Origin of the sequence: Paraburkholderia sp. J7 (assembly GCF_905220155.1) — a bacterium.
In the GTDB taxonomy this organism is placed as follows: domain Bacteria; phylum Pseudomonadota; class Gammaproteobacteria; order Burkholderiales; family Burkholderiaceae; genus Paraburkholderia.
This window is the reverse complement of record NZ_CAJMYZ010000019.1, coordinates 1-56,982: the sequence shown is the minus strand read 5'-3', so window position 1 is coordinate 56,982 and position 56,982 is coordinate 1. Positions and strand designations below refer to the sequence as shown.

Annotated in this window: 51 protein-coding genes (1 of these 51 only partly in view); 30 read left to right on the top strand and 21 right to left on the bottom strand. The window is 63.7% G+C overall.

Going from position 1 to position 56,982, the window contains the following annotated elements; translation table 11 throughout:
- The 6 genes from U5A58_RS27745 to U5A58_RS27720 all read right to left on the bottom strand — a co-directional run.
- On the bottom strand, positions 1 to 1,166 hold the 5' portion of the coding sequence (locus tag U5A58_RS27745) for a sensor histidine kinase (RefSeq protein ID WP_321963796.1). Its footprint begins 70 nt before the window's first position; the window shows 1,166 of its 1,236 coding nt (coding positions 1–1,166); the start codon lies at positions 1,164 to 1,166; the stop codon falls past the left edge of the window.
- Positions 1,167 to 1,491: 325 nt separating this feature from the next.
- On the bottom strand, positions 1,492 to 2,826 hold the full coding sequence (locus U5A58_RS27740) for an epoxide hydrolase (protein ID WP_321963795.1): 1,335 nt from the start codon (positions 2,824 to 2,826) through the stop codon (positions 1,492 to 1,494).
- Between the two features lie 145 nt (positions 2,827 to 2,971).
- The gene (locus U5A58_RS27735; protein ID WP_321914039.1) at positions 2,972 to 3,439 is read right to left on the bottom strand and encodes a MarR family transcriptional regulator; all 468 of its coding nucleotides are present in this window, start codon (positions 3,437 to 3,439) and stop codon (positions 2,972 to 2,974) included.
- Between the two features lie 139 nt (positions 3,440 to 3,578).
- Positions 3,579 to 3,848, bottom strand: coding sequence for a hypothetical protein (locus U5A58_RS27730; protein WP_321914038.1), 270 nt, complete (start codon positions 3,846 to 3,848; stop codon positions 3,579 to 3,581).
- 62 nt (positions 3,849 to 3,910) lie between these two features.
- The gene (locus U5A58_RS27725; protein WP_321914037.1) at positions 3,911 to 4,357 is read right to left on the bottom strand and encodes an Ohr family peroxiredoxin; all 447 of its coding nucleotides are present in this window, start codon (positions 4,355 to 4,357) and stop codon (positions 3,911 to 3,913) included.
- 265 nt (positions 4,358 to 4,622) lie between these two features.
- Positions 4,623 to 5,096: an OsmC family protein gene (locus tag U5A58_RS27720; RefSeq protein WP_321963794.1), complete on the bottom strand. Its 474-nt coding sequence runs from the start codon at positions 5,094 to 5,096 to the stop codon at positions 4,623 to 4,625.
- A gap of 119 nt (positions 5,097 to 5,215) precedes the next feature.
- Between U5A58_RS27720 and U5A58_RS27715 the strand changes: the two genes are divergently transcribed.
- Complete coding sequence (locus U5A58_RS27715; RefSeq protein ID WP_321963793.1) at positions 5,216 to 5,869, top strand: GntR family transcriptional regulator; 654 nt, start codon at positions 5,216 to 5,218, stop codon at positions 5,867 to 5,869.
- A gap of 112 nt (positions 5,870 to 5,981) precedes the next feature.
- Entirely contained in the window at positions 5,982 to 6,620 is a 639-nt protein-coding gene (locus tag U5A58_RS27710) for a GNAT family N-acetyltransferase (RefSeq protein WP_321963792.1), read from the top strand.
- A gap of 13 nt (positions 6,621 to 6,633) precedes the next feature.
- On the opposite strand, the gene U5A58_RS27705 is transcribed toward U5A58_RS27710, so the two are convergent.
- From U5A58_RS27705 to U5A58_RS27695, 3 genes are all read right to left on the bottom strand, one after another.
- A complete protein-coding gene (locus tag U5A58_RS27705; RefSeq protein WP_321963791.1) occupies positions 6,634 to 8,208 on the bottom strand; it encodes an EAL domain-containing protein in 1,575 nt (524 codons plus the stop codon).
- 181 nt (positions 8,209 to 8,389) lie between these two features.
- Entirely contained in the window at positions 8,390 to 10,111 is a 1,722-nt protein-coding gene (locus U5A58_RS27700; protein ID WP_321963790.1) for a diguanylate cyclase, read from the bottom strand.
- Between the two features lie 200 nt (positions 10,112 to 10,311).
- Positions 10,312 to 10,953 (bottom strand): HD domain-containing protein, encoded by a 642-nt coding sequence (locus U5A58_RS27695; RefSeq protein ID WP_321963789.1) that lies wholly within the window; start codon positions 10,951 to 10,953, stop codon positions 10,312 to 10,314.
- A gap of 346 nt (positions 10,954 to 11,299) precedes the next feature.
- On the opposite strand from U5A58_RS27695, the gene U5A58_RS27690 reads away from it, so the two are divergent.
- Positions 11,300 to 12,787 (top strand): ATP-binding protein, encoded by a 1,488-nt coding sequence (locus U5A58_RS27690; RefSeq protein WP_321963788.1) that lies wholly within the window; start codon positions 11,300 to 11,302, stop codon positions 12,785 to 12,787.
- Between the two features lie 35 nt (positions 12,788 to 12,822).
- Here U5A58_RS27690 and U5A58_RS27685 read toward each other — a convergent pair whose 3' ends face one another.
- Entirely contained in the window at positions 12,823 to 13,320 is a 498-nt protein-coding gene (locus U5A58_RS27685) for an acyl-CoA thioesterase (protein ID WP_069265858.1), read from the bottom strand.
- Between the two features lie 298 nt (positions 13,321 to 13,618).
- On the opposite strand from U5A58_RS27685, the gene U5A58_RS27680 reads away from it, so the two are divergent.
- A complete protein-coding gene (locus tag U5A58_RS27680; protein ID WP_321963787.1) occupies positions 13,619 to 14,602 on the top strand; it encodes a response regulator in 984 nt (327 codons plus the stop codon).
- Between the two features lie 18 nt (positions 14,603 to 14,620).
- Here the strand turns inward: U5A58_RS27680 and U5A58_RS27675 are convergent, their stop codons facing one another.
- Both U5A58_RS27675 and U5A58_RS27670 read right to left on the bottom strand, forming a co-directional pair.
- Positions 14,621 to 16,372, bottom strand: coding sequence for a methyl-accepting chemotaxis protein (locus tag U5A58_RS27675; RefSeq protein ID WP_321963786.1), 1,752 nt, complete (start codon positions 16,370 to 16,372; stop codon positions 14,621 to 14,623).
- 166 nt (positions 16,373 to 16,538) lie between these two features.
- Positions 16,539 to 17,570, bottom strand: a complete 1,032-nt coding sequence (locus U5A58_RS27670) for a LacI family DNA-binding transcriptional regulator (RefSeq protein WP_321963785.1) — start codon at positions 17,568 to 17,570, stop codon at positions 16,539 to 16,541.
- Between the two features lie 189 nt (positions 17,571 to 17,759).
- Here U5A58_RS27670 and U5A58_RS27665 point away from each other — a divergent pair, with 189 nt between their 5' ends.
- From U5A58_RS27665 to U5A58_RS27635, 7 genes are all read left to right on the top strand, one after another.
- A complete protein-coding gene (locus tag U5A58_RS27665) occupies positions 17,760 to 18,932 on the top strand; it encodes a sn-glycerol-3-phosphate ABC transporter ATP-binding protein UgpC (RefSeq protein WP_321963784.1) in 1,173 nt (390 codons plus the stop codon).
- Positions 18,933 to 18,955: 23 nt separating this feature from the next.
- Entirely contained in the window at positions 18,956 to 20,962 is a 2,007-nt protein-coding gene (locus U5A58_RS27660) for a beta-galactosidase (protein ID WP_321963783.1), read from the top strand.
- A gap of 101 nt (positions 20,963 to 21,063) precedes the next feature.
- Positions 21,064 to 22,326 (top strand): ABC transporter substrate-binding protein, encoded by a 1,263-nt coding sequence (locus U5A58_RS27655; protein WP_321963782.1) that lies wholly within the window; start codon positions 21,064 to 21,066, stop codon positions 22,324 to 22,326.
- A 149-nt stretch (positions 22,327 to 22,475) separates the two neighbouring features.
- Positions 22,476 to 23,375: a sugar ABC transporter permease gene (locus U5A58_RS27650; RefSeq protein ID WP_321914155.1), complete on the top strand. Its 900-nt coding sequence runs from the start codon at positions 22,476 to 22,478 to the stop codon at positions 23,373 to 23,375.
- 21 nt (positions 23,376 to 23,396) lie between these two features.
- Positions 23,397 to 24,248, top strand: coding sequence for a carbohydrate ABC transporter permease (locus U5A58_RS27645; protein WP_321914023.1), 852 nt, complete (start codon positions 23,397 to 23,399; stop codon positions 24,246 to 24,248).
- Positions 24,249 to 24,343: 95 nt separating this feature from the next.
- Positions 24,344 to 24,859 carry a pyridoxamine 5'-phosphate oxidase family protein gene (locus U5A58_RS27640; RefSeq protein WP_321963781.1) on the top strand — a complete coding sequence of 172 codons (516 nt, stop codon included), beginning with the start codon at positions 24,344 to 24,346 and terminating at the stop codon, positions 24,857 to 24,859.
- Between the two features lie 123 nt (positions 24,860 to 24,982).
- Entirely contained in the window at positions 24,983 to 25,786 is an 804-nt protein-coding gene (locus tag U5A58_RS27635) for an FRG domain-containing protein (RefSeq protein ID WP_321963780.1), read from the top strand.
- A 19-nt stretch (positions 25,787 to 25,805) separates the two neighbouring features.
- On the opposite strand, the gene U5A58_RS27630 is transcribed toward U5A58_RS27635, so the two are convergent.
- From U5A58_RS27630 to U5A58_RS27620, 3 genes are read right to left on the bottom strand one after another with little or no spacing between them, the layout of a single operon-like run.
- Positions 25,806 to 26,102, bottom strand: coding sequence for a YciI family protein (locus U5A58_RS27630; RefSeq protein WP_321963779.1), 297 nt, complete (start codon positions 26,100 to 26,102; stop codon positions 25,806 to 25,808).
- Positions 26,084 to 26,491, bottom strand: coding sequence for a DUF4406 domain-containing protein (locus tag U5A58_RS27625; protein ID WP_321963778.1), 408 nt, complete (start codon positions 26,489 to 26,491; stop codon positions 26,084 to 26,086). The genes U5A58_RS27630 and U5A58_RS27625 overlap by 19 nt, the downstream gene beginning before the upstream one ends.
- Positions 26,488 to 27,093, bottom strand: coding sequence for an NUDIX domain-containing protein (locus U5A58_RS27620; RefSeq protein WP_321963777.1), 606 nt, complete (start codon positions 27,091 to 27,093; stop codon positions 26,488 to 26,490). The genes U5A58_RS27625 and U5A58_RS27620 overlap by 4 nt, the downstream gene beginning before the upstream one ends.
- A 31-nt stretch (positions 27,094 to 27,124) precedes the next feature.
- Between U5A58_RS27620 and U5A58_RS27615 the strand changes: the two genes are divergently transcribed.
- Complete coding sequence (locus tag U5A58_RS27615; RefSeq protein ID WP_321963776.1) at positions 27,125 to 27,943, top strand: DeoR/GlpR family DNA-binding transcription regulator; 819 nt, start codon at positions 27,125 to 27,127, stop codon at positions 27,941 to 27,943.
- Between the two features lie 21 nt (positions 27,944 to 27,964).
- Here the strand turns inward: U5A58_RS27615 and U5A58_RS27610 are convergent, their stop codons facing one another.
- Positions 27,965 to 29,110 carry a peptidyl-alpha-hydroxyglycine alpha-amidating lyase family protein gene (locus tag U5A58_RS27610; RefSeq protein ID WP_321963775.1) on the bottom strand — a complete coding sequence of 382 codons (1,146 nt, stop codon included), beginning with the start codon at positions 29,108 to 29,110 and terminating at the stop codon, positions 27,965 to 27,967.
- A gap of 186 nt (positions 29,111 to 29,296) precedes the next feature.
- On the opposite strand from U5A58_RS27610, the gene U5A58_RS27605 reads away from it, so the two are divergent.
- Both U5A58_RS27605 and U5A58_RS27600 read left to right on the top strand, forming a co-directional pair.
- Positions 29,297 to 30,325: a helix-turn-helix domain-containing protein gene (locus tag U5A58_RS27605; protein WP_321963774.1), complete on the top strand. Its 1,029-nt coding sequence runs from the start codon at positions 29,297 to 29,299 to the stop codon at positions 30,323 to 30,325.
- Between the two features lie 31 nt (positions 30,326 to 30,356).
- A complete protein-coding gene (locus U5A58_RS27600) occupies positions 30,357 to 30,785 on the top strand; it encodes a hypothetical protein (RefSeq protein ID WP_321963773.1) in 429 nt (142 codons plus the stop codon).
- Between the two features lie 126 nt (positions 30,786 to 30,911).
- Here the strand turns inward: U5A58_RS27600 and U5A58_RS27595 are convergent, their stop codons facing one another.
- Positions 30,912 to 32,459: a methyl-accepting chemotaxis protein gene (locus tag U5A58_RS27595; protein WP_321963772.1), complete on the bottom strand. Its 1,548-nt coding sequence runs from the start codon at positions 32,457 to 32,459 to the stop codon at positions 30,912 to 30,914.
- Between the two features lie 27 nt (positions 32,460 to 32,486).
- Between U5A58_RS27595 and U5A58_RS27590 the strand changes: the two genes are divergently transcribed.
- The 10 genes from U5A58_RS27590 (at position 32,487) to U5A58_RS27545 (ending at position 43,680) form a co-directional block, all read left to right on the top strand.
- A complete protein-coding gene (locus U5A58_RS27590; RefSeq protein ID WP_321963771.1) occupies positions 32,487 to 32,762 on the top strand; it encodes a hypothetical protein in 276 nt (91 codons plus the stop codon).
- Positions 32,763 to 32,864: 102 nt separating this feature from the next.
- Positions 32,865 to 33,842 (top strand): PhnD/SsuA/transferrin family substrate-binding protein, encoded by a 978-nt coding sequence (locus U5A58_RS27585; RefSeq protein WP_321914012.1) that lies wholly within the window; start codon positions 32,865 to 32,867, stop codon positions 33,840 to 33,842.
- Positions 33,843 to 33,858: 16 nt separating this feature from the next.
- Positions 33,859 to 34,884 (top strand): amidohydrolase family protein, encoded by a 1,026-nt coding sequence (locus U5A58_RS27580; protein WP_321963770.1) that lies wholly within the window; start codon positions 33,859 to 33,861, stop codon positions 34,882 to 34,884.
- Between the two features lie 70 nt (positions 34,885 to 34,954).
- Entirely contained in the window at positions 34,955 to 35,806 is an 852-nt protein-coding gene (locus tag U5A58_RS27575; RefSeq protein WP_321914010.1) for an amidohydrolase family protein, read from the top strand.
- 86 nt (positions 35,807 to 35,892) lie between these two features.
- Positions 35,893 to 37,173, top strand: coding sequence for an MFS transporter (locus U5A58_RS27570; protein WP_321963769.1), 1,281 nt, complete (start codon positions 35,893 to 35,895; stop codon positions 37,171 to 37,173).
- 136 nt (positions 37,174 to 37,309) lie between these two features.
- Entirely contained in the window at positions 37,310 to 38,293 is a 984-nt protein-coding gene (locus U5A58_RS27565; RefSeq protein ID WP_321914008.1) for a protocatechuate 3,4-dioxygenase, read from the top strand.
- Positions 38,294 to 38,328: 35 nt separating this feature from the next.
- Entirely contained in the window at positions 38,329 to 39,186 is an 858-nt protein-coding gene (locus U5A58_RS27560; protein WP_321963768.1) for an HpcH/HpaI aldolase family protein, read from the top strand.
- Complete coding sequence (locus tag U5A58_RS27555) at positions 39,187 to 40,731, top strand: acetolactate synthase large subunit (protein ID WP_321963767.1); 1,545 nt, start codon at positions 39,187 to 39,189, stop codon at positions 40,729 to 40,731.
- Positions 40,732 to 40,786: 55 nt separating this feature from the next.
- Positions 40,787 to 41,680: a phosphate ABC transporter substrate-binding protein gene (locus tag U5A58_RS27550; protein ID WP_321963766.1), complete on the top strand. Its 894-nt coding sequence runs from the start codon at positions 40,787 to 40,789 to the stop codon at positions 41,678 to 41,680.
- 65 nt (positions 41,681 to 41,745) lie between these two features.
- Positions 41,746 to 43,680, top strand: coding sequence for a hypothetical protein (locus U5A58_RS27545; protein ID WP_321963765.1), 1,935 nt, complete (start codon positions 41,746 to 41,748; stop codon positions 43,678 to 43,680).
- A 132-nt stretch (positions 43,681 to 43,812) separates the two neighbouring features.
- Here the strand turns inward: U5A58_RS27545 and U5A58_RS27540 are convergent, their stop codons facing one another.
- Positions 43,813 to 45,168: a hypothetical protein gene (locus tag U5A58_RS27540; RefSeq protein WP_321963764.1), complete on the bottom strand. Its 1,356-nt coding sequence runs from the start codon at positions 45,166 to 45,168 to the stop codon at positions 43,813 to 43,815.
- 473 nt (positions 45,169 to 45,641) lie between these two features.
- Between U5A58_RS27540 and U5A58_RS27535 the strand changes: the two genes are divergently transcribed.
- Entirely contained in the window at positions 45,642 to 46,373 is a 732-nt protein-coding gene (locus U5A58_RS27535) for a hypothetical protein (RefSeq protein WP_321963763.1), read from the top strand.
- 308 nt (positions 46,374 to 46,681) lie between these two features.
- Here the strand turns inward: U5A58_RS27535 and U5A58_RS27530 are convergent, their stop codons facing one another.
- The 3 genes from U5A58_RS27530 to U5A58_RS27520 all read right to left on the bottom strand — a co-directional run bounded on the left by U5A58_RS27530 (position 46,682) and on the right by U5A58_RS27520 (position 50,638).
- Positions 46,682 to 47,956: an MFS transporter gene (locus tag U5A58_RS27530; RefSeq protein ID WP_321963762.1), complete on the bottom strand. Its 1,275-nt coding sequence runs from the start codon at positions 47,954 to 47,956 to the stop codon at positions 46,682 to 46,684.
- 125 nt (positions 47,957 to 48,081) lie between these two features.
- The gene (locus U5A58_RS27525; RefSeq protein ID WP_321963761.1) at positions 48,082 to 49,518 is read right to left on the bottom strand and encodes an aldehyde dehydrogenase (NADP(+)); all 1,437 of its coding nucleotides are present in this window, start codon (positions 49,516 to 49,518) and stop codon (positions 48,082 to 48,084) included.
- Positions 49,519 to 49,681: 163 nt separating this feature from the next.
- On the bottom strand, positions 49,682 to 50,638 hold the full coding sequence (locus U5A58_RS27520) for a hypothetical protein (RefSeq protein ID WP_321913999.1): 957 nt from the start codon (positions 50,636 to 50,638) through the stop codon (positions 49,682 to 49,684).
- Between the two features lie 400 nt (positions 50,639 to 51,038).
- Here U5A58_RS27520 and U5A58_RS27515 point away from each other — a divergent pair, with 400 nt between their 5' ends.
- From U5A58_RS27515 to U5A58_RS27495, 5 genes are all read left to right on the top strand, one after another.
- Positions 51,039 to 51,209, top strand: coding sequence for a hypothetical protein (locus U5A58_RS27515; RefSeq protein WP_321963760.1), 171 nt, complete (start codon positions 51,039 to 51,041; stop codon positions 51,207 to 51,209).
- 173 nt (positions 51,210 to 51,382) lie between these two features.
- Complete coding sequence (locus U5A58_RS27510; protein ID WP_321963759.1) at positions 51,383 to 52,408, top strand: porin; 1,026 nt, start codon at positions 51,383 to 51,385, stop codon at positions 52,406 to 52,408.
- A 375-nt stretch (positions 52,409 to 52,783) separates the two neighbouring features.
- Positions 52,784 to 53,716, top strand: a complete 933-nt coding sequence (locus tag U5A58_RS27505; RefSeq protein ID WP_321963758.1) for a helix-turn-helix domain-containing protein — start codon at positions 52,784 to 52,786, stop codon at positions 53,714 to 53,716.
- A gap of 351 nt (positions 53,717 to 54,067) precedes the next feature.
- Positions 54,068 to 55,204, top strand: a complete 1,137-nt coding sequence (locus U5A58_RS27500) for a lactonase family protein (protein ID WP_321963757.1) — start codon at positions 54,068 to 54,070, stop codon at positions 55,202 to 55,204.
- 173 nt (positions 55,205 to 55,377) lie between these two features.
- Entirely contained in the window at positions 55,378 to 56,910 is a 1,533-nt protein-coding gene (locus tag U5A58_RS27495) for a methyl-accepting chemotaxis protein (RefSeq protein ID WP_321963756.1), read from the top strand.
- Positions 56,911 to 56,982: the final 72 nt, after the last annotated feature.

Sequence of the window (56,982 nt, the reverse complement as noted above, 5' to 3'; positions counted from 1 at the left end):
ATCTTGAGCTTCGCGTTGCACAGGCGCGCAAGGCGCCGGACGATCGACAGGCCCATGCCCCAGTGCGAATCGAGCCCGAGGCTTGCCGCGCGCGAGGCGAGCATCGGCGGCGCCTGCGTGCCGCCCTCGGGCAGGTTCGCACCGGCGCCTTCGCCGTGATCCCGCACGCTCAAGGTCCACGAGCGCGGCCCGCGCGCCGTGCAGATTTCGATGGGCGGCTCGCCGTGCGCCTGTGCGTTGCCGACGAGATTGTCAACGAGCCGCACGAGCGCGGAGCGCGGCAGCGAGAACGCCTCGCCGGCATCGAGGCGAAGCACGATGCTCGCGTCCGCGTTCGCGCCGTAGACGAACCGGTCCCGCAGATACGCGTCTACGTTCACCGGCGCATGATTCGCGCCGCCCTGGCCGGCGGTGTCGACGAACTGGCGCGCGAGATCCTGAAAGAGGTCGATGTCCTCGACGAGGGCCACGCGCAGATTCCAGCGCGTGACGGTCATGGCATAAGCGCGCAGCCGCGCAACGCGCGATTCGATCTGCCGCAGGAAGGCGGCGAACGTGGCCGACTGGTCTTCGACCGTGCCGCTGCGGCGGCACAACAGATCGCCGATCGCGCGGGCGAGGCCGTGCATTTCGCGCGGGCAGTCCACGAGCGTGGGGGCCGGCCCGGCGCCGCTCGTCGCGATGCGCAGCGTCGCAATCATGACGAGCAGATCATGGCGTACCGTCCGTAGCCACCAGGCGCGCAGCGCGAGCAGAACCACGCAGAGCGCCGCCATGAGCGCCACGAATCGCGCTTCGAACCAGCGGGCGACTGTTTTCAGGCGCGTGACGCCGGACGAGCAGGCTTCGCGCAGATACGAGCCGTTCGGCGACGCCCCTGCATGCGGCGCCCAAATGGCATCGCGCAAATGAGGCGCCGCCTCGCCGCCTAGGTCGACAATGGTCGGTTTGATCGACACCAACGGGGCGATCCCACGCACGCTCGCGCCTTGCGCGGCCAGTTCCAGTTGCAGTTCGGCTTCCTGCTGCTGTGAGGCGTGCGTCGCGGCGGCCGGATCGAACGCCGCTTCGCCGAAATTCAAGGGCGAATCGGCATCGAGATATCGAAAACCGGCTTGCAACAGCATCAACGACGCAATCCATAGCAGGAAAATGCGGGCAAACAAGACAATCACCTTTCTTTTTTTGACATCGAAGTTTGGTTTGCGCCTGCGGGCGCACGGTTGAGATAGCCGCAAATCCAGCTATGACGGGTATTGTCCGCGAAGCGCGAGAACTTCGATTCGTGGAAAAGCGCCGGAATATGCGCCGTTTTTCCCTTTGAGCGGCGCTGGTGGCGACTCGCTGAGCAGTATTTGGGAAGGGAGGCGTCCGTGGCAGGCGCTCCAACGCGCGGTGATCGGGGTTCTTTCAGCCAGCGGGGTGGCGTGAGCATTCGGAGTCCTTGATAAAGTCGCCGGACTCTCGAAAGCTCACGCATGCCCTGTTGCGTCAGGCCGGCTGGCGCAGCGTCCTGAACGTCGCGCGAACTTCTTCCGTGAACGCAGCAGGCTGTTCCCATGCCGCAAAATGGCCGCCCTTAGGGAGTCGGTTGTAGTGGATGAGCTTGGGGTAGGCGCGTTCCGTCCAGCTCCTGGGCGCGGCGTAGATTTCGTCCGGGAATACGCTCACACCAACGGGCAGCTCCACGTGCTTGGGCTCGAAAAAGTTGAGCTTGTTTTCCCAGTACAGGCGCGCGGAGGAGACCGCCGTCTTCGTCAGCCAGTAGAGCGTGACGTTGTCGAGCACGTCATCTTTCGTCAGGCCTTCGGGCTGGCCTGCGAATACGCGAGCGATCAGCGCCTGACCGCTCGCGTCGTGGTCGAGCATCCACGCAGCGAGGCCCACTGGCGAATCCTGGATGCCATAGAGCGTTTGCGGGCGGTTCGCCATTTCGAGCGCATAGCCCAGACCGTGCTTATAAAAGTAGTCGAGCTGGTCGTATGCGTGCTGTTCCTCCGGCGAAAGTCCGGTGGGAGGCGGCGTGCCGTCCTTGAGCGATCTGGCGATAGCGTCGGGCACGGTTGCGGGCATGTTGGTGTGAATGCCCACGAGTCCCGCAGGCTTGAGCAGCGCCAGTTGTTCCGTTACAGCGTTGCCCCAGTCGCCCCCTTGCGCTGCGTAGCGCGTGTAGCCGAGCCGGTTCATCAGCACGGCCCAGGCGCGAGCGATACGCTGGGGGTCCCAGCCGGTCTTCGTCGGCTTGCCCGAAAAGCCGTAGCCGGGAAGCGAAGGAATGACGACATGGAACGCGTCGGACGGACTTCCGCCATGAGCGGTCGGATTGGTGAACGGCTCGACGATCTTCAACTGCTCGATGATCGAGCCGGGCCAGCCGTGTGTGACGATGATCGGCAGCGCGTTCTCGTGCTTCGAGCGCACATGGATGAAGTGAATGTCGAGCCCGTCGATTTCCGTGACGTATTGCGGCAGTGAGTTGAGCCTCGCTTCCACCTTGCGCCAGGTGTAGTCGGTGGCCCAGTAATTGGCGAGCCTTTGCATGGTTGCGAGCTGCACGCCTTGCGAGGCGTCGTCCACTGTTTCGCGCTCCGGCCATTGTGTCGCAACGATACGGCGGCGCAGATCGGTCAGCGCCGCTTCCGGCACGTGCACGCGAAGCGGACGAATGGAAGACGGATCGCCGGCTGCAATCTGCGTGATGCCGCTTGCAGAGGGCTTCGATTCTGCGAAGGCGAGCCGGCTCATTGCGACACCTGCTGCCAGCGTGGCAGCGGCGCCGATGAAGCGCCGGCGCGAAAGAGGTGCGGGATGAAGATCGTTTGACATGCTAATTCCTGACAAAGATGTTGTACCGTGGTGAGCAGGAAACATCAGGCGTGCGCATGCACCTCGGCAAACAAGGTATGCGTCGTATTCCTAACGATTTACGCCAGAAGCCGGCCTGCAAAAACCGCGCGTGCCGGTGGAACGGCTATTCGGTGTCGAGCGAACGAATCAGATTGGCGCGCAGGTTCACGATCGCCTTCTGTAGTTTCATGAAGTCGTCGGGACCCAGTCCGGTGGCTTCGGTGAGATCCGCGATCTTCAGGCTCTTTTCGCGCAGCTTGCGGCCGCTGGCGGTCAGGCTCACACGCACCTGGCGCTCATCCTCCGGATCGCGCCGCCGTTCCACATACCCCATCGCTTCGAGCTTTTTGAGCATCGGCGTGAGGGTGTTGGATTCGAGAAAGAGTTTCTCGCCCAGGCCGCTCACCGTCTGGTTGTCCTGCTCCCAGAGCGCGATGATCGCGATGTACTGCGGATAGGTCAGCCCGAGTTCGTCCAGGATCGGCTTGTACGCCTTGCCGAAGGCCAGATTGGTCGAGTACACGGCGAAGCAAAGATAGTCTGCGAGCGGCGCGGGCTTGGCGCCCGGCGCCGGGTGATCCGTCGATTTCATGGTCATCCTCTTCAGACGAAGGCCTCAATGGCTCGCAAACTTGAATAAATCGCTTGCGATTATATCGTAGGCCGACACCGGTTTCGCCGTACACCGCCACTGCGATGCCCGGCGAAACAGCCACCACGCGGTGGCGCGATCAATGGTGGGCGAAGAGGCTGTTTCGCTCCATTGAGACGCGGCTGCCCGCGTCCGTGCCGACATCGGCCATGCCGCCGAACGCGGTGGCTGCGCTGCCGCCTTCGGTGCGCTCCGCGGCGAGCGTTTGCACGCTTTGGCCGCGTTGCGAAGCCGGAGCGCCGACTTCGGGACGATAGGCCGGGGCCGGGCCATAGCCGCTGGCGAATGCGGGGGCGGCTGCGCTAGCCGAGAGGGCGATGAGGAGCGTGGCGATGAGTCGGGTTTTCATGATGATGTCTCGCTAAATGAAGTTCAGTGGATTTCGGTGAACGGAGTCATTGCGTTTGCCGCTCACGCGGTCACGACCTTCAGGCTCACGTCGATGTTGCCGTGCACGGCCTTCGAGTACGGGCAGATTTGATGGGCGCTGCGCGCGATGGCCTCCGCCACGTTCTGCTCGACGCCCGGCAGCGTGACCGTGAAGTGCGCGCCGAGGAACCAGGCGGCGCCGGTCTGGCCGATATCGACCTGGATGTCCACCGCGGCGTTGGGCGGCAACGTGACTTTCTTCAGCGAAGCCGCGATGCCGAGCGCCGAGATATAGCAGGCAGACCATGCGCCTGCGAACAGCTGTTCGGCGCGTGGGTGCGGTTCGGTGCCGACGATGTCGAGCGTCTCGCCGCTTGAAGACGTGAGCTCGAGGTCGACCACGCCGAATTCGCCGCGTTGCGCCGCAGGGTCGTGGTTGACGGTGGTGTGGGTGTTGCCCGAGAACAGGACTTTGTCGATCGTTGCCATGATGCGTTCCTTAATGAAATCAGGGGTTTGGTGCTATGCGTCGCATAAGATCGAATCGCATGCGATGCATAATGGACGAGGGATTTCGCTTTGTCAAGCGCACAAGATTAAATCGCATACGATTTATATAGGGTTGTTTCGGGAGAGAATCGCGTACTGAAACGTTATCGATCGTTTGAGTGATCGTTCTCGATCGAGCCCTTTTGGGACGGCGCGTCAGGGAGGCGGCGCGGCTGCCCGAGCCGCCTCAGAAGAATGCGAGCGCCTACGCGGCCAGTTCGATGGCGGGCTCGCAGAGAATGGGGAAGTTCACTGAATTGGCGATATAGCACTGCTCGTGCGCCGCATGATGCAACCGTTCGGCGAGGCTGCGGTTGTCGCTCGCGCGGATCGTCACGCGCGGGCGCAACACGATATTCGTGAACGCGCCGTGCTGCGGCGTATCGGCCATCGTGCCTTCGGCGTCGTCTTCATAGGCGAGCACCGCGATGCCCGCCTCCGCGCACAGATGCAGATACCAGAGCTTATGGCACGCCGAAGCGGAAGCCACGAGCAGGTCCTCGGGATTCCAGCGCGCGGCGTCGCCGCGAAAGGCCGGATCCGACGAGCCCGGAATGTCGGGCTTGCCGCTCGCGCGGATCACGTGATCGCGGTCGTAGTCGCGATAGCCCGAGGTGCCCGTGCCGCGATTGCCTGTCCATTGCACCGAAACGCGGTAGGTGTGTTCGCCATGCGCCATGCTGACTCTCCGTGTTGCATCGAAAAGGGGTACGTCATTATGACCGTATTCGGCATTTTGGTATACCATTATGCCCAATTCGCCCAAATGAAAACCAGGCAGGAACCGGCCAGACACACATGGAAACACGATTCGACTCTACAGCGGACGCGGTTGCGTCCGGGTTGCGCGATCTGATCGTCAGCGGCGAGCTGGGCGGTGGCGAGCGCCTCGTTGAGCGCGACCTCGCGGAGCGATTCGAGGTGAGCCGCATTCCGCTGCGCGAAGCCATCCAGCGGCTCGCGCGCGAGGGGCTCGTCGAGATTTTCCGCAATCGCGGCGCGGTCGTGCGCATGCTCACGGCGCACGACGTGGAGGAGATCTACGGCTTGCGCGTGCTGCTCGAAGGCGACGCGATCTTTCACAGCGTCAAGCGCATCGACGACGAAACGCTCGCACGCGCGGAACTCGTGCACCGGCTGCTGGCCGAGGCGGCCACCACGCAAAAGCAGGGCGAACTCAACCGCGAGTTTCACGAGCTGCTTTACGGCGCATGCGGCAACGCTCGCCAACTGGCGGCTATTCGCGAACTGCGTGCACAAGTGGAACGCTACGAGCGGCTGCAGAATACGCTGCTTGCCGATACCCCCTCCTTTCAGCGCGAACACGAGGCGATTCTCGAAGCGTGCCTCGCCCGCAACGCGCGCAGCGCGCGCGCCTTGACCGTGGCGCATATCGATTCGGCGAAGCGCATCGTGCTCGCCGTTGTGGAGCGTATGGCGGCACAAGGCTAGCGCTCACACACCACGGCATTCACGCGCATTGCCCCAGTTTTTTACGACATTTTTTCTTGTGACCCATCCGGGCAATCCCTAGACTGGCTGCATCGAAACGACAGGAGACGCCATGTCGATCTCGCGTGCAACCCAGCGCCCGGATGAGCCGGTCACCTCCGTGCTGCCCGGCCTTGGCCGGCTCGTGCTGAGGCGCTTCGATCCGCGCCACGACTCGTGGGAAGCGCTGACGCGTTTGCTGCATCGCGCGTTCTCGCGGCTCGCATCGCTAGGATTGCATTGCTCCTGCGCCGACCAGGCGGCGAGCCTCACGCGTGAACGCGCGCTGGCTGGAGACTGCTTCGTTGCGCTCTGCAATGGCAGGATCATCGGCACGCTCACGCTGGAAGGTCACGATAGCCATTCGCAGTGCGAACATTATCGCCAGCGCAGCGTGGCTTCGGTGCATCAGTTCGGTATCGAGCCAAAATGGCAGAGCCGCGGCATTGGCCGTGCGCTGCTCGATTTCGCGGGGCGTTGGGCAGCTGCGCGCGGCTACACGCAGCTCGCGCTCGACACGCCGTTTCCCGCCGCCCACCTCATCGCGTTCTATCGCGCGCAAGGCTTTAATCTCGTCGATGTCGTGCGCTTTGCCGGCCGTGGCTACGACAGCGCCGTGCTCAGCAAAGCCGCTGCGGCGCGTTGCAGCGTGGAGTCTGCACACCTGCCCGGCGCGTTGCGGCACTGCACGTCACCGGGGCCGCTCGTCTGAGCGCGTGCCACCCTCACGCCTTGTGCGTGCGCGCCGCTTCGCGTTCCAGATAGCGCAGGAATTCGTCGGCGGGCATGGCCTTCGCATAGAGCCAGCCCTGCGCGTACTGCACACCGTGCTCGCGCAAGTATTGCGCTTGCGCTTCGGTTTCCACACCCTCGGCGACCATCAGCAGGTCGAGGCTGCGGGCCATGTCGATCACGTGCGGCACGATCTTGTTCATTTCCTCGCCGCTCGCGAACGAGCGGATGAACGAGCGGTCGATCTTGATGCCATCCACCGGCAGTTCCTGCAGATACGAGAGACTCGAATATCCCGTGCCGAAGTCGTCGATGAAGATTCGGTGGCCCGCCGCGCGAAACGCCTCGATAACGGGCGCGGAGCCGGCAGTGTCGATGAGCGTGCGCTCGATCGCTTCGAACCAGATCTGCTCGGGGCGCACCGCATATTTTCCGAGAACGGGCTTGAGGGTTTCGAGCACGCGCGTGCCGGCGAGATCCTTGCCGGCGAGGTTCAGCGAGACGTGCAGATCGCGGCGCCGGGCCAGCACGGCGCCCACGCTCTCGAACACGGAGCGCACGACCTGGTCGGTAATGGGCTCGACGAGACCGAGCGATTCCGCCATGGGAATGAACGTGTCCGGCGCGACGACGGAGCCGTCTTCGAGCTTCCAGCGCACGAGCGCTTCGGCGCCGACGCAGCGCCCGCTTTCCAGCGAGACGAGCGGCTGCAGCCACGCGACGAACTGGCGCCGCCGGATGCCCTCCAGTATCGCGTTGCGCGGCGTGCGCAGCTTGCGGCGCCAGCGCATGACGAGCCACGTGCCGAATACACTCAGGACGAGCGCCGGCGGCAACAGCGTCTGGAGTTGCGCGGGCAGGTCGCGGCGCATGCGGTTCTCGGGCTCGTACGCGACCACGGCAATGGGAAAGCGGCTCGAGCGCTCCACGACGTAATAGCGGCCCTCGAAATACTGGCTGTTGCTGGTGCGCTTGAGTGCTGCGCGAACAATCGCATCGTCGACGTGTGCCCAGCTTGTAATGATGCCGCCGTCCTGCGTTTCGAGCACGGCCAGCTGGATGGCGTCGTCGAGCGGCACGATGTCGAGGTAAAAGCGCGGATCGATCACCACGACGTGATTGCCGAGACGCAAGTTGAGCATGCGCCGCTCGTTCCCGCGCTTGCCGACTTCGCTATGCCAGGCGGTGAAGCCGTCGGCGTAGGTCCATTCGGGTGGCGGCAATGCGGTATCGACGTCGCCGCGTTGCGAGCTGCAGCGCAGCCGCGCGCCATCGGTCCAGACGACTTCGCGAATGTATCGAAACTGCTCTTCGACATGACGCAGCCGCTGCAGGTGGTCGCTCGTGCAGGGATCGTCGCCGTATGGCATGAGCTGGTGCAGCGCGGACTCCGCTTCGGCCGTCACGAGTTCGGCGCGCAGCAGCGCGCGGCTCGAAAAGACATCGACCTGGTCGCGCTTCTGGCGTTCGTCGACGGCGTCCGACGCGTACACCGCGGCCATGAGCGTTGCCAGGACGGCGAACGCCACGACACAAAACGTCGTCAGGGCGGTGAGTCGGCTGCTCATGATGGACGGTCGGGCTCCGGCGTCGCGAACGAGGGCGACGCGCGGCCTTCGACGTTCGCCGTTGCCGATGGTAGCGTCTTTCCGATGGCGGCGACGCGCTGCTGTGCGGTGCGGGAGCCCACTCGCAGGGCGGCCGGCTCTCCCGCTCATGCATGGCGCATGAACGTGGCCTGCGCAATCGTCAGGCTCGCGCCGGATCGATCGATCGGGAATCCTCTGCAACGACGCGATTGCGCCCGCCTTCCTTCGCGGCGTAAAGCCGCCGGTCGGCCACCGACATGAGCGCTTCGTAGTGGGCGGGGCAATCGGCGGGACTGGCCGCCACGCCGATCGAAACGGTGAATGCGATCGCATCGGCGTCCTGATTTGCGGCGTCGCCCGGCGCGCTGGCCGCGTGCGCTTCGACCGCGCGGCGGATGCGTTCGGCTACGGCCGCCGCCGTGACGAGATCGGCGCCGGGCAGCAGCGCCGCGAACTCCTCGCCGCCCACGCGCGCGGGCATTTCCGCGCTGCGCAGGTTCTTGCGCAGGATGTCTGCGAATATCACGAGCACGCGGTCGCCCGCCGCATGGCCGAAGCGGTCGTTCACGCGCTTGAAGTAGTCGATATCGAGCATCAGCATGGCCACGGCAGGCGCGGCCGCGTCGCTGCCGCCTTCGCGGGCGGCGCGCTCCAGCGTCTCGTCGAAGACCTCCTGGAAGCGCCGCCGGTTCGCGAGTCCGCTGAGCGGATCGCTGCGCGCGAGCGTTTCGAGCCGCGAACTTGCCTCGACGTACTGGCCGAATATGTTCTTGACGATGAACAGCGTGCCGACGAGCAGCACGGCGATCGCCAGCCACGCGACGATCAGCGGGCTGCTGAACACGCGGTGCGCCGCCGCGAGCGTGAGTTCCGAGTCGTCCGTGCTCGCGAGCAGGATCCAGTGTGTGTCCCCCACGTGCTGGAAGAGCAGGTAGCGCCCGCCTCGCTGAGCGTAGCCCTGGCCGCGTTGCAGCCACGCCGCGGCCTGCGCGCGCGCCATGTCGAGCAGATTCGGATCGAAGCTCGCGGGACGTTGCGCCGTGATCTTGCCATCGACGAAATAGACGAGGTCACCGTTATCGTTCAGGAGCCCGAACTCGGCAGGCTCCTCGTCCTCGGTCAGGTTGGAGGAGGCAAGCTGGAGCGCGAGCAGGCGCGAGGGCGTGACGTCCATCACCACGGCGCCGCGAAAGCGTCCATTCGCGTAGACGGGCGCACTCAGCGTGGAAATCGCCTCGCTTCGTTTTGTTTCCGTATAGATCGGAGTCCAGACGATGCCGTTTCGCGGATTCCGGCCCGACAGATGCAGGCGGTAGTAGGGCATCGTGCTGAAGCGCCGCAACAAATCGGGCGCGGGCGCGTCCGGGCGCTCGGGCGAGAGCACATACAGGCCGTTGGCCGAGATGTACGCGACCGTGCTTTGCACCGCGTCGGCGTGCTGGCTGATCGCGAGCAGCGGGCTGATCGAGCGCGCGAGCACGATGTCGGCGGGCAGCGTGGCCGTGTCGCGGTGAAAGCCCTCGATTCCCGCGAGTCCTTGTGCGTTGGTGCCGAAAACGAGCGGTCCGTCCATCGCGCCGGGGACTTGCCATGCGAGCTTGTCGCTGTTGCGCAGCGCGGCCTGCACCGCCGGATCGAGGAGACCTGCGCGCTGCTGGCTCGGCGAGGCGAGCACGTGTTCCGCGTAGTCGCGCAGGAACAGCAGGCGCCGGCGCTCTGCGGAGATCAGCGCGTCCACGCCCACGGCCCGCACCTCCAGGTCACGCTGGCGACTATGCAGGTCGTTGCGCGTCATCTGGTAGAGCTGGCGCAGGCCCACGCCGCTCACCAGCGCCATGGCGGCGAGAAAGCACACCGTCACCACGAGGTGCGGGCGTTTCATGACCATGCTGGAAAAACCGTGCGGCCGCGTGCGGCCAGGCGTGTGCTGCATGAAGCCCCCGGGACAGCGAATGGACGCGCGCGCATCGCGGTGCGGCGTGGCCCGGCGGCGCGGTTCCGGGCATCGCGATGAGCATAGCATCGCGCGCGAGAACCGCGCCGAACGCCGCCTCACGGGGCTCGGAGCGCCCAGGGCGGCGCTCAACCGCGCCAGGCGGAATGACGGATCACGCTGCAGAAGTTGCCGGCGTGGAAGTGCGGGTCCTTGTCGGCGAGCACGTCGGCCTTCACGTTGCCGAAGGTGGTGGCGGGCTTGTGCTTGATGCCGTCATAGAACGTCTGAATGATGTCTTCCTTGAAGTGCTCGCTACGCGGGTGCGCGTGGACCACGGCCTCACGCTCGATGTCGCTGAAGCGGTCGTAGGCAATGCCGAGCACGTCCATTTCGACGCCCGCCGTGACGAGCGCGATTACCGGATGCATGTGCTCGGGAATGCCCGGCGTCGTATGCAGCGCGATGGCGGTCCACACGAGGTCGATGTCCTGCTGCGAGATGCCGTGGCCGCGCAGGAAGTCGCGCGCGGCGTTCGCGCCGTCGACCTCGAAGCGTTCGTGGTCGCTGCTGTGCGCGTGCGTGAGACCCATGTCGTGGAACATGGCGCCCGCGTAGAGCAGCTCGCGATCGAACTTCAGGCCGAGCCGGCGGCCGGCCAGCGCGCCAAAGTAATAGACACGGCTTGAATGATGGAAAAGCAGCGGCGATTCGGTATCGCGCACGAGTTCGGTAATTTCGCGGGCGAGTTTGCTGTCGGGAATCGCGACATCGGCGAGGGTCGGGGTCATCGGGGTGCTCCGTCGGGGTGGGTGATGACCTCTATTCTGGGCGGCGCCAGGGTTGTCCTCAATCGACGGATACCGTTGTTTTCTGCCAATTCGACCGATTTTGAGCCATCGGGGATTCACGGCGCATAGCGGCGCTGCCGTCGACCGGAAAATTTCGCCGCAACACGGGATTAGCGGCGATAATCGGCAAAATCGATTCGATCGGCGCGCATTTCATGCGCCATGCATGGGCGGCGAATGGGCTGCGAGATGCGGCCCGCAAATCGCACATTGGGCGCACGGGGACGCTGAAGGCAACGCGCCGCGCCAACCAGGCTGGTAAGAACAAGAACCCACGCGACAGACTATGTATTCGATCCTGCCAGCGTTCGTGTCCGCATTATTTCTCGGATTCGGCGTCTACGTGCTCCTGACTGAGGGCTTCACGCGCCTCTCGGTGCCGTTCGCCTTGATGTGCGCGACCACGTTCTTCTGGCAAGGCACGTGGGCGTTTCTGTTCCAGACGTCCGACCCCGATCTCTCCGCCGTGCTCGTCAAGGCCGGTTACTTCTTCATCCTCTTTCTGCCCACCACGTTCTATCACTTCGTGACCGAAGTGAGCGCCCGGCGCGGCGAACGCCCGCTCCTCATCGCGTCCTACCTGCTCAGTGTGCTGCTCGCGGCGCTGTTGCTGTTGAGCGATGCCGTCGTGGACGGCTACGGCACGTTCTTCTTCGGCAAGTATCCGAAGGCGGGCATGCTGCATCCCGTGCATGTGGCGCAGACAGTGCTGCTCGCGTGCCGCAGTGCATGGCTGCTGTATGCCGCGCGCCGCCAGACGCAGGCGCACGACCGCCGCAAGCTGCTCGACCTGTGCTTCGTGAGCCTCGGCCTGTACGCGCTCGCCGCCACCGACTACGCCGTGAATTACGGGTTCGCGTTCTATCCCGTGGGTGCGGTGTTCATCGCCATCAGCCTTGGCATACTCGCGGTCACGATCGTGCGGTACGGCCTCATGCGCCCGTACCTCATTGCGGCCACGGTGGCGCACGAGGTTGCCACGCCGCTCGCGGCCATCGGCATGCATGCGGAGGAAATCGGCAACGTGCTGCCCGAACTCATGCGTGGCTACCAGTTGGCCGTGCAGCACCAGTTGTGCGTGGACGGACTTTATCCGGGGCAGTCGGAGCGCCTTTCCTCGCTTGCCACGTCGATACGCCGCCAGGTGGACAGCACGAGCACGGTGGTCGAAATGTCGCTCGCTTCGTTCACGCTCGACCGGCTCGACCGGCGCAGCTTCGAGACCTACCCGGTGCGCTCCTGCGTGAACGCCGCGCTCGAGCGCTTTCCGTTTCGCACCGGCGAGCGCGATATGGTGGAGGTGGCGCCTATCGACGCCCAGCTGAGCTTCTCGGGCTCGGATTCGCTGGTCGTGTTCGTGCTGTTCAATCTGCTCAAGAACGCGCTCTTTGCGATTCACGCGGAAATCGCCGAACAAAGCGACAAGATTAGCGATTACGTGGGCCGCGTGGAGATCAGCGCGACGAGCGAAGCGGGCTTTTGCGTGCTGCGCTTTACCGACAACGGCTGTGGTATTCCCGCCGATATCCTGCCGCGCGTGTTCGATCCGTTTTATTCGACCAAGGCGCACGGGCGCGGCGCCGGCATGGGCCTCACGTTCTGCCGCCGCGTGGCCGAAGCGCTGGGCGGCACGATTGCGTGCGAGTCCGAACCGCACGTCCACACGACCTTCACGATCCGCCTGCCGGAGCCCGGCACGAGCGCCGACCGCGCGCTGCACGACGCACCGGCGAAACCCCGCCGTTTTCCGGCGGGGCAGGATTTCGCGGGCTAGTTCATGTAGCCGGGTTGAACGTGCTCAATGCGCGCTTAGTTCGAACCCGAAGGCAGGACCAGCTCGTATTCCTTCACGCGCTCTATGATGCCGGGCGGAAAGCGGCGAATGCGCTTGTCGGTGCCGGCGAAGAGAATCTGCTGATAGCCGAGCGAAACGGGCCGCCCGTCCACGCAAAAGCGGAACACGAGATACGCGGAGCACTGACGCACCTGGAAGGTGTTGAGGTAGCAATCCACGCGCTGGAACGGAAAGGTTTCCTGCACGTATTCCTGGTGCGCGCGCTTGGTGACGAACACACCGCCCGAGGCGAGCAGATTGTTGTGAATGCACTCGTGAAACCAGCGTTCGCGGCAAATGCCCTGCCATTCGAAATAGCGGGCGAAATACGTGTTCATGAACGCGTTCGAGTCCTTCAGGTAAATATCGATGACGTGATGAAACGTTTTGGTCGGCGTAGCTTCCATGATTTCGTCGGAGAATCCGGCGGTGCCACGGGAAAGGACGGCGGGAATGGATTCGCGTGCGTACATCAGAGTAACTCCAGATAGGGACTGCAGGCGGCAGCCGCGCGTGCCTCCGCTGATAAGGAGGCATGCACCATTCTCTTCGTGTTCCTCTTCATCCAGAACCGTGCTCCCCACATACGCAAACCGCTTCATGCTCGCTGGCTGCGATAACGTTTGCGCATGCCTGCGCTGAACGCACCGTTGCGGCTTCGGGTTGCTGTGTCCAGGCGACACGCCGCATAATCGACATGTTTTCCTCGCGGTGCAGCTCCGGGTATCGGGCGCACCGCATGAGGCGCAGTGTGCTTAACCGAGATCCAGCATGAGTTCCATCGTCAGACAGCCGGTCTTTCATCCCGTCTCCGTCGTTTTTCTCGACGACAGCCCCGACTTCCTCTACGCGTTGCGCGGCCTCTTTCCGGGCGCGGGCACGGACCGCTACTTCACGAGCGCCGCACAAGCGCTGGCCTTCGTCGCCTCGCATGAAGCGCGGCAGAGCGCGCGCAATCCCGCTGCGGGCGCTGCATGGTCGGAGTTCGAGAAGCGGGGCGGCAACGCGCTGGGCGAGGACGTGATGGCCGACGCGGCGCGCTTTGGCGATATCGCCGCGCTCGTCGTGGACTACGAAATGCCGGAGATGACCGGCGTTGAGTTTCTCGCCGCCGCGAAGGACGTGGCGTGCACGCGCATCCTGCTCACGGCCACGGCCGACGAATCGCATGCGGTGGAGGCGTTCAACGCGGGGTTGATCGACTTCTACGTGAAGAAGTCCGATCCGGCCATGACCCGCAAGTTGCGCGGCGCGATCGACGATGCCAAGCGCAAGTTCTGCGCACGGCGCGGCCATATCGGCGTGCATGGCGTAGGCGCGATCTACGCGAACCGGCGTATTGCCGACGTGCTGCACGAAGTCGCGCTGCGCGAGCGGATTGTCGAGTACTACTGGCGGCCCGAGCAGAATGCGGTGCTGACGTTCGACGCTGCGGGCAACGCCGGTGTGTTTCTCGCGTGGGATAGTCACGACTGGGCGGCGCAATGCGATGTCGTGGCCGACGAAGGCGGCCCCGCGGCGTTGCGTGAGGAAATGGCGGCGCGCCGCATCATGCCGGTCTTCTGGCCGAACGAGGCGTACCGGCCCGGCATGTCCCGCGTGGAGTTCGCGACGCCGCAGCCGGTGCCGGGACTCGACGACACCTATACGAGCTGGACGCGGATCGACGACCCGAGCCTTGCGCCCGGGCTGATTACGTTTGCTGCGTGGCGGGCCCAGCAAGGCGCGCCGGGTGAGGGCGCGAGCCTTGCGTGATGCCGTTCCAGGGCGCCCTTAGAACGTTTCCCAGTCTGCGGTTTCGTTGGACGCGGCGCTTACCGGGCTGGCCGCTGCAGCCGGTTCGGCGTTCGCGGCCTTGCGCACCGGCGTGGTGTCCACAGGCTTCGCACGGGCAGGGGCAGGGCGCTTGAGCGGTGCTGCCGGGCGCACGGCACGCGCGCTTTGAGCAGGCGCTCTAACCGTTGAAGCAAGCGCCGGCTCAGCCTGCGCCCCGACCCGGAACACTGTCACGATCTCGCGCAACCCATTGGACTGCGCCGCCATCGACTGCGCCGCGGCCGATGCTTCTTCCACGAGCGCCGCATTCTGCTGCGTCACTTCGTCCATCTGCGCGACGGCGCGGTTCACCTGCTCGATGCCGGTGTGCTGCTCCTCGGAAGCCGCTGCGATTTCGCCCATCAGGTCAGCCACGCGGCGTGCCGAAATCACCACCTCGTCGATCGTCTTACCCGCTTCGTCAACGAGCCTGGTGCCTTCCGATACTTGCGTGACCGACTGCCCGATCAGGTCCTTGATCTCCTTGGCGGCTGTCGCGCTGCGCTGCGCGAGGCTGCGCACCTCGCCCGCCACGACGGCGAAGCCACGGCCCTGGTCGCCGGCGCGCGCCGCTTCCACGGCCGCGTTGAGCGCGAGGATATTGGTCTGGAAGGCAATGCCGTCGATCACGCCGATGATCTGCTCCACACGCTGCGAGCTGTTCGAAATCTCGTTCATCGTTTCGACCACGCGGCGCACGACTTCGCCGCCGCGCGCGGCGACTTCCGATGCGTTCACGGCGAGCGTATTGCCCTGGCGCGCGTTGTCGGTGTTGTGCTTGACCGTGGTCGTGAGTTCTTCGATGCTGGCGGCCGTTTCTTCGAGCGAGGCGGCTTGTTCCTCGGTACGCGAGGAAAGGTCCAGGTTGCCTGCCGCGATTTCCTTGGCGCCCGTCGTGATCGATTCGGCCGAAGTCTGAATGCGGTGCACGGTTTCGACCAGCTGGCGCTGCATCTGCTGCATCGAGTGGAGCAGGCTGTGCTGGTCGCCGGGCGCGAGGTTCACATGCGCCGTGAGATCGCCGTCGGCAATGCGCTGGCAGATCTGCGAGGCATATTCCGGCTCGCCGCCAAGGCTTTGCCGGATCGTGCGGATGAGCCACATGAGGCCGAGCGTCACGGCTGCGCCGATCACCGTCACGAGCAGGAGATTGCTGATCAGCGCGCTGCGGAAGGCGTCGTCGATATCGTCGGTATAGATGCCGGTGAAGAGGTGCCAGTCCCAGCCCGGCACGAGGACGGAATAGCTGATCTTCTCGACCGGCGCGCTCTTGCCCGGCTTCGGCCACCAGTAGCTGCTGTAGCCGTCGCCACCCGCGGACGAGCTTTTGACGATCTCGAGCGCCACATGCGTGCCGCGCGGGTCAGTGAGGTTCGCCTGGCTCTTGCCTTCCATCTCAGGCTTCGGCGGCACGAGCAGCGCCATGGCGTTGCTGTCGTAAATGCCGAAGTAGCCGCTCTTGTCGTCGCCGTAGCGCATGCCGCGCAGTGTGGCGATGGCGAGGCGCTTCGCGTCGTCGGCGCTCATGTGGCCGGCGTCCGCTTCTTTCTGGTAGTACGAGACCGCGCCCAGTGCGGTTTGCGTTTCCTGTTCCACCAGGTTCTTGCGGTCCGTCACCATGCCCGAGCGCGTCATGAAGGCGTTGGCCACCACCATCACGACGAGCGAGAGCCAAAGCAGCCCGACGATGCTCCAGGCTTTCTGATTCAACGTTATTCGCTTCACGTTCGTTTTTCTCCAGCCATCTTCGATTGTTTTTCTGCGTGACGGTGCACAGGTGCAGCGCCATCGTGTTTAACGGATGGTTGGAACAGAACCTTAAATTTGCTTATCGGTTCTTTGCGTTGGATGCGGTTTGCTCGTGTTGATTCTTTCGTCAAGCTTTCGCTCGCGGCGCAGCCGTGGAAGCCCGCACGACCAGCTGCGGCGACGAGACCACACACACGCGTGCAGCCGCGCCCGCAGCCGAATCGGGCGCTTCGACCAGCTCCGTCAGCAACTCGACGGCCAGCTCCGCCGCCTCGATCGTTGCGACCGCAACGGTCGTGAGCGCAGGCCGCGATTCGCGCGCAAGCTGAATATCGGTGATCCCAACCACCGAAAGCTCGCGCGGCACGTGAAGGCCGAGATCGGCGGCGGCCTGCATCGCGCCGAGCGCGGGCAGGTCGTTGGTCGCGAAGATTGCGGTGAGGTCGGGGTGCCGCGCCAGCAATTCGCTCGTGGCCGCGTAGCCGCCTTGCGTCGTGTCCGGCGCATAACGCACGGGCGCGCCCGCGCCGTCGAGCCCGGCCGCCTGCATGGCCGCGACGAAGCCGTCATAGCGCGCCGCATGGATGCCGGAAACCTTGCTGCCGACGATCGCGCCAATGCGCCGATGCCCGAGCGTCAGCAAATGCTGTGCGGCAAGCTCCCCCGCGCGGCGAAAATCCACGGCCACGCACGGCAGGCCAGGCGGGTCGAGCGGGCGCTCCCACATGCACAGCACGACCGGCGCGCCGCGCCGCACGGTGGCGCGCAGGTCGGAGAAGTCGAGATTGGCGTTCATCACGAGCACGCCCGCCGAGAGCGTGCCCGCGATCTGTTCGAGGTAGGCGCGGCCCGTTTGCGGGTCGCCGTCCGTATTGCAGATGATGAGAAAGCGCCCGCTGCGCCGCAGCGCATTTTCCACGGCGAGCGCGAACTCCGGGTAGAACGGGTTCGCGATGCTCGACACCATGAGCGCGATGGTCGGCGGCCGCCCTTCGGCGAGCGCGCGCGCGGACAAATGCGGGCGATAGCCGAGCGCCTCGACTGCTTCGAGCACACGCTGGCGCGTGGCTTCGCCCACGCGGCCGCGCTCGCGCAAGACGTTCGAGACGGTGGCGGGCGTCACGCCGGCGCGGCGCGCGACTTCGTTGAGGGTCGGCATGCGATCTCAAAATATGGGAAGGCGATTCAACATTTGCATGATTGTGACGGGCACTGCAACATTGGCCCGACAATCAAAACGATTACCGGAGACAAAGCAGCCAGATCGCACACGCGATCGCTTTTTTATGGCTTGCTGATTAAGCGCTTAATCTCCGTGTCGTGCCGATTAGAACATGGAGACGGGACGATGGCGAGCATTTCGTTGCGCGGCGTTCAGAAGGCATACGGCGAGAATGCGCCGGTGATTCGCAACGTCGATCTGGAGATCGGCAGGAACGAGTTCTGTGTATTCCTCGGCCCATCGGGCTGCGGCAAGTCCACGCTGCTGCGCATGATCGCGGGCCTGGAAGACGTGACCGACGGCGATATTTCGATCGGCGGCAAGCTCGTGAACGATGTGCCCGCCGCGCAGCGCGGCGTGGCCATGGTGTTCCAGAGCTACGCGCTGTTCCCGCACATGACCGTGTACGAGAACATGGCGTTCGGCTTGAAGCTCGCGAAAACACCGAAGCCCGAGATCGATCGCAAGGTGCGTGAAGCCGCGCGCATTCTTCAACTCGAAGCGCTGCTCGAGCGCCACCCCAAGGCGCTTTCGGGCGGGCAGCGGCAGCGCGTGGCGATTGGCCGCGCGATCGTGCGCGAGCCCGGCGTGTTCCTGTTCGACGAGCCGCTTTCCAATCTCGACGCAACGTTGCGCGGCCAGACGCGTATCGAGATTGCACGCCTGCATCGGCAGTTCGAGCAGGCCAGCGTGGTGTACGTGACGCACGATCAGATCGAGGCGATGACGCTCGCCGACAAGATCGTCCTGCTGCATAGCGGTAAGGATACCGAACGATATGGCAGCATCGCCCAGGTCGGTGCGCCACTCGAGCTTTATCACCGGCCTGCGAGCCGCTTCGTGGCGGGCTTCATCGGCTCGCCGCGCATGAATTTTCTGCCGGCGCGTGTGGCGGCCATCGAGGCGAACGGCGTGAGCATTACGCTCGACGAAAGCGGCGAGACGTTGCGGCTGCCGGTGCAGGGCACGCGTCTTGCCGTAGGCGCGCCTGTCACGTTCGGCGTGCGGCCCGAGCATCTCGAACTGGTGGAGCAAGGGGTTGCGCCACGCACGTTGGGAAATACTCAGGATGCCTTGATGATTACGCGTGCCATCACGCTGGTCGAGGAACTGGGTGAGCACAGCTATGTGCACCTCGATCAGCCGGGCGGGGCGGTGCTCGTCGCCAAGGCGCCCGGCGACGCACGGCTAGCTAGCGGCGACGCCGCGCAGTTCCGTGCGAGCGCCAACGCCTGCCATCTTTTTGCGGAAGACGGTTTCGCCGTTGCGCCGCTCGCCACCGCCGATCAACCCGCATGAAAACAACAAACGAGGACACAGGCATGCGTCTTGGAGTTTGCTACTACCCCGAGCACTGGCCGGAGGCCATGTGGAAAGACGACGCCGCGCGCATGAAGGCGCTGGGCATCGCGCAGGTGCGGATCGCCGAGTTTGCGTGGAGCCGCATCGAGCCCACGCCCGGCGAGTTCGACTGGGGCTGGCTCGATCGCGCCATCGACACGCTCGGCGCCGCCGGCCTGCAAGTGGTGATGTGCACGCCCACGGCTACGCCGCCCAAGTGGCTGATCGACCGGCATCCCGAGATTCTCCCCGTGGGCGCCGATGGCCGCGTGCGCGGATTCGGCTCGCGGCGGCATTACGATTTTTCGTCGCCGGTGTATTACGAGGCATCGCGGCGCATCTGCGAGGCGGTTGCGTCGCGTTATGGCCAGCATCCGGCCGTCGCGTACTGGCAAACCGATAACGAGTACGGTTGCCATCAAACGGTGGTCAGCTATTCGCCCGCGGCGGTGCAGCGCTTTCGCGAATGGCTCAAGGCGCGCTACGGCAGTATCGACGCGCTCAATACCGCCTGGGGCACCGTGTTCTGGAGCATGGAGTACCGCAGCTTCGACGAAATCGACGCGCCCGTTGGCACCGTGACCGAGGCGCATCCGTCGCACCGGCTCGACTACCAGCGCTTCGCTTCCGATGAGGTGCGCCGCTACAACCGCATGCAGGTGGATATCCTGCGCGCGCATTCGCCGGGACGGCCCATCGCGCACAACTTCATGCAGCTCTTCATGGAGTTTGACCACTACAAGGTTGCCGCCGATCTCGACGTCGCGACGTGGGACAGCTATCCGCTCGGCGCGCTCGATCAGCAGTGGTTCGCGCCCGAAGTCAAGGCGCGCTATCTGCGCACGGGGCACCCGGACTTCGCCTCGTTCAATCACGACGTGTATCGCGGCATGTCGAAGCTGCCGTTCTGGGTCATGGAGCAGCAGCCCGGCCCGGTGAACTGGGCGCACTGGAACCCCGCGCCGCTGCCCGGCATGGTGCGCCTCTGGAGCTGGGAAGCCTTCGCGCATGGCGCGGGCTGTGTGTCGTATTTCCGCTGGCGCCAGGCGCCTTTCGCGCAGGAGCAGATGCACGCGGGCCTGAATACGCCCGACAACCGCCCCGACCTTGGCAGTGCGGAGGCGGCACGCGTGGCGGAGGAAATCGAGGCGGTGCTCGCGGCGGCAAAGGGCGGGCGCGACTTCGACGTGAAGACGCCCGTTGCGCTCGTGCTCGACTACGAGGCGAAGTGGCTCTTCGAGATTCATCCGCAGGGCGCGGATTTCCACTATCCGCGCTTCGCTGTGGAGTACTACTCGGCGCTGCGTGCGCTCGGCTTCGACGTGGATATCGTTTCGGTGCATGCGCCGCTCGACGGTTACCGTCTCGTGGTCGTGCCGCCGCTGCCCATCGTCCCCGACGACTTCGCGCAGCGCCTCGTCAGTTCGGGCGCGCAAGTGGTGATCGGGCCGCGTACGGGCTCGAAAACCGTCGACTTGCAGATTCCCGCCAACCTGCCGCCGGGGCCGCTCGCGGCGCTCCTGCCGCTGCGCGTGTGGCGCGTGGAGTCGTTGCGGCCCAATATCAGCGAGCCGGTGCGCTTCGACATGGACGGCGCGCACGAAGGTCATGCACGCCACTGGCGCGATCTGATCGAACTCGGCGCTGTGGTGAGCGTCGCCGGCGAAAGCGAATGGGCCGTGCCGGAAGTGCGCGCGACGTTCAGCGACGGCCATCCCGCCTATGTGAAGAGCGGCGCGGTCCACTACCTGGCCAGCCTGTTCGACGAGGCCAGCACGCAGGCGCTCTTTGCGCGGGTGGCGCGCGAAGCGGGGCTTATGCCGCAGCCGCTCGGCGACGCAATACGCGTGAGCCGGCGCGGCGGCTTCACCTGGGTATTTAACTATGGGCCGGGCACGCACACGCTTTCTGCGGATATTCCCGACGAGGCAATCGTAATCGGCTCGCGTACGATAGAACCGCAGGGCGTGAGCGCCTACCGTTCGTAATGCACGAGAAGCCGGGACGAGAAGCCGGGACGAGAAACAGACGCATTGCGCAGTTCCTTCCGATGCAGCATCGACAACGACGTATAACCAAGGAGACACGCATGATCGGCAAGACCTTCAGACCACGCACCCTGCTCGTTGCGGCGACGCTGGCGGCGGGCGCGCTTGCAGGCACGTTTGCAAGCGCGGCGCAGGCTGGCACGCTCGAAATGAATATTGCCTACAAGGGCGCAAGCCAGCGCGCCGTGTGGGAGCAGGTGATCGACGAGTTCAAGAAAACGCACCCCGGCACCGACGTGAAGGTGTCGTTCGTCGACGAGGAAGCCTACAAGGTGCAGTTGCCGAACTGGCTTACGACCGCGCCGCCCGACATCGTGAACTGGCACGACGGCGAGCGCATGGCCTACTACGCGAAGCGCGGCCTTTTCGCGGACCTTTCGGACGACTGGAAGAAGAACAACTGGGACAGCATGTACGCCTCGACGAAGGAGGCCTCGTCGTACCAGGGCAAGCAGTACGCCGCGCCCACGGTGTATTACTCGTGGGGCATGTTCTATCGCAAGGACCTGTTCGACAAGGTGGGCATCAAGAGCGAGCCCAAGACGTGGAATGAATTCCTCGATGCGTGCAAGAAGCTCAAGGCCGCCGGCATCGCGCCGATTGCCGTGGCTGGCCGCGACGCGTGGACGCTGGCAGGCTGGTTCGACTATCTGGACCTGCGCCTGAACGGCAACGCGTTTCACCAGAAGCTCATGGCGGGCGAGGTGCCGTACACCGACCCGCGCGTGAAGAAGGTCTACGTCACGTGGAAGCAACTGCTCGATGACGGCGACTTCATTCCCAATTCGCTGTCGTACGATCTGGATGCGGCGCAGCCGTTCCTGTTCCAGGGCAAGGCCGCGATGATGCTCATGGGCACCTTCATCACGGGCGGCTTCAGCCCGACGGTCAAGCAGCAGATGGGTTACTTCCAGTTCCCGATCATCGACCCGAACGTGCCGACCGCCGAAGATGGCCCGGTCGAATCGCTGCATATTCCGGGCAAGGCGAAGAACAAGGCCGATGCGCGTGCGTTCCTTGCGTTTGCGGAGACGCCCGAAGTGGGCGCGCAACTCGCGAAGGGTCTGGGCTCGCTTTCGGCCAACAGCAAGTCGCCGGAGCCGGAAGACCCGATTTCGAAGATCGGCTTCCAGATTCTTTCGAATACGAAGGGCGGCATTGCGCAGTTCTATGATCGCGACATGACGAAGGAAATGGCCGACGAAGGCATGAAGGGCATGCAGCAGTTCGTGTCCGATCCGACGAAGCTGGACTCGATTCTTGCGCAGCTGGAGCAGGCGCGTCAGCGGATCTACAAGAAGTAAGGAGTTCGAAGTGGGGCGGGCGGTGCATGCTTGCGCCGTCTGCCCTACGTGCAGGTAGACAGGAGGTTTTTGCCGTGAGACAGGCAGTGACTCACACCGTTGCGCATCGCGCGGACGCAACCGCACCGGCGGGTGGCGAGAACGGCGGCATGCCGCACGCAAGCGGGCGGGGCATTCAGCCGCGCCGCCGCGTGTCGCCCACCGCACGGCGCCAGCGCCGTGCCGCGTGCCTCTTTCTCGCGCCCGCGGTCATCATGTTCGCGGTCTATGTGATCTGGCCGATTCTCTCCACGCTGCGTCTGTCGCTCTACAACTGGGACGGCATGACCGAAGCGAGCTTCGTGGGCCTCGCAAATTACGTCGAGTTGTTCCATGCGCCCACGTTCTACACGGCGCTCAAGAACAACGTGATCTGGCTGGTGCTGTTCCTGCTCGCGCCGCCCATGGGCCTCGCGATCGCGCTGTACCTCAACCAGGCGGTGGGCGGCATTCGCATCGTCAAGTCGCTGTTCTTCGCGCCGTTCGTGCTTTCGGGCGTGGTGGTGGGCCTCATCTACTCGTGGTTTTACGACCCCACGTTCGGCCTGCTCGCGCTCATGCTGGGCCGCGGCATACCCGTGCTCGGCGACCCGAATTACGCCACGCCCGGCATCATCTTCGCGGCGCTCTGGCCGCAAACCGCGTACTGCATGATCCTCTACCTCACCGGCCTCACCACGCTCAACAGCGAGCAGATCGAGGCCGCGCGCATGGAAGGCGCGAAGGGCTGGACCATGCTCTGGCACGTGATCCTGCCGCAACTTCGCCCCGTCACGTTCATGGCCGTGGTGGTCACGGTCATTGGCGCGCTGCGCAGCTTCGACCTCATCTCCGTGATGACGGGCGGCGGCCCGTTCGAAAGCTCGACGGTGCTCGCGTACTACATGTACGACCAGGCAATCAAATACTACCGGCTCGGTTATTCGGCCGCGATTGCCGTCGTGCTGTTCGCGATCATGCTGCTCTATATCGTCTATCACCTGCGCCGCCTGCTGCGCAGCGAGCACTGAATCCGCCACGAGGAGCCGCACATGTTTCCGATTCCGGTCGACAAATGGAAGCCCGCGTCGCGCCGCCTGTACAAACTCTCGCTGCCCGTGGCGCTCATCATCTGGCTGCTGCCGCTCATTGCGGTGCTGGTCACCTCAGTACGTTCCACCGAAGAGCTGAGCGAGGGCAACTACTGGGGCTGGCCGAAGCACTTCGCGATGATCGAGAACTATCGCGACGCGCTCACGACTTCGCCCATGCTGCATTACTTCTGGAACAGCGTGCAGATCACGCTGCCCGCCGTGGCCGGTGCCATCGCGCTCGCGGCGCTGGCGGGCTATGCGTTGGCCATCTACCGCTTTCCGGGCAATTCGGCACTGTTCGCGACTTTCGTTGCGGGCAACTTCGTGCCGATCCAGGTGCTGATGATTCCGGTGCGCGATCTCACGCTCAAGCTCGGGCTCTACAACACGGTGGGCGGGCTGATCCTGTTTCATCTTTCGTTTCAGACCGGCTTTTGCGCACTTTTCCTGCGTAACTTCATCAAGCAACTGCCGTTCGAACTCGTCGAGGCCGCGCGCATCGAGGGCGCGAACGAATGGACCGTGTTCGTGCGCATCGTGCTGCCGCTCATTCGACCGGCGCTCGCAGCACTCGCCATTCTCGTGTTCACGTTCGTGTGGAACGACTACTTCTGGGCGCTGTGCCTGACCCAGGGCGACGATGCCGCGCCGATCACCGTGGGCGTTGCGGCCCTCAAGGGGCAGTGGACGACGGCATGGAACCTCGTTTCGGCGGGATCGGTACTCGCGGCCCTGCCTTCGGTGATGATGTTCTTCGCGATGCAAAAGCACTTCGTGGCGGGGCTCACGTTCGGCGCGACCAAGGGCTGAACGGTTGATGAAAGGCGGGGCGATTTGACTTCGGCGCGGCGCTACGGTCCAATTTCGGGTGACCCGACGCAAGTCACGCCCGCAAGGAACGCCCCATGCAGCACAACGAACCGGCCCCGCGGCCGATCCAGCCCGCGACGCAACCCCAACCCGCCACGCAACTGCCCGCCGCGCTCGTGCGCGAATTCGACGGCGACCACCTCGAAGCGCACCTTTCCGATGCGATCCGCCTTTCGACCGTAAGCAAGGACGGCTGGCCGCACGGTGCGCAACTGAGCGCGGGCGAGATCCTGGCCGTCAACGCCAACACGCTGCTCATCGCCGTCTGGCCGCAGTCGAGCACCACGGCCAATCTCGTGCGCGACGGGCGTCTCACGCTCTCGCTCGTTCACGACGGCGCGCTGCTGGAGATACGCGCACGCGCTCACGCCGTGGCGCAGCGGCAAATGGCGCTCGAACTGAGCGTCTTTCGCGTGGAAATCGAGTCTGTCACCGAGCATCGCGCGAAATATGCCGAGGTGCGCAGCGGCGTGACGTTCCGGCTCTACGAGCCGGATCGCGTACTGACGCGCTGGCGCGAGCAGATCGCGATGCTGCGCGCATTCGCCTGAGCTTGCCTGTGGCGCGTGACGCAAGCTTCGTGATGTTGTCATTGTTGATGTGCTAGCGTGCTCTGCGGGGCGCGCGCTTCATGGGCCCGTCGCCACGCAAAGACAAACGCTTCCGGAACAACGATGCAGACCACGGTACTCACAGACTGGCAGCAGTTCATGGCGCTGACCACGCAGCTCGACGGCTGGGCGTTTCGCGGCCAGCAGAACGCGCAGTGGCACCTCGAAAGCTCGCTCACGCGTTATATGCGCGACTACGTGGGCGACCGGCTGCAATGGCGCCAGCGCGAGGAGCGTGCCATTCGCGTGTTTCGCCGTAAGGCGCACAACTTCCTTGCGCATCCCGACTTGCTCAAGGACGATCTGCGCTGCCTCGCGCTCATGCAGCACCACGGTGCGCCCACACGGCTGCTCGATTTCACGAAAAGCCCGTTCGTCGCGGCCTTTTTCGCGCTGGAGCGCGCAACCGGCGACGCGGCCGTCTACGCGCTGAACACGCCCGCGCTCTGGAACAGCCGCGCGCTGCCCAAGACCAATCCCATGCTGACTCGCGACGTGATCGACCCGCGCGCGCACGACAACTTCGAACGCTACTTCTTTAGCAACACGAACGAAATTCTCTGGTCGGGCGAGCCCACGGAGATGGACGACCGGCTCGTCGCGCAGTCGGGCACCTTCGTCGTGCCGGGCGTGATCGACAAGCCGTTGCAGGCCATTCTCGAAGGCTACGAGAGCCACGAGGAACTGCTGCACAAGATCGTGCTGCCCGAGCGCATCCGCATGGACGCGATGAAGTGGCTCTACCGCATGAACATCACGAATGCGTCGCTGTTTCCGGGGCTCGACGGGCTCGCGCGATCCATTGCCGTGGAGCTGGAGATCGTCTGGTCGGGTATGGTGGCGCCGATTGCGGGCTCAACGAGCTGACAAGCCCGCAGCGGCCCGTTCAAGGTGTTTCGGGACGCGGCAGATTGAGGCCGGGAGCGAGGCGCGTGGCCTTGAATTCCGTCACTTCGTAGCCGGCGACGCCTTGCTGCGCAAACGGATCGGCGGCGAGCAGCGTATCGAGCCGCTCGCGCGGCATATGCGAGGCGATGATCACGCCGCCGTCGCGCGGCATTTTCGGACCGGCGGCAATGAAATTGCCCGCTTCGAACTGCGCATCGAGATAGGCGCGATGCGCGGGAAGGGCGTCGTCGATGCGCTCGAGCGGGGCAGTGTAGGTCAGGGAAACGATGTACATGGCGGCGTCTGGTCGGAGAGGGCGCAAGACGCGTATGGTATCTCAGCCAGGTCGAAATACACGCGCTTGCCGGCTTCACGGGCGAGCGCAACATCGGCGTCGGCGCCGCGCGACTCGCCAGGTATGCGGAGCACGGCATGGCAATGCGCGATCATGCGGTGGGCCACCGGATACAGGAACGCCTCGCTGATGGCGTCGCCAACCCATTTCGAGCCCGCCTGGGCGGCGAGGGGAAGCGACAGCCATTCGCCAACGATCGGCGTATGGCCGAGACGAAAAACGTCCAGTGCGGCGGCTTCGAGCCTGGCGAGATTCGCGGCCGTGAGCGCCGGGTCGCCGTGGGTGCCGCCGCGCCACGGCCCCGCAATCAGAATGAGTTGAGACGTCATGCCGCGACCTCTTTGCGTGTTGCGCGCAACGCCGCATGCTGCAGCAGCATGATCGTTTTGCCGTCCACGATCTCGCCGCGCTCGATCATCCGTAGCGCTTCGTCAAGCGGCACTTCGACCACTTCCAGATCCTCGCCTTCCTCCTCGACGCCGCCGCCCGCGCCGGGCCGCTCGGCGGGGTCGTATTCGCCCAGGTAGAAGTAAAGCTTCTCGGTCACGGAGCCAGGGCTCATGTACGCCTCGAATACCTTGCGCAGGTTGCGCACGCGGTAGCCCGTTTCTTCCGCGACTTCGGCGCGAATGCGCTCGTCGGGCGCGGCGTCGTCGAGCAGGCCGCCCGGCGCCTCGATCATCATGCCGTCGTGCCCGTTGACGAAGGTCGGCATGCGAAATTGCCGCGTGAGCACGACGTTGCCGCTTTGCGGGTCGTGCAGCAAGATGGTCGCGCCATTGCCGCGATCGTAGGTTTCGCGGCTTTGGCGTTGCCATTTGCCGTTGCTGCGCAGGAAGTCGAAGGTCACCTTGCGCAGCACATACCAGTCGTCGGACAGCACGGTGGTGTCGATCATCCGCACACGGTCTTTCGTTGCAATTGCCGTCATCTCGTTCCCCATTGGTCAGGATGCGCCATTCATGGTATCGTGCAGATTCGTGCAAAATCAAGAAAATTCGTGCAACCGGATCGATGCGGTTCTCATGCTCACAGATCAACGAAAGAAAGCGATACTCGAAGCCCTTAAACGCGAAGGCCAGGTGCTCGCGGGCGAACTGAGCGCGAAGTTCGGCGTTTCCGAGGACACGGTGCGGCGCGATTTGCGCGAGCTGGCGGCCGAAGGCCTGTTGCAGCGCGTGCACGGCGGCGCGCTGCCGGCCTCGCCGGCCGTGGCGCCCATTGCCGAGCGGCGCGGCATGGAGGTGGCGGCCAAGCGGCGCATTGCGCAAAAGGCCGCAGGCATGATCGCGCCGGGGCAGGTGGCGATCGTCGATGGCGGGACGACTTCCGCGCTGCTAGTCGAGTGTCTGCCGCGCGACCTGCGGGCGACCGTCGTCACGCATAGCCCCGGTGTGGCGGTCGCGCTCGCGGAGCATCCCACCATCGAAGTCGTGCTGATCGGCGGGAAGCTGTACAAGCACTCGGTGGTCACGGTGGGCGCGGCGGCCGTGGAGGCGATTGCGCATATTCACGCGGACCTGTACTTCATGGGCGTGACGGGCGTTCACGCGCAAGCGGGGCTCAGCACCGGGGATTTCGAGGAATCCTATATAAAACGTGCACTAGCCGCGCGCGCCGCGGAAACGATCGTGTTGGCCTCGGCGGCGAAGCTCAATGCCGCCTCACCCTACTGCATCGGTCCGATCGGCATGGCGCAGACTATCGTCGTCGAGCGCTCGACTGACGCGAAGCTAATCGAACCAATCGTGGCGGCGGGCGTGACGGTGGTGCGCGCTTGAGTGTATGAGCGCGCCGTCAGGTTAAGCGTGAAGCACCAGCTTCTGCACGCGCCAGTTCAGCAGTTCGGCGACGAAGAGCACGTTCTTCGCGGGGCACGCCATTTCGTGGATCCAGCCGAATTGCTTCAACTGCTTGCCCGATTCGCCCAATACGCCGAGCAACTCGCCATCGAGGCTCAATTTATAGATGCGCCCAGGGAAAGCATCGGAGCTGTATAGCACCTGATCGGGACCCGGCGAGATGCAGATCGCCCAGGGCGACCCCGGTGCGAACGTGCCTGCGGCGATCGTCGCTTCGTCCGGCACGTTGCCAATAGCGGGACGCGCGCCCGGCGGCACTGGAACGTCGATCGTGAACTGTTTCAGGAACTTGCCATCCGTGTCGAACACCTGAATGCGCCGGTTGCTTCGGTCTGCGACATAAATGCGGTCCTGCGCATCAACGGCAATGCTGTGTGGCGTATGGAACTGTCCGGGCCCGGTGCCGCGATCGCCCCAAGACTTGAGCCAGTTGCCGTCCTTGTCGACCTTCGCCACACGTGAGTTGATATAACCGTCGCTGATGTAGGTGTTGCCTGCGGCGTCCCAGGCGACGTCGGTGACCTGGCGAAAGCGTCCGGGCTCGGAAGGCAAGGGCGGGTTCGGATGCTTGAGCGGTCCGGTTTCTTCGTCCGCGGCTTCCTGCTTGCGGCCGAACACCATCGCCACGCGGCCATCCGGCGTGAACTTGATGATCATGTCCGAGCCCTTGTCCGTCACCCAGATGTTGTCCTGCCGGTCGATCTTCACGGTGTGCGCGAACGACCACGCGTACAGGTTGTGGCCAATTTCCCTGACAAACCGTCCATCTGCCGCGAATTCGAGCAATTGCGCTGCCGCGGCGCCGTAGGCCGGCCCAATGCTATTGCCGCGCGAGAGCACGAAAATATGGCCGCGCGAATTCACGGCGACGCCCGAACATTCCCCGAAATACATGTCCACCGGCAATCGCACCGGGTTGGGAATGGAATCGTAAGCAATGGACGGAACCGTTTGCGTCTGGCCGAAGGCCGGCGCGGCGGCGAGGGCGGCGGTTGCCGCGAGGAACTGGCGACGCGTGAAAGCACCCTGCAGAAGGCCGCCGCAGCATGGGCAGCCAACGGAATGAAGCGAATGAAGCGGGCTCATCGGACGTTTCTCCTCTTGTTCGAAGATGGTGGCGAACGTTGTGCACTGCAACCCGCGCGGGGCCTTCCGCGAACTGACCGCAAACATTGCCGCGCGCACCCTAAAGAATATGCGCGCGCAACCGATAGCGCAGTAATCGAGTGGAGGATTCCGATCCCGTAGTCATTTCGCATACCGAGGTGGCCCATGAGCCCAACGCCAAATTCCCTGCCGCATTCCGCGTTCGACACGAGCGTCTTGCCACGCGATCAGCAGTTTTCCGCATGGCGAGAGGCGGTGAGCGTCATTTTCGACACGCAGACCGCCGAATCGCGCGACGCCGGTTTTGGCTCCGCCGTGAGCGGCTACCTGTTCGGCGACGTGGTGCTGGGCTCGATACGCACGGGCGCACAGCGCTACGACCGCTCGAACGCGAAGATCGGGCGCGACGGCCACGATCAATATATTCTGCAGTTCTATCTAGGCGGCCAGTGCCGCGTGCGCGACGGCGGCCCGCAAGGGTGTACGCAACCGGGCGACATGTTCATCGTCGATGCGGCCCAACCGCTCGCGACCGAAACCACTCAAAGCGAATTCCTGAATCTGGCGGTGCCGCGGCGCTTGCTCGCGCCTTTGCTGCATGCGCCCGACCAGCAGGGCATGCGTGTGATTCGCGGCGCCGATCCCACGGTCGCGCTGCTGCGCGAGCATCTGGGCGCGCTCTACCGGCACGCCCCGCAGATGTCGCTCGCCAACGCCCAGGCCGTCATGCCTGCCACGCTTCAGCTCGCGGCCAGCGCGCTCAACGCGAGCGTGAGCCCGGAACACATGCCGGCGGTGCAGGAGTGCGCGTTCGTATCGATATGCCGGTATGTGGAGAAGCGCCTGACCGATCCGCAACTGAGCGCGGACCTGGTTGCGCGCGCATTCGGCATGTCGCGCGCCACGCTGTACCGGCTTTTCGAGCAGGAGGGCGGCTTTGCGACCTACGTGCGCGAGCGCCGCTTGCGGCGCTGCCGCGCCATGCTCGCCGACCCGGCGCGGCGCAGCATGTCGATTGCCGATATTGCTGCCGCGCACGGATTCACCGATGCCGCGAATTTCACGCGCGCGTTTCGCCGCTCGATTGGCCTCTCGCCGCGCGCGGTACGCATGCTGGCGCTCAATGGCGAGACCGAACTCGCGAAAGAGTCCGGCGCGGACGACTGGCGCTACTGGATGGCCTTGATGCGTTGAGCATGAATCGCGCGGATCGTGCAAGCCGCGTGTGAGACAAAACAACAAGTATTTGAGACGTAACGACAGATTTGGCTTCAGGCACCGCCGATTCATTGCCGCGTCATGCGCCACCTGCAAAGATGCAGGCGCCTGCGAGATGCGGGCAAACGGGGGAAACATGAAGAAGACCCAAAAAAAGCCGCGTCAAGGCGGCCTGTACTACTACGAAGCGGCGTATTCGCTCGAACTTGCGCGCGGCGCGTCGCATATTTCCAGCATGCTTTCGGCGGCGACACAGGAAAGCGCCGTGCATGAAGTCATGCGCGAATTCATTGCGACGCACGGCAGGGCCGAACTGGACGCGTTTTGCTGGCTGCTGGCCGAGCGGCTGGACAAGCGCGGCTGTGCTGCGGCCGCTATGAAAGCGCGGGACTTCGATGCGTCGCGCCGGATGCGGGCGCTGGCCTGCGCGAGTTGAGTCGCGCAGGGCTATACGTGCGAGCGTGCGCGTATGGCGAACTGTAAGGTCATCCTAAGGAATTGAGGTGGCCGGTTCGCGGGGCACACCTCGATCGATCGTTGCCGCGAGCGCCTCTACTGCGCCTTAGCGCGCGAGCCTGAACGCCCCAACGGCATCGCGCAGCGAGTCGGCCTGCTCGCTGAGCGCCATGGCGGCCGCAGCCGCTTCTTCCACCAGCGCAGCGTTCTGCTGCGAGACTTGGTCCATCTGCGAGACCGCGAGATTCACCTGCTCGATGCCGTCGCGCTGCTCTTCGGACGCGTTCGCGATCTCATGCATGATGGTCGTCACACGGCCGATGGACTCGCCGATCTCGTTCATTGTCACGCCCGCCGAGCGCACATACTCCGAGCCCGAGGAAACGTGCTCGACCGATTCGGCGATCAGCGTCTTGATCTCTTTCGCGGCCGCAGCCGAACGCTGCGCGAGCGAGCGCACTTCGCTCGCGACAACGGCGAATCCGCGGCCCTGTTCGCCCGCGCGCGCGGCTTCCACCGCCGCGTTGAGCGCGAGAATATTGGTCTGGAAAGCAATGCCTTCGATGATGCCGGTGATGTCGGCGATCTTCTGCGAGCTGCCGTCTATACGCTCCATCGTCTGCACGGCGTGGCTCACGACCTGCGAGCCGCGATCGGCGACTTCCTGCGCGCTATTGGCGAGCGTTTGCGCCGTACGCGCGTGCTCGGCGTTCTGCTTCACCGTGGCGGTGAGCTGCTCCATGCTCGCGGCCGTTTCCTGCAGCGAGGCCGCCTGCTCTTCGGTGCGCTGAGAAAGGTCGTCGTTGCCGGCGGCGATCTGGCGCGTTGCCGTGGAAATGGACTCGGAGCTGTGGCTCACCTTGCGCACCGTGTGCGAGAGCGCGTCCTGCATGGCCTTCAGGCTCGTCACGAGGCGACCCATTTCGTCGCTGGAGCGCGTGTCGAGGTTCGCGGTCAGGTCGCCGTCCGCAATGCGCTGGAGCGCGCCCTGAACGTTCTCCAGCGGCGCTGCGATCGCGCGGTGCAGGCCTACGGCGCACACGAGCGCCACGGCGAGCCCGAGCACGATCAGCGCGATGCTGCCGGCGCGCAGCGATGCATAGCGGTCCTGCGCGTGGTCGAAGGCCTGCTCGCCGTGCGCCTTCTGCCATGCCTCGAGCGCGCTCGACGCCTTCGTGAGCGCAACCGAGAGCGGCGGAATGCGCTTCATCGCGATGTCGTCCTGGGCCTGCCGGTCGCCTTGCTTGATCGCGGCCATGAGCGGCTGGATGCCTTGCTCCAGCATGCCGGCGAGGGCGGTCTGCACATCGTCGGCGAGTGCCTGTTCTTCGGGCGCGTGCGGCAGTGAGCGGTAAGCGTCCCACGCCTTGTTCGAGGTGGCGAGGTAGGTCTGCGCCTTGTCGAGCAGGGCCTGAGTGTCGGGCGTGTCCGGGTGCAAAAGGATGCGGTCGAGCGTCGTGCGCGCGATGGTCAGATTCAGGTTCGTCTTGCCGATGTTGATGGCGGCGGCGAGCTGATTCGAGTAGGCATAGCCGAGCGCCGTATTGGTGCGCGACATGCCCGCGAGGCCGGAAACGCCGGCTGCCACGATCAGCAAGGCCAGCACCCCGACCGCGATGCGCAGACGGACAGAGATAGAGAGTCGTGCAAACACGAGGATGGCTCCAGAACGCGAGGGGCGATGTTGCAGAAAAACGGCAGTGGCTACGCGCGGGACGGCGAAGCACTGGACACGCTCAGGACATGTTTACGGCGCGCCGCGAGGGAACTGAAGGGCGGCGCGGGCGCCTTTGCGCAATGGTGGTTTTCCCGGGGTGCGATCAAGTCGCCACTCGCGCTGCTTGCGCCGCGATCGCCGGTTCGTCCGTTGCGCGTGTCGGCCGCAACGCTTTCCAGTGACCGGGATTCAGGCAGGGCGGCTTCGACAAAAGTGCCAGTGAATGTGCGTTTTGTATAGGGACGCTGCCTGGCGCCTCCCCTATTCTCACTCCATCGAGACGATACGTCCGGCGCAGCGAAATCCATCGGGTAAGCCGCGCCGCGCAATCCAAAGGAGAGGATGTTGACCAAGAAAGTCCCGCTCAAGATCGCAATCGCTGAGCATCCGCACACGTCGGCCATTCGCAATGGTTCCATTCCCATCGAGGGCGTGGACGCAGAATTCGTCACCGTACAACCGCAAATCGGCGCGTTCCGCCGCATGGTGCGCGACGTCGAATTCGACGTGTGCGAACTCGCGCCGACGACCTATATCATCGCCCGCGCTTACGGCGCGCCGTTCGTCGCACTGCCGATTTTCGTGGTGCGCCGCTTCCACCATAGCGGGCTGCTGGTCCGCCCGGAAGCGGGCATCCGCCATCCGAAGGACCTCGAAGGCAAGAAGGTTGGCGTGCGCGCCTACTCGGTCACGACAGGCGTGTGGACGCGCCAGGTGCTGATCGACGAGTTCGGGCTCGATTCGTCGAAGGTGACGTGGGTCGTCGACGACGAAGAGCACGTCACGCAGCTCAAGCTGCCTTCGAACGTGATTCACGCACCGGAGGGCAAGTCGCTCGCCGACATGATGGCCACCGGCGAACTGGTGGGAGGCTTTGCCGCCGCAGCCGGCATCGGCCGCACCGGCGCGCCCACGGGCGGCTGGAAGGAAGTCGAGGCGGACTACCCCGATCTGCTTCCCAACGCAGCCGAACTCGAAGCGCAATACTACGCGCGCACCGGCATCTACCCGATGCACGGCACGATCGTCGTGAAGGACTCGGTGCTCGCCGAGCATCCGTGGATCGCGAAGTCGATCTACGACGCCTTCGCCGAAGCGAAGAAGCAGTGGCTTGCCCGCCTCGATGCCGGCGAAGCGACGACCGCAGGCGACAAGAAGTACCTCGCGCTGCGCAAGATCGTCGGCAACGACCCGCTGCCGTACGGCCTCGCGGAAAACCTGAAAACGATCGAGGCGCTCGAGCAGACCGCGTTCAAGCAGGGCCTCACGCCGCGCCGCATGGCGATCGACGAGCTTTTCGTCGACCCGCTGGCCCGCTGATACGAACGGAGACATCATGATTATCGATTGCCACGGCCACTTCACGACCGTGCCTGCATCGTTTCGCAACTGGCGTGCGACGCAGGTTGAATTTGCCAACGACCCGGCCAACGCGCCGTCGCTCGAAGGCGCCCATGTGAGCGACGACCAGATTCGCGACGCGATCGGCAACGGCCAGCTCAAGCTGCAGCAAGAGCGTGGCAGCGACCTCACGCTCTTTTCGCCCATCGCGGGCCTGATGAGCCATCACCTCGGCAACGAGCGCACGAGCCTCGAATGGGCCGAAGTGTCGAACAACCTCGTGTACCGCGTGACCGAGCTTTACCCGGACAACTTCGCGCCGGTGTGCCAGTTGCCGCAGTCGCCGGGCGTCGCGCCGAAGAACAGCGTTGCCGAACTGCGCCGCTGCGTTGAGGAACTGGGCTTCATCGGCTGCAACCTCAACCCGGACCCCTCGGGCGGCTACTGGACCGGCACGCCGATGACCGATCGCGAGTGGTATCCGCTCTACGAAGCGCTCGTCGATCTCGACGTGCCCGCGATGATTCACGTGGCCGCCTCGTGCAATCCGTGCTTTCACGGCACGGGCGCGCACTATCTGAACGCGGACACTTCGGTCTTCATGCAGATCCTGCAGTCAGACCTGTTCAAGGACTTCCCGACGCTGCGTCTCGTGATTCCGCACGGCGGCGGCGCGGTGCCTTATCACTGGGGCCGTTATCGCGGCATGTCGCTGGAAATGCGCGAACGTCCGCTTGAAGGACTGCTGAACAATATCTTCTTCGACTCGTGCGTGTATCACCAGCCGGGTGTGGAGCTGCTCACGAAGGTGATTCCGTCCGACAACGTGCTGTTCGGTTCCGAAATGATCGGCGCCGTACGTGGCAAGGACCCGATCACGGGCCAGTACTTCGACGACACGAAGCGCTATATCGACGCGTGCCCGGCGCTCAACGACGAAGACCGCTACAAGATCTTCGAAGGCAACGCACGCCGCGTGTATCCGCGCCTCGACGCCCGCCTGAAGGCGCGCGGCAAGTAAGCGCGATTAGCGAACGTGGTTAACAAGCGCGGCGCGAGCCGCGCAGAAACGGAAAAGTACTGAGGCACGCATGGCTTCTCAAATCGTTGATATTCATCCTCACATCATCTCGGACGACGAAACGCGCTATCCGCCCGCGCCGTTGTTCGGCAAGCGCTCGGAGTGGTCGAAAGAGCGTCCGACCACGGTCGAAACGCTGATCGCCGCGATGGACGAGGCGGGCGTTGCCAAGGCCGCGGTGGTGCATTCGTCGACCACGTACGGTTTCGACAACAGCTATGTCGTAGACGGCTGCGCGAAGTACGCGGACCGTCTCGTCGCGGTCGGCTCCGTGGACGTGCTGCAACCGGATGCGCCGCAGCGCATTCGCGAGTGGACCGATCGCGGTCTCGGCGGACTGCGTCTCTTCACGGGCGGCAGCACCAAGGAGTTCGATCCGAGCGAGCTGGACGACCCGCGCTCGTTCCCGGCCTGGGAGTTGTGCGCCGAACTGAATCTGCCGATGTGCATTCAAACCGGTCCGGTCGGCCTGCCGCAGATCACGACGCTTGCGCGCCGCTTCCCGACGGTGCGTATCATTCTGGACCACCTCGGCCGTCCCGAGGTCGCTGACGGTGTACCGTACGCGAAGGCGCAGAGCCTGTTCGACCTGGCCTCGCTCGAGAACATCTATCTGAAGCTCACGCCGCGCATTTTCGGCGACGTGAAGAAGGAGAAGGCGAGCGCGGAGACGTTCTTCCCGCGCGTGGTCGAGGCGTTCGGTGCGCAGCGCATGGCATGGGGTTCGAATTTCCCGACCTCGCCGGGCAAGCTTTCGGAGATTCTCGCGACCGCTCAGGCCGGCTTGCAAAGCCTGAGCGAGCAGGACCGCGAGTGGATTTTCGGCAAGACGGCGCTCGCGCTTTATCCGGCGTTGGCCTGAAGCGATGCATCCGGGCAGCTGCTGCGGCGCATGCATGTGCCGCGGTGGCTGAGTAACAAAGCGTTTGATCGAGAAAGAAGAAGCAGATGGAGACAACTCAACCAGAGCGAAGCGTGACAGCAAGCCGATGGAGCGTCCTTGCGCTTCTGGCACTCGGCGTGTTGATTTCGTTCGTCGATCGCACGAGCATTTCCAGCGCGCTCGCGGACCCGGGCTTCATTCACGGATTCGATCTCAGCAGCGTCGATCGCGGCTGGATCAACGCAGCTTTTTTCTGGTCCTATGGCGTGTTTCAGGTGCCGATGGGCTGGGTGGCGGATCGCTACGGCGTGAAATGGCCCTATGCAATCTGCTTTGCGCTGTGGTGTATCGCCACGACGCTGATGGGCGCGGTCACGGCGCTCGAAAGTCTGATCGTCATGCGCCTGATCGTCGGCGTGACCGAGGCGATCGTGATTCCGGCGAGCTACCGCTGGATTCGCAACAACTTCGACGAACGCCAGAACGGGCTCGCCGTGGGCATCCTCGCCATGGGCAACAAGTTCGGTCCGGCATTCGGCGCACCGGTTGGCGCCTGGTTCATCGTCAACTATTCGTGGCAGTTGATGTTCATCGTGACCGGGCTGGTCGGTCTTCTCTGGCTCGTGCCGTGGCTGCTGCTCGTGCGTAACGACTTTCCGTCGCGCGCCGCGCTGAAGCAAGCAAGCCGCAGTGCCCGCACGGTGTCGCTGGCGAGCATCCTGTCGAGCCCGGTGGTCTGGGGCGGCATGATCACGAATTTTTGCTACGGCTACTTCACGTTCTACTGCATGACCTGGATGCCCTCCTATCTGGTCGAGCAGCGTGGCCTGTCGCTCGAGCGCTCGGGTATCTACACGTTCTTCAGCTTCGCCGGCATCGCGATCGTGGCGGCCGTGGCGGGATGGGCGGCGGACAGGATCGTCGCGGCGGGCTACAACGCGATCCTCGTGCGCAAGTCGTTCACGATTGCGGGCTTCGTGGGCGGTTGCACGGTGCTGCTCGGTGCGTATGCCCATACGCTCGAAGGCGCGCTGTTCTGGAACGTGCTGTCGCTCTCGCTGCTCGGGTTGACGACGGCGAACAACCTCGTGCTCTCGCGCCTCACGCTGATTCCGAAACAGGCAATCGGTCTCGTGACCGGCGTGCAGCAGGTCGCGACGAGTCTGGCGGGCGGCGTTGCCGCGAGTCTTTCGGGCTGGCTGCTGCACGTGAGCCACAACTACGTTTTGCCGATGATGGTGATCCTCGTGTTCCTGCTGATCGGAGCGACGGCGACCGCGGTGCTGTTCCGGCCGGAATGGGCGCCGAAGGTTTCGGACCCGAAAGCGTCGCTTCAGGAGGCCTGAGCACGGCGACATCGAAGACGAATGAGATCGAAGCCTCTATTCGATTTGATCTGTATTCCGAAGTAATAAACAGTTTCAAGAAACACCCAATATTAGGCAACCGGCACGGCCGGTGGTAATTGACTGGAAATCACACATGGCGAAGATCGTATTCGGAATGGCCGTGCCGCACAGCGGCATGCTCGGGCAGGCGCCGGAGGACTGGCTAAAGAACGGCGAGCGGGACCGGAACAACCCGGAACTGTGGTTCCAGAACCGCACGTGGACCTACCCGGAACTCGAAGCCCATCGCAAAGCGGCGTTCGAGCCCTTCCTCACGATGGAGGAGCGCACCGCGCGCGCCGCCCGCTGCCGCGCGGCGCTCGACAAGATGGCCGCCGCCTACCGCGAAGCGCGCATCGATGTTGCGATCATCCTCGGCAAGGACCAGAAGGAGATCTTCACCGACTTCTCGCCGTCGATCGCCATCTATACCGGTGAGGAAGTGCACAACGGGCCGCCGCAGCGCGCGGTCTACGCGCCCGACCATCACGTCACGCACCAGTGCCATCCGAAGCTCGCGACGTATCTGGTCGAGCGTTTTCAGAACGAAGGCTTCGACCTGACCGATCTGTTCGCGTGGCCCGATAACGTGTGGATGAAGCCGTTGCCCGAGTACCCGGTGGTGCCGCACGCCTATAGCTTCGTCTACCACCAGATCATGGGCGACAACCCGCCGCCGCATGTGCCGGTCATCATGAACTGTTTCTACCCGCCGACGCAGCCCTCCATGTCGCGCTGCATCGAGTTCGGCGAAGTGCTGCGCGATGCAATCGAGGCGTGGCCCGAAGATGTGCGCGTTGGCATCTTCGCGTCGGGCGGTTTGTCCCACTTCGTCAACGACGAAGAATTCGATCACCGCATCATGAAGATGCTGGCCGAGTACGACTACGACGGCCTCGCGGCCGTGGACAACCGCTCGTACCAGTCGGGCACCTCGGAAATCAAGCTCTACGCGAGCGTGATGAAGTCACTGCAGGAAACCGGCGCCGAGATGACGCTCGTCGACTACGTGCCGTGCTGGCGCACGCCCGCCGGAACCGGCGAGGGCATGGGCTTCATGTACTGGAAAGCCGACTGAGCCCGCTTCAACCCAATTCAACGAGAGAAAAGATCATGAGCGACACCCGTCTGAACAGCATCATTCGCGCGTTCGAATCCGGCAAGCCGGCCTTCACCGCGTTCTCGAAGCTCGACAAGCAAAACGCGATCGAAATGAGCGACGCGCCGTATGAAGGCATCGTCTTCGAGATGGAGCACAACCCCTACGACGTGGCTGCGCTCGGCGATGCGCTGCAATACATGCTGAGCCGCAAGCAAATTGCCGAGTCGGGCTCGGTCGCTCCGCGCGTGACGCCGATCGCGCGCATTCCCGCCAACGGCGTGGAAATGAATCAGTCGTTTGCGAAGCAGGTGCTCGATCGCGGCGCTTACGGCGTGATCTGGCCGCACGTTGCGACGGTCGAGCAGGCCTATAACGCGGTGGCCTCGTGCCGCTATGCGCGTCCGAAGGGCGCGCCGCTCTACGAGCCGAAGGGCGTGCGCGGCGACGGCCCGGCCAACGCTTCGCGCTACTGGGGCTTGACCATGGCCGACTACTACAAGAAGGCCGATGTGTGGCCGCTCGCGCCGCAGGGCGAAATTCTCGTCGGCCTGATGTGTGAGAGCACCCAGGCGATCGAGAACCTGGACGACATTCTCGCGAACGTGCCCGGCATTGGCTTCATCCTGATCGGTGAAGGCGACCTGAGCCAGGAACTGGGTTGCCCGCGCGATTACGAAAACCCGATCGTGCTTGACGCAATGCGCAAGATCGTCGAGACCTGCCATAAGCACAATGTCGTGGTTGGCCATCCGCACGTGACGGCCAAGAATCACAAGCGCCTGATCGAAGAGGGCTATCGCATGCTGATGTCGGCGCCGTCGCGCAGCTACGGTGTCGTGGGCCTTGCGCGCGAGATGGCAGGGTACTAAATGAACGGTGCAGAAAGCCTCGTTGCTACGCTCGTCGATCGGGGCGTCGACATCTGTTTTGCCAATCCGGGTACGTCGGAAATGCATTTTCTCGCCGCGCTCGAAAACCCGAAGATGCGCAGCGTGCTGTGCCTTTTCGAGGGCGTGGCGACGGGCGCCGCGGACGGCTGGTATCGCATGAAGGACACGCCGGCCTCCACGCTGCTGCATCTGGGGCCGGGTCTTGCCAACGGGCTTGCGAACATTCATAACGCGAAGCGCGCGTCGTCGGGGATGGTCAACATCATCGGCGAACATTCGACTTCGCATTTGAAATACGATCCGCCGCTTACTTCGGATATCGAAGGACTCGCGCGGCCGTTGAGCCACTGGGTGCGCCGCGCCGACTCCGCGAGCGCGATTGCATGGGACGCCGCGAAAGCGGTGGACAAGGCCTCAGAGCATCCGGGTCAGATCGCGACGCTGATCCTGCCCGGCGACACGTCGTGGCGCGAAGCAGGCACGACGATCGTGCCGCCGCGCGAAACGGCGGCGCGCAGGACGCCCGACGCCGCGCGCATCGAGCACGTGGCGCGTGTGCTGCGCTCGGGCGAGCCCGCGCTGATCATTCTCGGCAACAAGGCAACGCGCGGTCTCGCGCTCGAACGCGCGGGCAAGGTGGCGGCTGCGACTGGCGCGCGCCTGGGCTCGCAGTTCTTCACTGCGCGCATCGAGCGCGGTGCGGGGCGCGTGCCGCTCGCCCGCATTCCGTATGCGGTCGCGCCCGCGCGTGCATTTTTGAAGGACTTCAAGCACATCATTACGGTTGAGACGAGCGAGCCGGTCGCGTTCTTCAGCTACCCCGACAAGCCGAGCCTGCTCAAGGAAGAGGGCACGCTCGTGCATCCGCTCGTCGAGGCCGACGAGGACAGCGCGCTCGCGTTCGAGATGCTGCTCGAAGCGCTCGGCGCCAACGCGACGGCGCCGCTCGTGCAGCCGCGCGTCGAAACGGCTGCACCGACCGGCGCGCTCAATCCGGTGAGCATCGCGCATGCGCTCGCCGCGGCATTGCCCGAGAACTGCATCGTGGTCGATGAATCGCTCACGACGGGCCGCGAGACGATGGGCTATACGATGGGCGCGGCGCCCCACGACCTCATCAACAACATGGGCGGCTCGATTGGCTATGCCACGCCTGTTGCGACCGGCGCGGCGCTCGCGTGCCCGGACCGGCGCGTGTTCTGCATGGTCGGCGACGGCAGCGCGATGTACACGATCCAGTCGCTGTGGACCCAGGCGCGCGAGAACCTGAACGTCACAACGATCATCTTCGCGAACAACAGCTACGCGATTCTCAAGGCCGAGTACGCGAACATGGGTGCGGGCACGCCAGGCGAGCGCGCGCTCTCGATGATCGACATCGATCGTCCGCGTATCGACTGGCAGGCCATGGCCAAAAGCATGGGCGTGCGCTCGGTTGCCGTGGACACGGCCGAGGCTTTCCACAAGGCGATGACCGACTCGGTGCGCGAGAGTGGCCCGTGCCTGATCGAAGTTCGTCTGTAATCCTGATGAAGCTGAACAAGCAATACCCGCCAATCATGCATAAGGAGTGGCATCAATGACTACGCTGACCGGGGTGCCGACGCTGCGCACCAACCTGGCCGAATATGCGGTAACCAAGGCCTTGCGGGACGGCCGGGTAAAATCCGACCTCGTCACGCTCGACTTTTGCGGCCCCACGCCCGCCCACAACGGCTTCAAGGCGATGGTGCGCGAAAATGCCTTCGACGCCGGCGAGCTGGCGATCGTCACGTTCCTGCAGGCCAAGGCTTATGGCAAGCCCTATGTGCTGCTGCCCGCGCCGATCTCGGGCCGTTTCCAGCATCATTGCGCGGGCTTCAACATCGACTTCGGGCATCTCGACCCCAAGGACATCGAGGGCAAGAAGGTCGGCGTGCGGACCTATAGCCAGACAACGGCGCTCTGGATTCGCGGCATCTTGCGCCACGAATACGGCGTCGATCTGGACAAGGTCACGTGGATGACGCTCGGCGACGGCCATCTCGCCGAATACAGCGATCCAGGCAACTGCCAGCGTTTGCCCGCAGGTTCGTCGATTCCGCAGATGATGCTCGATGGCGAGCTGGCCGCCGCGCTTCTTGGCGAGGACATGCCGAAGGACCCGCGCGTGCGCACGCTCGTGCCCGACGCGCAGGCGGCAGCGAAGAGCTGGTTCGCGCGCGAAGGCATCGTGCCGATCAACCATATGTTCGTCGTGCACGAGCGGGTGTCGAAGGAACGACCGGACGTTGTGCGCGAAATTTACCGCATGATCGTGGAAAGCCGCGCGCAGACCGAAGGCGGCGTGCCGGCCGTATTCCCGCCGATCGGGCTCGAAGCGAACCGCAAGGGCATTCAGCTTGCCATCGACTGGGCGCTCGACCAGAAGATCATTCCGCACCGGCTTTCGGTGGATGAGCTGTTCGACGATGTGACCGGTAGTCTCGGTTAATGAGTGTGTGCGTCGGCCGGCATGCCGGTCCGACGATTTGCAGATTGCTGTGATGCGAATAAAAAATGGAGACTAGTATTGTGCGTCCTTCGCTTCAGATGAAACAGGGAATCCTGTCCTGCCTCACCCTTGCCGCTGCCGCCGCGTTCGTGCCGGGAGCGGGCGCCGCGACGGCGACCAAGGGCGACTTGCTGATTTATCGCATTGGCCCGACGACCTCGGAACTCTATGTCGCCAACGCCGACGGAAGCGACGAGCACCGGCTGATCCCGTCCGATGGTTTCGACTATCACGGTTCTTTCTCGCCGGACGGCAAATGGATCGTCTTCACCTCGGAGCGCGACGGTCTCGGTCACGCGAGCCTCTACCGCGTGCGTGTGGACGGCACGGGGCTGCAACGATTGACGGACTGGGTCGGCATTAGCGACGGCGCGGTCTACAACCCGGTCAATCCGAATGTGATCGCGTTCGTGTCGTCGCGTCGCGGCAAGTCCACTTACGGCACGACCAACATCTGGACGCTCAACATCAAGACCGGCGCGCTGCACAACGTGACCGGCAACATCAAGTTCGACCCGAACAAGCCGCACAGTTTCTTCCGGCCTTCGTGGTCGCCGGATGGCAAGTGGATTGCGCTCTCTTCCGATATCGGTACCGACTGGCGCGGCCACAACTTGCCGGTCGGCTGGGAGCGCACCCAGGAAAGCGGCATCTATGAGATCCATCCGGACGGCACGGGCTTCAAGCAGATTACCGCGCGTGCAGGCTTCGCCGAAGGTTCGCCGTCGTGGTCCGCGGACGGCAAGCACGTGGTGTTCTACGAAACGCCGGTCGAATCGACGTGGGGCGCGCACCGTCCCGAGGCAATCGGCAAAGTTAGTTCGCAGATCGTGCAGGTCGATGTGGCCACCGGCGAGCGCAAGGACCTGACGAACACGCCGGGATTCAAGGTGTTCCCGCAATATGTGGGCGCGAGCGACGTCGCGTATCACATCAAGAACGGCGAGCAGGAAGGCTTCTATACGACGGACGGTGCGTCGCATGCCACGGCGGGCAGCGGTATCCGCTCGCCGCATTACTCCGCGGACGGCAAGAAGGTGGTCTACGAGAAGGTGGTGTACGGCAAGCCGTTCCACCCGAACGGCACGCCGCTCTACAGTTTCGATCCGCAATGGAACTATCGTTTCGTCGACGTGTTCCCGCAACTCTCGCGCGACGGCAAGTCGCTCGTGTACACGGAAAAAGCGGTCGGCTCGTCGATCGTGGTGGCGAATACCGACTTCAGCGATGCCCGCCATATCTACGACCCGCTCACCAGCGGCCTCGATCCGAAGCTGATCAAGATGGGGCTCGCGGGCGCATTCCAGCCGACCTGGTCGCCGGACAAGCAGTGGGTGGCCTTCGGCGTGGGCGGCTGGTTCTTCACGCGCAATCATATGCCAGGCCAGATCATGCGGATCAAGGCCGACGGCAGCATGGACGGCAAGCCAGAAGTGCTGACTGACGGCAAGGAGAATGCGGGCTTCCCGAGCTATTCGCCGGACGGCACGAGGATCGTCTACCGCGTGTGGAGCGACACGGACAACGGCCTGCGCGTGCTCGACCTGGAGTCGCACAAGACCACGGTCTTGACCACCGGGCTGGATAACCTGCCGGGCTGGTCGCCGGACGGCAAGAAGATTGTGTTCACGCGCAAGGAGATCAATCCGGACGACCCCAACAAGTTCCACTACGACGTGTATACGATCAATCCGGATGGCACGGATGCGAAGCGTTTGACGCCGCAGGGTTCGAATCAGGCTCACGCGACCTGGACGTGGGACGGTCGTATTGCGTACAGCTCCGGTGAATATGGCTTCCGCGACGAGCTTTCGCTCTATGACGATACGTTCCAGCCCGATGGCCAGAACTGGGTGATGAATTCGGACGGCAGCGATCGGCATGCGATTACTGACACGGTCTGGGAAGATTCGATGCCGCTTTATATTCCCAAACAGTAAGGCTGTTTTTCAGGCAGCCAGGGCAAAGGCACCGCGCTTGGGCGCGGTGCTTTTTTTTGTGGTTCTTCGCAATATTTTGGAGGAGGGCTGTGTCCGGTTGCGTGAAGACGACCAGGAAAGGCCCCGGCAAACTTATTTTGCCGGCTTCTGCCTTGGTCCACTCTTGTTCTGCTGGCCGGGAGGCGTCCCCGCCCCGCGAATGTTCACGAACTTGCTCAGCGTGTCGAACCAGAAAGGCGCACCGAGTGACACTGCGGCAATCGAGAGAATGAGCCCGACTATTTTCAGGCACCAATCAAGGGGCCGCGTCGGGAAGTCAGTTGTAGCTCCTTTACTCAGGGTCCAGCCCACTGGCAGACCGAGCAATTCTGAACGGTTCACAACGATGGTTCGTAAGGCAGTCATTTCCACGCCGGATGCGCCGTTTGCCGGCGTCGCTGCTGTAGCGCCGCTCGCTGGAGTCGCTGCTGAAGCGTCGCTCGCCGGCGTCGCTGCGGGAGGCGCAGCGCGCACGACCTGCGCTGCCACCCCTGTCAATGCCGTTCGCAGCGTATCGTTGGCAGCCAGGGTTTGAACAAGCATGATCGTATCGGCATTTGCTGCAATAACCGCAAAGGCGGATATGACAATGAGGATCACCTGAGTCCACCGCTTGTACCAGCCTGTCACGCGGTCCATGGCATGGCTGTACCACATATCGATATTCGTTTGAAACGCCTCGATACGTCGCTCAGCGAAGTCGGCCTTGTCTGCGAAAGCGGCAGTCTGCCTGCGTGCTTTTTCGACGAGCAATAACAACGAATCTCTCGTGTGTCCCGCGGGAACGTGATTTCGGACGCCGTTCTCGATGCTCTCCAGCGGATCGGGAATCTGGGCGGCCAGCGCACGGCCATCATTCAGTGCGACTGCGAACTGCTGTGCCGCCGTCTGGATGTCCTTGAAGTTCTTCCCCATATCAGCTTGTTCGGCCGTTTTCGCAGCCAGTTGGATCTGCTGGATGATGCCGGTGGCCTCGTTGAGCATCGCCTGGGCGTTGTTGAGAGAGCTGTTCGCTGTGACTGCGGCAGCAGCAAGTGAGGCATTGCCGGGATTAGCAGCAGCAGCGGCAGAGGCTTCTTTGAGCGTTTGCTGGCAATCGCTCAGAGCGCGGTTCCAGCAGGGGTGGAACGCTGCACCGGTTGATGAAAGGATATCGACGAGCGCCGATGAAACTATCTTCGACGGCATGTACGACGGCAATCGGTTAGGTTGATTCGGATCCGAAGCGAACTCGGAAATGCCGCTCACCAGCCCATGCGAATAAAGTTGCTGCGCCAGCCCGGTGAACTGGGGGTCGTTAAGCAGATTCTTCAAACCCTCAAACAGAGTCTTCCCGCGTTTGTTCAGGACCGAGGCAATGCCCTCCATGACTGACGTGCAGACAAGACTGATACTCAAATACACGAAGGCGATACCGATCGCGATCTCAAGTGACGTTGAGCCTAGCATTCGAAGCCCCCTGGCAGTGTGTTCCCGAACGTGACAGATGTAATGAAGAGCGTGGATGGATTCCGCTCGAAATCATGAATTTGCGTACGTCCGTCCGCACCTGGAGCGCCGGCGACTCACGCAGCATCGGTACTTTGACCGAATAAGCATCGTCGGAGCCGAAACGGAAAGTCGACGTCACATACGATGAGCAATCGTACTTATGCTCAATCGGGTTAGGAAATTCGCATTGATTGCGCACGATGTCGATCGCGCCGATACGCATCACTGGGACTATAGGATAAGCCGCGCCGACACGACGTTTCTCGCAGGCACCACTGTGTGATTCCGCACACTTTGAATCACAGCAGGTTGTCGTCGTTCGGCAGTCTGCTATAACCCCTGCAAGATGGTGAAGGAAGAAGCGATCACGCGGCAATCTACGTGCGATTGGATAGCTAGCATTTCGATCTACTTATTTGTCGGAGGCTCCCGTGGCTTTGACATTCCTTTCGAATTTGAGCGGCGCAACCTCTCTCGAGACGCTGTCGCCAGCAGAGGTTAGCGAACTGCAAACGGCATTGAGCATGCTCGGATATCCGGTGGGCGACATCGATGGTCTGGTTGGCCCGAGAACGCGTACGGCCTGGGCCGAATTTAAAACGGATGTTTTTCAAGGCAACCCAGACATGGTCGGCCCACAGTCGATCGCTGCGTTGCAGGCGAAACTCTCAGCGTTCGACACCTCGACGTACAATTTTTCGACGCAGCAGGGGACTATCGATGCGATTCGAGCCGGGTGTGCACAGCAAGGCATTGGCTTGCCCGGGCAGATTGCCTATGTCCTTGCTACGGTGGAATGGGAAACGGCGAAGACATTCAAGCCCGTCAAGGAGGCTTATTGGCACGACGAGAATTGGCGGAAACTCAACCTGAAATACTACCCGTACTACGGGCGCGGTTACGTTCAGCTTACGTGGCGGAACAATTACGAGACCTACGCCAAACTGCTGAATGTCGATCTCGTAAACACGCCCGACGATGCCCTCGTTCCTCAGTCCGCGCTCTTCGTTCTGTGCCACGGTTTCAAAACTGGAACCTTCACTGGGCGCAAAATTTCCGACTACCTGAATGCGACGCAAAACGATTTTGTCAGTGCACGGCGCTGTATCAATGGTACGGACCACGCTGCGGATATCGCTGCATTAGCGCAACGCTATCTTTAGTCTTGAGCATAGGTCGCCCTGGTGCGCGGCAACCGTCTTCCGTTCATTCGCTGCCAGGGCAAACAAGCATCGCGAGTCAGCGTAACGTTTCGGGTCACGGTGGCCGGGGCATTGGCGAGAATCCAAATAAGTGACGTGTCCCTGGGCGCCACGCCCACCCGAACGGATTGGGGCGATAGCAAGCCGCCAGTCGACCCCTGGATGTGGGCAGTGGCAAACTAGCGTCGCCCTCTCGTCGACGCCTCCGTTTCATGCAACCAGGTCGTGAAGCCATCCCTCGCCGGTGAAACGGTGTTGAGCAGCCTTCTTTATTGACCGGCACCGAGCTGATTGACTCTCGGCGCCCACTTCCGCTGCATCAAGACCAACGTGCTCGTTGCCCCCAGCAGCAGGAACACGAAAACTGCCATCATGGCAAACGTGTAATTACCATTGCCAAGATAAAGCAACCAGCCAGACAAACTGGCGGAAACACCGCCCGCGAGACTCGTGGCGACCTGCTGCAGACCCGTGTTCAACCCGACCGCAGGCTTGGGAATCAGCGTGAGCTTGCACAGCGCCAGATTATTGGCGGTCGCGAGGCCCAGCAACGAAAGCGAGAGCACATTCCAGAACAGCGCCATGCCAGGCGACCGTGTATATGCGCCGAGCAACACCGTCGTGCCGCCAATAAATCCAGCGACGATAAACGCTTTGCGCACGACTACGGCGTCCTTGCCGCGCGCGATCATACGGTCTGCCAACCAACCCGCAAGAGCGGCGACGATTGCGATACCGGCGAAACTAAAAAACGTATAGATGCCGGACGTCTCCAGAGAGAGACCGCGCTGTTCGACCAGATAGGCCGGCATCCAGGTCATGCAATAGAAGGCGAAATAGCTGTAGCAGAAGTTGTTGATGAGACCGCCCCAAACCACTGGGCTCGCGAGCAGATTCCGGAGCGGCACGGACGAAGCGCGCCTCACGGCCGCCGTCAATTCCTCGCGCGTAGGGTAGTCGTTCCTGACCATGAGGAGCCAGGGCACCATCCACACAAGGCCGATGAGCCCCGTCACGATGAACATCGCCTTCCACGAATACGCGACGATCATCCACGCCGCAATGGGTGCGCCGAGCGCGGGGCCCATCTTGCCGCCAATCGAAAAGATGCCTAGCGCGGTGCCTTTCTGGGTTTCCTCGAAGTTGTTCGCGAGATAGCGATAAGTTGCTGGCACAACTATCGCTTCGGCGAGCCCGATCAGCAGACGCATGACGATCAGCGCCGAAAGCGTCGTGACGAGCCCGGTGGCGGCCGCCGCGAGGCACCAGATCACGAAGCAGAAAGAGTAGGGCCGCTTCACGCCGTAGCGGTCCACGATCCAGCCCATGGGCATCTGTGCGAGACCATAGGACCAGAATACGGCCGAATTGAGCCAGCCGCGCTGCACGCTCGACAGTGAAAACTCATGCACGAAGGCTTTGTCCGCGAGTGCGGCAGACAAGCTAGTTCGATCGACAAACGAAATCAGCAGGCCGAGTGAGAGCAGGACCAGAATGCTCCACGGGTTCTCGGCTGCTGGCTGCTTGACCTGGCAGGTGTCCATTGGCGTTGCGTCTCCTTTGCGATATCTCGGGAACGGGGTGTGGTCGCCGCACTGCAGCGCGGGGACATTTGGCGGCGACCGTGCTCGTCCAGTTAGTCAGGTGTCGAATGCCATGCCGGGCGTTCTCAACAGGGCTGCCCGGCGCGCGCGCTGAGCCACGCGGGGGCGCTCTGCAGCGCGACCGGCCGCAGGAAGCGCGCTAGCGCCTCATAGCCGACCGAGGTCGTGAACGGTTGCGTGGACGCGGGCCACGGACCGCCATGCTGTTGACTGCGCGTCACCGCCACACCGGTCGGCACACCGCTAAAGAGCACGCGCCCGGCGATCTGCGTGGCGCGTCGCGCGACGCGGCGCACGTCGGGCGTCTCCTCGTCCGCGCCCCACAGCGTCACCGTCAGGCTGCCGCCAACCGCGCCCAGCACATCGACGATTTCGTCGATCGAACTCGCGCGCACGATCAGGCAAGCAGGGCCGAAAACCTCTTCGTGTAGCGCCGGCGTGGCGATAAAGTGCTTCGCGCTCGTGCGCGCGAGCACGGGGCGTGGCGGCGCAGTTTCATCGCGATCGGCGCTGCCGGCAAGGAGGGTCTGCACGCCGGGCGTGCCGAGCAGGCGCGCCACGCCCGCGTCGAAGGTGCGCTTCATGGCGGGGGTGAGCATGCGATGCGTCTGCTTTTCGCGCAGTTCGTCGCACAGCGTATCTTCGAAGCGTTGCGCATCTGCGCCTTCGAACAGCACCACGAGGCCCGGGCTCGTGCACACCTGGCCGCAGCCGAATTCGATCGACGATGCGAGCGTTTGCGCGAGCGCCTGCGCCTGGGTGGCGAGCGCGGCCGGCAGTGCGACCACAGGGTTGATCGATCCCAGCTCGCCATAGAACGGAATGGGGCGCGGCCGCGCATTCGCGAGGCGCCACAGCGCCGCGCCGCCCTTGAACGAGCCGGTGAACGCCACAGCCGCGATGTCGGGGTGATTGACCAGTTCAGTGCCGACCTCGACGCCCGCGCCCTCCACCAAGCCCAGCAGCGCGGTGGGAAGTCCTTGCCCGACGATGACCGCGCGTGCGAGTTCGAACACCTTGCGCGAGAGCTTCGGGTGCCCCGGATGGGCCTTGACCACGACAGGGCAGCCCGCCGCCAGCGCGGAGGCGGTGTCGCCACCGAGCACCGAGAACGCGAACGGAAAATTGCTGGCGGAGAACATCGCAACCGGGCCGAGCGGAATACGCACGCGGCTCAGGTGGGGGCGCCCGGCGGGAGGAGCCTCGGCAATAGCCGGGTCGTCGGTCAGGGCGAACGCGTGACCCGCCTCGACGTAATCGGCGAAGCCGCCTAGCTGAAAGCGCGTACGGTCGATTTCGCCATGAAGCCGGGCGCTACCGAGCGAGGTTTCCTCAGCGGCGATGCGCACGAGCGTCTCGCGTTCGGCGTCGAGCGCGCTGGCCAGGGCGCGCAACAGCGTCGCGCGCGTTTGAGCGGATGACTGAGCCCAGTCGTCGGCGATATTGGCTGCCGCCGTGACGGTTGTGTGAATGTGCGCGGCGCTATGGTCTTGAATCTGCATCAGTACTCCAAAGGAAGGGGACAGCTCGATGTTTCATGTGAATGCATACGGCACGTCCGAGGTCCGTGCAGGTGGTGACAATGCGCCGCGCTGAAATGCATCAAGCGGCCATGCGCAACCCGCAAGACGGGTCGCCCATGGCCGCTTTCCCTAGGCAAACGGATCAGAAGTGAATTTCAGCCTGGAGCATCGGCACCGAAGTGATGGTTCCCGGCGCCGCGTGCGTCGGCGTGCCGTACATGTGATACCAGTACTCGTAGCCGAGACCGGCGTAGAGCACACGCGGGTGCCCCGCGAACGAGCCGAGGTCGGCGAGCAACGCCATGCGCGTGAGGAACTCAGTCGTGGTTTCCACGCCGAAGCCGTCACGTCCCTTGGGGCCGGTCACGCTTGCGAAGCCGCGGAACATGAGCGGCACCGGGCCGACACGGAACGGATAGAGCCACGAACTTTCGAGGTGCCATGCGGTGTTGAAACGCACATCGACGCCGGCAATGCCGTTGTGATTGCTTTCCGTGCGCAGCCCGGCCGTGAGGTTCCAGTAGCCATGCGGGATCGCAAACTCGACCGTTGGCCCGACCACGAGCATGCGCGCGCGCTCGGAGTACGAATCGTTCTTCACGCCGAACTCGTAGCCGATCGTCAAACCATAGTCGCGAATCGGGCCAATGCCGAGGTAGCGGCCGAAGATCTTGCCGGCGCTGAACTGCACGCGCCCGACGCTATACACCTCCTGTGCGCCGCCGCTTCGCGGACCGCCCGATTCCGGGTTGGCCGCGTTGGAAACGAGGTAGTCGACGTTGAACGCGTAGCTGCCGAACCGGAATCCGCCGATCGTCGTGAGGTAGCCGATGTTTTGCATCACCGTCGAATCGATGCCGGGATAGTGAAAATCCGTGCCCCAGCGATAGCCGATGAACGTGTCGTTCCAGATGGCGGGCGGTTCGTCGGCCTGGCCGACGGTCTGGGGCGGTGCGGCGCCGTTCGGGACTTCCTGGCGCTCTGGCGGCGCGGAAGAGTTCGGTGCGGTAAAGACCTCGGCGTGAGCGAACTGCGCCAGGCAGCAAAACAGGGCAGCGCCAAGGGCAGGCGCACGCAAGGCTAGCGTTAGGCTTTTCATGTCTCCATCCAGACTCTATTTATGTTGATGTCTTCGACCGGGGCGCGTAGCCGCATTGCGACTGCCGATTCGGTCGCACCGCCCGCCCTGGCTGTATGGTTGAACCATCCGGCGCAGGAAAACGCTGTTACGGTGGTGAGGAATATAAGTGGCGCGCTGGCGCTTGCCTTTACACAAAAATGAGATTCGCTGGCACTTTTTGCTGACATCGCGAAAGTTTTTGTCGGCGCAGCCGTGCGCGAAGCCGGTATGCCCTTGAAAAAATGCAAGCGAACCTGCGTTTTGTGTAGGGACGCGCGCGCCATCGTCCCCTACGCTTGACCCATAAGACAGACCGCGCCTCGAGGGCCAGGTGTTTTTCCCTGGTTATCGAGAGGCGAGGTCAGACAAGGAGACAGCGTTGACCGGAATGAACCCTCTGGCTGTTGATTTCTTCTTTGGCGCCGCGCAGTTGCGCGGACACGTCGCCTCCTTCGCATCGCTGCGCGCCGATCTCCCGCGGCGCTATCAAGCTTTATTCCCGACTGATTTCGACGCCTCTCGCATGGAACGCCCCGTCCAGCGAGGGTGACGGCGCGAGCGCGTCTCGCGAATTCGTTTGTTTGGTGCCTTTGGTTGTTCCAATCAATAAGGTATACGAACGATCGATCTGAAAGTTGTGCCGCAACTGGAAACCTGCGGATTCGCTAACCCGTGCAATTAAAGACGGGAGTTAAACCAATAAGATTTCATCATGGAGACAGAATGAAAAGGTCAGTGATTTCCTTGTCGGGTGTGGCCGCTGCGTGTTGTATCAACGTGGCGCATGCGCAGTCGTCCGTCACGCTGTATGGCGTCATCGACAATGGAATCGAATATCAGAACGCGGGCTCGGGCTCGGTGGTGCGCGCGGTTTCGGGCGGCCTCTTTGCGAGCCGTTACGGCTTGAAAGGCAGCGAGGACATTGGCGGCGGCATTCACGTCAACTTCCAGCTCGAACAGGGTTTCAACGGCGTGACAGGTGCCGCATCGAATGCGGCCGAAGCATTCAATCGCCAGGCCTGGGTGGGTTTTTCCGGGGCATTCGGTGAAACGCGCTTTGGCCTGCAAAATACGCCACAGTATATTTTCATGAACCCCGAACTCGATCCGCTCGCGGTCATGAGCATCGCTTCGCCGATGAACAACTTCAACAGCCTCACCGTTCGGGTCAACAATGCAATTTCGTATTTCACTCCAACGGTTTATGGGCTGACGGCTCAGTTCATGGTTGCGATGCGCGACTCGACGACCAAACCGAGCAACGGACTCCAGTTCTATAACGCGGCGGTGCGCTATACGAACGGAACATTCCGCGCCGCGGCCGGCTATGAGCAGGCTGCGAATGCGGCCGGTACGTCGACACTGAAGGTGTTCAACGCCGGCACGTCGCTCGGTGTCGGCGCGGCCCGCTTCTATCTCGCGTATCACACGGAGCGGCAGACCGACAACAGCGTCAAGCGCGACGTCTACGAAGCCTCCACGTCGTACCGCATCGATCCGGCCAACCAGGTCGCGCTGCTTTACGGCTATGCGCACGACCGCACCGGAAACGGCAACAACGCCCAGCAAATCGGCCTGAATTACGAGTATTACTTCTCGAAGGCGACCACGCTGTATGCGTCTGCCGGCTTCATCCAGAACCGCAACAAGGCCCAGTTCACGCTAAATGGGACCGCGTATGGCGGCATCGCGGGCGCGCCGGGCGCCGACACGCGCGGCGTGGTGCTCGGCCTCGTCCATACGTTCTAATGACGGCGGCGCGGGTACGAGCCCGCGCGCGCCCGGATTCGGGTAAGCCGCAGGTCGCGGTTTGCCCGAAGGTATGAAAAAATCCCCGCCTTTGCGCAAGACACCTGTAGCGTGTCTTGTTGTCTCGACAACGATCGAGCGTCCCCTCCGTTTTGTCGACCGCGCTGAACGCGCCTCTGCGTTCGCGTATCATCGTTGTGCTTTTGTCCGGGCACCCTGGCTTGCGATATATTGTGCGTTCCGTGCACCGGATGAAGACGCCGTACCTTCGTCCAGAAAAAAATGAAATTCAGGCGGACACTCGTGCTGGAAAACCAGGGCGCGAACTCTGAATTTCAATGGCGACCGCAACGACCGGGCCGCCAAGGAGACTTTATGACACACACCGCCATGGCAACCGACCAACGCCACCGCGACGGCAAAGCCAGAACGAAGCGCACTACCGTACCCAAAGTCCGCTTGTACGTTGAACGCCCCGAGAGACAAAACTGGTTCGTGCACGTCGGGCACGTGACCGACCGGGGCCGCTGGCGCACCGAGCCTCACGCGCACCCCGCCTATGGCCAGGTCATCTTCGTGCGCAGCGGCCGCGGCGTGATGAATCTGGAAGGCAGCGCTGTCCCGTTCGAAGCCCCGTGCGCGTTGCTGTTGCCGACCGAGTGCGTGCACGGTCTCGACTACGAGATCGACGTGGACCGCTGGGTGGTGACGATCGAAGTGGCGTATCTGGCGCAGGTGAACGGGAAACTGCAGGACTTCATTCAACTGTGGACGTCGCCGCGCATGATCCCGCTCGGCGAGATGGCCGACGGCGGCGAGCAGTTCTACAGCATGGTGCAAAGCCTCAAGCAGGAGTCGGAATCGAGCGCAGTCGGCCATGTGATCGGCACGGAAGCCTTGCTCACGACGCTGCTGCTCATGCTCGTGCGCGAGGCGCGGCTGGATCAGCCCGGCAGCGAAGGCGAAACGCGCAACAACGTGCGGCTCGTCGACCGTTTCCGTAAGCTGATCGACCAGCACTACCGCGAGGACCTCGCGCTGCAGGATTACGCCTCGATGATGGCGGTGTCGCTTGTGCAACTGCGCGCGGCATGCGCTTCCGCCGGGGAGCAGAGCCCCACGAAGATGATCCGTGCGCGCATCATTACCGAGGCGAAGCGCAATCTTATCTTCGGCGAAATGTCGGTCGAGCAGATCGCCTTCGGGCTCGGCTTCGCCGATGCCGCCTATTTCACGCGGTTTTTCCGCCGCGAAGTGGGCGACACGCCGAGCCAGTTCCGCGTCACGGCCCGGGCCCAGACGCAGTAAGGACGCAACCACGAGCGCCGCCGCCCTTATTGCGCTCCAAAGCGCGGCGCAATAAGGGTGCGCATCAGAAAAGTGCTGGCGAACCCTTCTTTTGTGCAGGGACACGCGCGCACGCGTCGGTTACGCTTGATCTGCGCGCTTGCCTTGCCGGCGCCCGTTACGCACGGGCGCCCTTGACGCCATCATCGTGGCATCGCGAACGCGTGAGCGGCCAGGAGACGCCGCTCGCCGCAGCAGTCCGCCGCACGCAGCCTGGCCGCGTGCCGGGGGCTCGCACAATAACACTCAAATTGCGTCCGTTCACCGACTATGGTTCAGTGCTTCCCGAAGCGTTTTGCCCTGCGGCGCCGATTGACGGCGGCGTTCATTCCGCTCGCGCTTGCGACGGCTTTTCACAGTGCGCCCGGTAGCGCCACGGCACCGGCGGCCGGTGCGCAAACCGAACTCGTCTACGTGGGCACGCAGGAGCGCGAGATGCGCGCGCTGCGCTTCGATACGTCGAGCGGCAAGCTCACGATGATCGGCGCGGTAGGCGCGGGCCCGCGCTCGACGTGGGTCACGACGAACCCCCGGTTGCCGGTGCTGTATGCAGTCGATGACGACAACTCGCGCGAAGGCAGCGTGACCGCCTATGCCGTCGATCGCGAGAGCGGCATGCTCGCGCGAATCAACGAAGTCGCAACGGGCGGCAGCGGGACCACGAACCTCTCGCTGGACCTGCCCTCGATGACGCTGCTGGCGGCCAACTATGGCGGCGGCTCCGTATCGAGCGTCGCCGTGAATCACGACGGCAGTCTCGGCGCGCGCACTTCGACGGTCAAGGAAACGGGCTCGGGGCCGACGCGCCGGCAGGCGAGCGCGCATGCGCACAACGCTGTCGTCGATCCCTCGGGCCACTACGCGCTCGTGCCGGATCTCGGCGCGGATCGCGTTTTCGTGTATGGCTTCGACCGCGCCACGCGCACGCTCACGCCTGCGGACGGCGCGAGCGCACACCAGTTCGTCTTGCCGCCGGGCAGTGGTCCGCGCCACCTGGCATTCGGCGCGAACGGCAAGTACGTTTATCTGCTGACCGAACTGAGCGCGCAGATCATGGTGCTGCATTGGGACGCCTCGCAGGGACAGTTGACGCTCGTGCAAACGGTGGAGACCACGAGCCCCGAATTCCAGGGCGTGAAGAGCGGCGCCGAAGTGGCCGTGAGCGCCGACGGGCGTTTCGTTTATGTCGAGAATCGCGCGGAAAACGCGCTGATCGTGTACCGCGTCGACCAGGCGTCGGGCGAACTGACGCAAATTCAACGCACATCGTCGGGCGGCGAGAAGCCGTGGGGCTTCGGCATCGATTCGTCGGGCAAGTGGCTGCTCGTCGCCAATCAACGTAGCGGCAAGGTCAATGTTTTCGGCATCGACACCGCAACGGGCCTAGTTCAGGATACCGGGAAGTCGGCCGAAGTGCCGACACCGGTCGCCATTGCGTTCGTGAAGTGACGCAAGGGTAGCGGGACGGTGCGACGCACCGTCCTTGCGGAGAAACGCGGGTCCGTGAATTTAGTGTTATTCGAACTCCTAATAGAAAAATAAATTCAAGAGGCGCGGTACACGGCAAACGCATGGCGTTTGCGCCGGTGCGCCGATTTCTGCAGCATTCGAAGGGGTGATTCATGAAGCTGGTCCATCAACTCCCGCTGGCGCTGGGCGTCGCGCTGCTGAGCGCATCGGCGGCGGGCGTGTTCGGTATCGCCGAAATGAACAGCGCGGCAGATGCGTACGCGCGACTGATCGGCGTGGACGGCGCGCAGGCGCGCCAGGTCTCCGAGGCGATGGTCGCGTTCAAGAACCAGGTGCAGAACGGCAAGGACATCGTGCTGCGCGGGAAGAACCCCGGCCAGTTCGACAAGTACTGGACAGCGTTCCAGAAGTTCGAAGAGACATGCCAGGGCACGACCCAGGCGCTCGCGCGTGAACTGCCGCCTGGCGAGGCGCGCACGAAGATCGAGCGCTTCAACGCGCTACATGCGCAAATGGGGGTTGCGTACCGCAAGGCGATCAACCGGTTCAAGGCCTCCGGTTACGACACGGCGGTCGGCGACCTTGCAATGGATGGCCTCGATCGCGAGCCGGTGATCCTGCTGCGCGAAACCGGCGCGAGGATCGTCGAGCAGACCGCCGCCGCGGCCGCGCGAGCGAAAAGCCTGCAGCGTAGCGCGATGCTGGCGAGCGCCGTTGCGATGGCGCTCACCGTGCTGGCGGGCATCGCGGGCGCCGTCATGTTCTCGCGCACGATCACGCGCAAGCTTGGCGGCGAGCCCGACGATGCGCGCGCCGCCGCACGCGAGATGGCTACGGGCAAGCTCGACATCGACCTGCCTGTGCGGCCAGGCGACACCGATAGCCTCATGGCCGCGATGCGCACGATGGCGACCTCGCTCACCGGGATCGTCGAGCAGGTGCGCAACGGCAGCGAAGCGATCGCGACCGGCTCTGCGCAGATCGCTACGGGCAATGCCGATCTTAGCCAGCGTACGGAATTGCAGGCTAGCGCGCTGCAGGAAACCGCTGCGTCGATGGAGCAGTTCAGCGCGACCATCCGGCAGAACGCCGAAAACGCGCACGAGGCGCGTGAGTTGGCCGCGGGCGCTTCGTCGATCGCGACGCAAGGGGGCGAGGTCGTGAATCAGGTCGTCGAGACCATGAAAGGCATCGACGAGAGTGCGCGCAAGATCGCGGACATTATCGGCGTCATCGAAGGCATTGCCGCGCAAACCAATATTCTCGCGATCAATGCGGCGGTGGAAGCGGCGCGCGCGGGGGAGCAGGGCCGCGGCTTTGCGGTCGTGGCCAGCGAAGTGCGCGGCCTCGCGCAGCGCAGTGCCCACGCCGCCAAGGAAATCCAGGCGCTGATCGTGGACAGCGTCGCGCGCGTGGAGTCGGGCTCGTCGCTTGCCGGCGAGGCTGGAGCAACGATGAGCCGGATCGTCGAGGCGATTCATCGCGTGACGGCCGTTGTGGGCGAGATCAGCCGGGCCAGCGCCGAGCAAAGCGTTGGCGTCGAGCAGGTGGTGGCGGCTGTTGGCCAGATGGACCAGACGACGCAGCAGAATGCCGCGCTCGTGGAAGAAAGCGCCACCGCCGCCGAGAGTTTGCGGCAGCAGGCGGCGTGGCTCGTCGAGTCGGTGACGAAGTTCCGTATTTGACGGGAGATCGCGAGTTATTTAGAAATGCTTATTTTAAAGAATTTCACGCAAATTTCGTTCACCGCCTGGCAG

What these genes read in the sequence shown, in the direction of transcription:
- U5A58_RS27740 (WP_321963795.1), bottom strand. Translation starts at nt 2,826, where the DNA reads ATGTCAAACGATCTTCATCCCGCACCTCTTTCGCGCCGGCGCTTCATC.
- U5A58_RS27735 (WP_321914039.1), bottom strand. Translation starts at nt 3,439, where the DNA reads ATGAAATCGACGGATCACCCGGCGCCGGGCGCCAAGCCCGCGCCGCTC.
- U5A58_RS27730 (WP_321914038.1), bottom strand. Translation starts at nt 3,848, where the DNA reads ATGAAAACCCGACTCATCGCCACGCTCCTCATCGCCCTCTCGGCTAGC.
- U5A58_RS27725 (WP_321914037.1), bottom strand. Translation starts at nt 4,357, where the DNA reads ATGGCAACGATCGACAAAGTCCTGTTCTCGGGCAACACCCACACCACC.
- U5A58_RS27720 (WP_321963794.1), bottom strand. Translation starts at nt 5,096, where the DNA reads ATGGCGCATGGCGAACACACCTACCGCGTTTCGGTGCAATGGACAGGC.
- U5A58_RS27715 (WP_321963793.1), top strand. Translation starts at nt 5,216, where the DNA reads ATGGAAACACGATTCGACTCTACAGCGGACGCGGTTGCGTCCGGGTTG.
- U5A58_RS27710 (WP_321963792.1), top strand. Translation starts at nt 5,982, where the DNA reads ATGTCGATCTCGCGTGCAACCCAGCGCCCGGATGAGCCGGTCACCTCC.
- U5A58_RS27705 (WP_321963791.1), bottom strand. Translation starts at nt 8,208, where the DNA reads ATGAGCAGCCGACTCACCGCCCTGACGACGTTTTGTGTCGTGGCGTTC.
- U5A58_RS27700 (WP_321963790.1), bottom strand. Translation starts at nt 10,111, where the DNA reads ATGAAACGCCCGCACCTCGTGGTGACGGTGTGCTTTCTCGCCGCCATG.
- U5A58_RS27695 (WP_321963789.1), bottom strand. Translation starts at nt 10,953, where the DNA reads ATGACCCCGACCCTCGCCGATGTCGCGATTCCCGACAGCAAACTCGCC.
- U5A58_RS27690 (WP_321963788.1), top strand. Translation starts at nt 11,300, where the DNA reads ATGTATTCGATCCTGCCAGCGTTCGTGTCCGCATTATTTCTCGGATTC.
- U5A58_RS27685 (WP_069265858.1), bottom strand. Translation starts at nt 13,320, where the DNA reads ATGTACGCACGCGAATCCATTCCCGCCGTCCTTTCCCGTGGCACCGCC.
- U5A58_RS27680 (WP_321963787.1), top strand. Translation starts at nt 13,619, where the DNA reads ATGAGTTCCATCGTCAGACAGCCGGTCTTTCATCCCGTCTCCGTCGTT.
- U5A58_RS27670 (WP_321963785.1), bottom strand. Translation starts at nt 17,570, where the DNA reads ATGCCGACCCTCAACGAAGTCGCGCGCCGCGCCGGCGTGACGCCCGCC.
- U5A58_RS27665 (WP_321963784.1), top strand. Translation starts at nt 17,760, where the DNA reads ATGGCGAGCATTTCGTTGCGCGGCGTTCAGAAGGCATACGGCGAGAAT.
- U5A58_RS27660 (WP_321963783.1), top strand. Translation starts at nt 18,956, where the DNA reads ATGCGTCTTGGAGTTTGCTACTACCCCGAGCACTGGCCGGAGGCCATG.
- U5A58_RS27655 (WP_321963782.1), top strand. Translation starts at nt 21,064, where the DNA reads ATGATCGGCAAGACCTTCAGACCACGCACCCTGCTCGTTGCGGCGACG.
- U5A58_RS27650 (WP_321914155.1), top strand. Translation starts at nt 22,476, where the DNA reads ATGCCGCACGCAAGCGGGCGGGGCATTCAGCCGCGCCGCCGCGTGTCG.
- U5A58_RS27645 (WP_321914023.1), top strand. Translation starts at nt 23,397, where the DNA reads ATGTTTCCGATTCCGGTCGACAAATGGAAGCCCGCGTCGCGCCGCCTG.
- U5A58_RS27640 (WP_321963781.1), top strand. Translation starts at nt 24,344, where the DNA reads ATGCAGCACAACGAACCGGCCCCGCGGCCGATCCAGCCCGCGACGCAA.
- U5A58_RS27635 (WP_321963780.1), top strand. Translation starts at nt 24,983, where the DNA reads ATGCAGACCACGGTACTCACAGACTGGCAGCAGTTCATGGCGCTGACC.
- U5A58_RS27630 (WP_321963779.1), bottom strand. Translation starts at nt 26,102, where the DNA reads ATGTACATCGTTTCCCTGACCTACACTGCCCCGCTCGAGCGCATCGAC.
- U5A58_RS27625 (WP_321963778.1), bottom strand. Translation starts at nt 26,491, where the DNA reads ATGACGTCTCAACTCATTCTGATTGCGGGGCCGTGGCGCGGCGGCACC.
- U5A58_RS27620 (WP_321963777.1), bottom strand. Translation starts at nt 27,093, where the DNA reads ATGACGGCAATTGCAACGAAAGACCGTGTGCGGATGATCGACACCACC.
- U5A58_RS27615 (WP_321963776.1), top strand. Translation starts at nt 27,125, where the DNA reads ATGGTATCGTGCAGATTCGTGCAAAATCAAGAAAATTCGTGCAACCGG.
- U5A58_RS27610 (WP_321963775.1), bottom strand. Translation starts at nt 29,110, where the DNA reads ATGAGCCCGCTTCATTCGCTTCATTCCGTTGGCTGCCCATGCTGCGGC.
- U5A58_RS27605 (WP_321963774.1), top strand. Translation starts at nt 29,297, where the DNA reads ATGAGCCCAACGCCAAATTCCCTGCCGCATTCCGCGTTCGACACGAGC.
- U5A58_RS27590 (WP_321963771.1), top strand. Translation starts at nt 32,487, where the DNA reads ATGTTGCAGAAAAACGGCAGTGGCTACGCGCGGGACGGCGAAGCACTG.
- U5A58_RS27585 (WP_321914012.1), top strand. Translation starts at nt 32,865, where the DNA reads ATGTTGACCAAGAAAGTCCCGCTCAAGATCGCAATCGCTGAGCATCCG.
- U5A58_RS27580 (WP_321963770.1), top strand. Translation starts at nt 33,859, where the DNA reads ATGATTATCGATTGCCACGGCCACTTCACGACCGTGCCTGCATCGTTT.
- U5A58_RS27575 (WP_321914010.1), top strand. Translation starts at nt 34,955, where the DNA reads ATGGCTTCTCAAATCGTTGATATTCATCCTCACATCATCTCGGACGAC.
- U5A58_RS27570 (WP_321963769.1), top strand. Translation starts at nt 35,893, where the DNA reads ATGGAGACAACTCAACCAGAGCGAAGCGTGACAGCAAGCCGATGGAGC.
- U5A58_RS27565 (WP_321914008.1), top strand. Translation starts at nt 37,310, where the DNA reads ATGGCGAAGATCGTATTCGGAATGGCCGTGCCGCACAGCGGCATGCTC.
- U5A58_RS27560 (WP_321963768.1), top strand. Translation starts at nt 38,329, where the DNA reads ATGAGCGACACCCGTCTGAACAGCATCATTCGCGCGTTCGAATCCGGC.
- U5A58_RS27555 (WP_321963767.1), top strand. Translation starts at nt 39,187, where the DNA reads ATGAACGGTGCAGAAAGCCTCGTTGCTACGCTCGTCGATCGGGGCGTC.
- U5A58_RS27550 (WP_321963766.1), top strand. Translation starts at nt 40,787, where the DNA reads ATGACTACGCTGACCGGGGTGCCGACGCTGCGCACCAACCTGGCCGAA.
- U5A58_RS27545 (WP_321963765.1), top strand. Translation starts at nt 41,746, where the DNA reads ATGGAGACTAGTATTGTGCGTCCTTCGCTTCAGATGAAACAGGGAATC.
- U5A58_RS27540 (WP_321963764.1), bottom strand. Translation starts at nt 45,168, where the DNA reads ATGCTAGGCTCAACGTCACTTGAGATCGCGATCGGTATCGCCTTCGTG.
- U5A58_RS27530 (WP_321963762.1), bottom strand. Translation starts at nt 47,956, where the DNA reads ATGGACACCTGCCAGGTCAAGCAGCCAGCAGCCGAGAACCCGTGGAGC.
- U5A58_RS27525 (WP_321963761.1), bottom strand. Translation starts at nt 49,518, where the DNA reads ATGCAGATTCAAGACCATAGCGCCGCGCACATTCACACAACCGTCACG.
- U5A58_RS27520 (WP_321913999.1), bottom strand. Translation starts at nt 50,638, where the DNA reads ATGAAAAGCCTAACGCTAGCCTTGCGTGCGCCTGCCCTTGGCGCTGCC.
- U5A58_RS27510 (WP_321963759.1), top strand. Translation starts at nt 51,383, where the DNA reads ATGAAAAGGTCAGTGATTTCCTTGTCGGGTGTGGCCGCTGCGTGTTGT.
- U5A58_RS27505 (WP_321963758.1), top strand. Translation starts at nt 52,784, where the DNA reads ATGACACACACCGCCATGGCAACCGACCAACGCCACCGCGACGGCAAA.
- U5A58_RS27495 (WP_321963756.1), top strand. Translation starts at nt 55,378, where the DNA reads ATGAAGCTGGTCCATCAACTCCCGCTGGCGCTGGGCGTCGCGCTGCTG.